We start from the raw sequence: 53,618 nt of genomic DNA, 5'->3' as shown, positions 1-53,618 counted from the left end.
CTCGCACCAGCGGACGTTCTCCGATCTGCCGGCCAAGGCGACGCTGCTTCAGCTCGTCATCGAGACGCGCGATGCCGCGCATCTCGACGAGGTCATGGCCAAGCTCGGCGAATCCGGCCTGAGCGCGCGCTGTACGTGAGCCGCAGCTAGCTCGTCGGCAGATCCGCCTCGAAGTTAAACCGGTCGCGCAAATTCTTGCGCTGCTCCAGGATATCCTTCAGGAAGGCGCGGTCCTGGTCGCTCGTGATCATCGGCTCGATGAGATCGAGCTGGTTCATCGCCACGAGCTGCAGGATCTCGGTGCGCGGCTTGCCGTTGGCGTCGCGCGGCAGCGCGTGCACGACCTGGATATGCTCGGGCGGCTTTGGTCCCTTCGCAGCCGTGAGCTCGTTGCGAAGCTGGCCTTCGAGCGCCGACTGGTCCGCCTCGACGAAGGCGTAGAGCCCGACGCCGGAGCGGCGGTCGGCGAAGGCAACGATGGCGGTATCGCGCACGGCGGGATTCTTGCGGATCAAATCGACCAGCACCGGCGCGTCGTTGACGAGCCTGCGGCCACCGCCCTCGCGGTCGGTGAAATTGAAAAGACCGCGGGTGATCGCGCGATAGACCTTCTTGCCGGTGGCGAGCCAAAGGCTCGCGGCAAAGGATTTCTTGGCGAGGATCTTGCGCTCCCTGGGCGTCAGCGCCTCGGGCGCATAGGAGCGCTTGTGCTTCAGCAGATGCCGGAGATCTTCATAGGCGAGAATGCGATACAGCCGACCGCGACGCTCAAAGCAGGCGGCGAGCTGGAAATCGGTCACATAGGCGCGGCCGTCGCGGCCGACCAGCCAGTTCTGCTCCTTCGCAAGGTCGTTGTGGCAGATGCCGGCGCGGCGCAGCCGGCGCAACGCGTCCTTGGCGGAACGGAAATAGGCGACATTGCCGTGCGGCTTGGCCAGATGCAGCGCGACGCCATCGACGAAGCCGCGGACCAGCGCGCGACGCCCGGCCCATAGCAGCTCGGGGCCGACGTTCAGGCCCTTGGCCAGCGCCAGCACATGTTTCTCGCGCGCGAACAAATGGCGCGCCAGCACGAACGACCACCACGGTACCTCGTCGAGCCGGCGCAGCACCGCATCGACCTCCTCGGGCTCATTCCTGAAACGGCCGCGCTCGACGGTCGAGAACATGTCGCGCTTCAAAAGCACGCCCTCGGTCCAGCGCGCCGCGAGCACCGCGGCGTCTTCTTTGGGTAGGCTCATGACAGGCTCACGCCGCTGCGGCGATGTTTTGGTGATCGGCGATCCAGCGATCGAGATCGGCGAGCGCACGGGCGCTCAGCGCCTGCTTCTTGGCGATCGTCTTCTCGTTGCCGCGCAGCCGCGTGCCATCCGGCTTTTTGGTCGGCAGAGTCGCGAGCGGCGGGAACAGGCCGAAATTGATGTTCATCGGCTGGAACGAGCGCGTGCCCGGCTCGATCGTCTCGATATGGCCGCCGGTGATATGGCCGAGCAGTGAGCCCAGCGCGGTCGTCGCGGGCGGGCTCGTGAGCTGCTCGCCACGCGCATCCGCTGCCGCATAGAGGCCGGCAATCAGGCCGATGCTGGCAGATTCGACATAGCCCTCGCAGCCCGTCATCTGCCCTGCAAAGCGCAGCCGCGGCTGCGCGCGCAGGCGGAGCTGGCCGTCGAGCAGCTTTGGCGAGTTGAGGAAGGTGTTGCGATGCAGACCGCCAAGGCGCGCGAACTCGGCGTTCTCCAGGCCTGGAATGCTGCGGAAGATGCGCTGCTGCTCGCCATACTTCAATTTCGTCTGGAAGCCGACGATGTTGTAGAGCGTGCCGAGCTTGTTGTCCTGGCGAAGCTGCACGATCGCGTACGGCTTGGTCGTCGGATCGTTCGGATTGGTCAGCCCGACCGGCTTCATTGGCCCATGACGCAGCGTCTCGGGCCCGCGCTCGGCCATCACCTCGATCGGCAGGCAGCCGTCGAAATAGGGCGTGTTGGTCTCCCACTCCTTGAACTCGGTCTTCTCGCCGGCAATCAGCGCGGCGACGAAGCCGTCATACTGCTCCTTCGTCATCGGGCAGTTGATGTAGTCGGCGCCGTTGCCGCCGGGGCCGACCTTGTCATAGCGCGACTGGAACCATGCGACCGACATGTCGATGGAGTCGCGGTGCACGATCGGCGCGATCGCATCGAAGAAGGCGAGCGCGTTTTCATCGGTCAGTTCGCGAATCGCCTCCGCCAAGGTCGCGGAGGTGAGGGGACCGGTCGCAACGATCACATTGTCCCACTCGGCCGGCGGCAGGTCGGCGACCTCGCCGCGAGCGATCTCGATCAGGGGATGCTCGTTCAGCGCCTTGGTCACGGCCGCGGAGAAGCCCTCGCGGTCGACGGCCAGCGCACCGCCTGCGGGAACCTGGTTGGCGTCCGCCGCGCGCATGATCAGAGAGCCGAGACGACGCATTTCGGCGTGCAGGAGGCCGACGGCGTTGTTGGCGGCATCGTCGGAGCGGAACGAATTCGAGCAGACGAGCTCGGCGAGTCCGTCGGTGCGGTGGGCCTCGGTCATACGGCTCGGCCGCATCTCGTGCAGCACCACGGATACGCCTGATCTGGCGATCTGCCAGGCTGCTTCAGAACCGGCGAGGCCCGCGCCGATGATGTGTACGGTCTTGGAGTTGGATCCTGTCATGGGCGCGACAGGTAGCGCTTTTCAGTGTCGAGTGGAATCGCCGTGATGGCGTTTCTCACCCTAGAAACGACAACGCCCGCACGAGGCGGGCGCTATCGGTTGGTCCGGTCCGTGAAGGGCCAATCAGCCCTTGTAGGCTCCGGCGGCAACGCGCGGAATGTCCGAGCGGTCGAGGCCGATGTCGGCCAGCTCGCGATCGCTGAGCTGCGAGAGTTCAGCGACATTGCGCTGATAGTCCCGGAACGCGTGGATCATACGGATGAGCGAGAGCAGCATGGTAGTCTCCTGTAGTTCGATTCAACCCTTGACCTGGGCGTCATCGTTGAAATGAATATAGATGGGACTGTTGCAGTGCGGAAGTTCCGATGTTGCGATGCAGCTAAGCGAACAGCGCATAGCGACGGTAAGGATCGATTAACCGGTTGGCGATCCCGCCCGAGAGCTGGGCCCACTGGACCTGAAGTCGCAATAACATCCCGTGAAATCACGGGTTTATAGCATTTTCTGTTGGTTCCATCTGTTACAAAAATATGTCGCCGAGAGGCCCGCTGCAAGCCGCCAGGCGGAATTCGCAGCATCCCGTCCTATGCGCGAATCGCATGCATTATGATTCATAAAATTGAGTAATGGTTCACTCTTTTGTCATCTCTGAAGCCATCGACGGGAAGGCTGTTGTCGAGTCTGGGGCGTTTGGAGTGCTCAGCCAGCTTCGAGCGTGGACGGTACCGATTCCCGCACGAGCCTGGTCACTGGGCCCAAGCTCGGTCTGTGTGACCCCGACCACATCATCTTCGTTGCGGTGCACACACGCCGAGCGTGTGAGAGCGAAATTACAAAACTGTAATGAAAATCAGAAATTTCGCATGAGAGCTCTGCGCGTCGCGCAACATCACGCAATTCTCGCGGGGAATTCATTCTCAAAACTTGCGGCGGTCGACCAACAATATCATCCGCAGATTCCGGCAATGACGTCGGGCTGCGCAACAATATAAGAGAAGGAAGGTAACAATGAAGACGTTACTAGGGGTCATCGCAATCGCCGCCGTCGCATTTGCCGTCGCTCCCGCGCAGGCCGCGAAGAAGATGGGCGGATGCAGCTCTACCAATCTCGAGCAGACCGAGACCGCGATCGAGAACATGTCCGACGGCGACAGCAAGCTCACCGCGCAGAAGGAGATCGCTGCGGCTCAGGACGCGCTGCTGAACGGCAAGATGGGTATGTGCGGCGCGCACCTCAACAAGGCGATGCACGCCACCGCGGGCAAGTAAAACGACAGGGAAGCCAAGGAGGGCCGGTCGCGACGCGATCGGCCCTAATTTCTTTGAAGCTTGCTAACGCGCGATGAGATCAGCATGAACCGTCATCGCGCGTTGGGTTATTGTTTGTGCATGATCTTTTTCGGAAAACCGCTGCGCACTTTTCCGGATCATGCTTTAGGGGGCGCGCGCGAGCTGCGTCGCGAAATAGGCGACCGTCTTGGCGTAGACCTCGCTCTTATTCCATTGCTGGAGCACCGCAAAGTTGGGGCCGCCGGGCTCAAAATCCTTGCCGCGCTGCCAGCCGTAGTTCGAAAGATAATTGGCGGTCGAGGCGAGCACGTCGGTCGGGCTGTGCAGGAGGTCGCGCCGGCCATTGCCGTCGAAGTCGACGGCATATTTCATCCAGGATGACGGCATGAACTGAGTCTGGCCGAGCTCGCCGGCCCAGGCACCCTTCATTTCGTTCGGCGCGAGATCGCCACGCTGGACGATGCGCAGCGCGTCCATCAGCTCGCCGCGAAACTGCTCGGCGCGCCGGCAGTCATACGCGAGCGTCGCGAGCGAGCGCAGCGTCGGAAACTTGCCGGTATTGACGCCGAAATCGGTCTCCAGCCCCCAGATGGCGACGAGCACTTCGCCCGGCACGCCGTAGGTCTGCTCGATCCGCGACAGCACCGAGCCGTACTGCTTCATCATGTTGGAGCCGCGCTGCATGCGCGGCGGCACCATGCGGCCGGAAAACTCCTCAAAACTCTGGCTGAAGACCTTTTGCGAGCGGTCCCGCGACAGCACGCTTTGATCCAGCGTGACGCCGGCAAGGCCGGCCGTGATCGCCTGCTGCGAGATGCCCTTGGAGGCGGCTTCGGCCTTGAAGTCGGCAACCCAAGCATCGAAATTGCCGGAACCGCATGCGACTGCGGCGAGCGTGGGCCCGGCTGAAGCGATCGAGGCGGTGAGGGCGAAGGCTGCAAGGGCGAGACGAGAGATCGTCGGGGTCATCAGAACAAATCGATTCCGTGAAGTGGCATGACCGGCGGCGCGGAATGTCGGTTCCAACCGCGGCTAAAACAAGGCCCATAAACCTATGGCGTCTACTCAACTACGAGCAGGGTTAAAGGAACGATATTGGGCGAGTCCGTAAGCGATCAACCGGCGGACTCGCAGCAATGTAATTCCGTTTCACTCCGACCGATTCCGCCACGGGAACAGGTTGGCGGGAAAATCAGCCGCCGGCTTGCGTGGGCGCGGCGGCGGAGCGTCATGCCTTGCATTGGGATCCGACACGATCACCTTGCGATAGAGATGCCAGGTGGCATGGCCGAGCAAAGGGATGACCACGGCGAGACCAAGGAATGCCGGGATGGTTCCGAGCGCCAGCAGCACTGCGACGATCACGCCCCAGGCCGCCATCGGTACCGGGTTCTTCGCTACGGCGCGCAGCGAGGTCACCATGGCTTCGCCGGCGCTAGCGTGCCGGTCGAGCATCAACGGGAACGAGATAACGCTGATGCAGAGCGCGGCGAGCGCGAACAGGAAGCCGACACCGCAGCCGACCACGATCAGCCACCAGCCTTGCGGCGTGGTCAGCACGTGCTTGAGGAAGTCCGAAATGCCGGTGACGCCTTCATAGCCGAACGCCGCCACATAGATCGCCTGCGCGGTCGCAACCCAGGTCACGAACAGCGCGAGCAGGAGCGTGCCGAGCCCAAGCATGGCGCCGAAGGAGGGCGAGCGCAGCACGTCCATGGCATCCCAGGCGCTGGCGTCCTCGCCGCGTTCGCGCCGGCTGCTGAGTTCATAAAGGCCGAGCGCCGCAAACGGGCCGATCAACGCAAAGCCCGCGGCCAGCGGAAACAACAGCGGTATCACCGAATAGCCCATGGCGATGCGCGCGAGCACGAGGCCGAGCACCGGATAAATGACGCAGAGGATGATGGCGTGGCTCGGCACCGCCTTGAAATCCTCCCAGCCGCGCTTGAGCGCGTCGTGCAGATCGGACAGTTGGATGGTTCGGATGATCGGTCCAGCCGCATCAGCAGGCTGGGCCATAGGGACATTGCCCTGGTAGAGTGTGGCCATGGTCGCTTGCTCCCTTGCCGCGCGGCCGAATGCCGCGCCGGCAAACGGCGCACGCGGCCGCTCTTTCATAGACAATCGCAATTCCAGGCCAGGCGCGAAGACCGGCGGGGATCGCGAACTGAAGTGAAAGCGTACTCCCATTCGCGGGAGCTGTCCCTCACGCTTGGGTGAAATTCGATGTCGCAGTGCAACCGTGAATATGTCATTCGGTCGTCATTTCGCCGCAGATAAGCTGATGCTGTGACATGCTTCGCTCAGGCAGCGGACGCGACACAGAAACTTGGCCTACAGGTTGACACCTTAAGGCCCTTCCAACGGATCCTTTTCGGGGAGCAGACATGAGCATTTTCGGTAAAATCGTCAGCGCGATCTTCGGCAGCCATCCTGCCGCGGCTGCGCCGGCTGGCAGCGCGACCTCCGGCGAAGCACCGGCAGGCTCCGCTCCTTCAGCCTCGGCGCCGTCGGCCGCACCTTCCGCTGCGCCGTCCGCCGCTCCCGCGCAGATCGTCGACGTGGCCGCGATCGTCGATAAGGCGGTCGCCGCGCACAAGGGCGAGAAGCTGGAATGGCGGACCTCGATCGTCGACCTCATGAAGGCGCTCGACATCGACTCCAGCCTTGCCGCGCGGAAGGATCTCGCCAAGGAGCTCGGCTACACCGGCGACACCAACGATTCCGCGACCATGAACGTATGGCTGCACAAGCAGGTGATGTCCAAGCTCGCCGCCAATGGCGGCAAGCTGCCGCCGGAGATCAAGCACTGACGGCAGCACCGTCGGCGTCGAAAAAGGCCCGCGAGATCGCGGGCCTTTTTAATGCCTGGCGTTGTTTTGCCTTACGCGACGAGATCCGCATATTCCGGATGCTTGTCGAGGTAGTCGACCACGAAGCCGCAGCCGGCGACCACCTTCCTGCCATCGCGCCGGATCAATTCCAGCACGCCCTTGACCAGCTCGGATGCAATGCCGCGGCCGCGCAGCGCGCGCGGCGTCTCGGTGTGGGTGATGATCACCGCCGACGGCGTCAGCCGGTAATTGGCGAAGGCGACCTCCTGGCCGACATCGAGCTCGAAGCGGCTCTTGTCCTTGTTGTCGCGTACCGATGCCGGCATGCCAATTCCTTCCCAAGTGTCGTTGGAGGCCCTGATCTAGACGTGTGAACCCGCCTCTGCCAAGGCACGACCAAGGGAAATCATTGCAGGGGAGACATCCGTCACATGCGTGTCTCGATCGGTCTCGTGGCTTCGCTGGCGGTGCTGACGCTTGCCCGAGCTGCGCCGGCATCGGCCGCGGACGGCGAGGTGGCTGCACGAGCCTGGGACGTCTGCATTGGGACGACGATCGCGCTGGACGATCGCGTCAAGGCCTGCTCGGCGGTGATCGACGCCAAGAGCGAGACCGGCGGCAAGCTCGCCGCCGCCTATTGTAACCGCGGCCGTGGCCTGACCGAGAAGCGCGAGCTCGACGCCGCGCTCAGCGATCTCGACGAGGCCGTCAAGATCGATCCGACCTCGGCCTGTGCCTTCAACAATCGCGGCCGCGTCTTCGCCTTCAGGCACGATTTCGACCGCGCCATCGCCGACTATGATCAGGCGATCAAGCTCGATCCGTCGTTGGCGATTGCCTACAACAATCGCGGCGAGTCCCGCTACAACAAGGGCGACCTCGACGGCGCGATCGGTGACTATGGCATCGCGATCAAGCTCAATTCCAACTATGCCTTGGCTTACGGCAACCGCGGCCTGGCCTTCTATCGCAAGCGCGACATGCCGCATGCGCTCGCCGACTACACGACGCGCATCAAGCTCGCGCCCGATCTGCTCGCCTATATCGACCGCGGCAACGTCTATCGCGACAGCGAGCAGCTCGATCGCGCCGCCGACGACTATGGCGAGGCGATCCGGCTGGCGCCGACCGATGCGCGCGGCTGGCGCAACCGCGGCCTGATCCGGCTCATTCAGGGCGATAACAGAGGCAGCGTTGCCAACTACGACAAGGCGCTGCAATACGATCCCTCGGATGCGTTTTCCTGGAACAACCGCGGCCAGGCCAGGATGCGGCTCGGCGACAAGCAGGGCGCGATCGGCGACTTCCGCAAGGCGCTGGAGTTGAGACCAGGCCTGCCGACCGCACACGAGGCGCTGCAGAAGCTGGGCTCGCCGTAGGCGTGGGCTCCGTTCATTCAACGGCTCCGCGCGTCCGGCGATAGCATTTGGACCTGGGATCACCGAGCGCGTTTCAATGCTTGGCGAGGAAGACCTATTGCGACCTTCATGATCTGCGGAGTCATTTTTGCAGCGGTGATCTTGGCTTGGATCGAATTCTGACAGGCCGTCTGCGCACTCCCTCTTTGTCAAGGATGACTTCCGCTTCTCCGCCTGGGGCGCTGGATTGTCGTTTGCGCGCTGCCGCCTCGCCGGCAAAAAACCACCGGTCCGCTCTTGCAACCGTGCTGCCGGTTCCCACGTCTTGGTGTAGGACATACGCCCGAATGCGGCCGGCAGGGTCGCTGAACATTCGGAGTGTCGTGATCGCCAGCCGCCGACGTATGCCTCTTTGTAGGAGGTTACGATGTCGGACTTTGGTTATCTGAATACTCATCGAACATGGGAGGACTGGTGCGGGATGCTGCTCGGCGCGCTGATCGTTGCCTCGCCGTGGTTTCCCGTCCAGGATCAAGCGGCGATCGTCGGACACCAGGTGCTGATCCTGAATACGGTCGCAGTTGGCCTGGTCGTGTTTGGCCTCGGCCAGCTCGAATATGTCGCGTTGCAGCGCTGGCAGGAGGTGGCGACGATCCTGGTCGGGTTCTGGCTGATCGTCTCGCCCTATGTCCTCGGCTATTCCGGCGAGGGCGTTCTGCGCGTCTACCATACCAGCCTCGGCGCGCTGGTGGTGCTGCTCGGCATTCTCCAGCTCTGGCAGGATTGGGAGCTGAGCGATCAGGACATGCTCAAGCACGGGCAGTAGGCATGTGCGTCCGCAAGGCCCGTCGCGAGATCGGCGGCCCTGCGGTCGCTTATCTCTTCACGAGATCCGCGTAGTCTGGATGTTTTTCGATCCAGGCCTTTACGAACGGACATTGCGGGATCAGCGCCAATCCTGCGGCGCGAACCTGGTCGAGCGCGCCTTGCACCAGCTTTGAGCCGACGCCCTTGCCGCCGAGCTCTTTCGGTACCTCCGTATGCTCGAAGGTGATGACGTTGCCGTCGAGCCTGTAATGCTCGGTGGCGAGATGGCCTTCCACCTCGAGTTCGAAGCGGTGATGGCCCCTGTTGTCGATGACGTCGCTCATGTCGTCTCCCGTCAGCTCTTCAGCGAGCCAATCAGCATCTTGCGGATCGACCAGGCTTGCCCGTCGGATGAGCCCGTGATGTCGTCGATCTTCCAGCCATTGGCCTCGCGCACGAACTCATAACGCACGACCTGGTCGGTGGTTTTGCGGTCGTTGCGATGCCCGGTGATGGTCACCGCGATCGTGGCCTTGTCGGCCTCGAGAGTCTCCGTGTCGACCTTGAACGACTTGACGTCGGGTTCCTGCGAATTGGTGACGGGATCGAAATCGACCGGCCCGACATCGCCCTTCGGCGTGTGCGCGTCGGCCTTGGCCCACAGCGCGACCAGCGATTTCGAGAGATATTTTGCCTTGGCGGCCTTGCTCTCGATGATGAAGGCGCCCCCGCCAGCGCCCTTGCCCTTGGCGGCGCGGGTGTAGATCGCGGTCAGGATCGCGACGGGGTCGTTGGCCGAGGGGGCTTGCGCGGCGGCCGCATTGACGGTGGCGAGAAGCGAGGCTGCGACGAATGTGCGGCGGGTGAGCATGGGATGTCCTGAGATCGGTTCTACCCGCGCTTATAGACCGGAATGTCCGGCCGGCGGCATATCTCAGTAGAGTATTGCGGTGGCGGATTGGTTCAATCGGCCGCCTTGGCGAGACGCGAATCCTCCGCAGGCTGCGGCCGCAGGCAGCCCTTGCAGATGACGAGCGATCGCTTGACCCGTGACTCCTCGTCGGCCTCGATACCGTCCTGGGCCTGCCACCACTCCTTCGAGTATGGCTGGAGTGCCGCGACCGACTTGTCCTGCTCGTTTCGGGCGGCGGTCCGCGACGTGTGCGCTGGCTTGGGTTGATTGGGATCCTCACCAGCACCGTCCCAGGCATAGCGCGCCGGAGCGAAAGCGGGATCGGACGCAAGCCGCGCTTGCGGGGCCGCGGCACATCCGGCGAGTGCCAGCGACAACAGGAGAAAGGCGGGCGCTTTGGACATGGTGCGGAACTCTGTACGCGGAGAGAGTTCAAGGTTGCGCCGATCATGTTTAAGATTCCCTCAACGACACGCTGATCAGGAATGCCAACAGGGCGCGGCGCGTGCTATCCGCTTCGAGCTGCATGGCGGCTATTGCGGCGGGCACGGCTCGCCATCCTGCTTCAAGGAGAAGGCGATCTCGACGACGCCATTCGCGTTCAAGATGCCGTAATGAGGCTCTGCGGCGAGCGGCCTTGCGGCGCCGCCGATGATGGCGATAAATGGACTGCGAATAGCGGTCCGCCTACGCGCCGTCCGCCAGCCAAGAGGAAGCCCATGCAGCCACTGCGGATGTCGCGCCGCGTCATGAACCTTGCTTACATGCTGACCCAGAATGCGCGGCGGCACGGGTCGCGGCCGGGTTTCGTGTGGGGCGATAGATCATGGAGCTGGCGCGAGATCGACGCGCAGACCTCCGCGCTCGCAGCGGCGCTTGCCGCGCGCGGCATCATCAAAGGCGACCGTGTCCTCGTCCATTCCAAGAATGGCGACGAGATGTTCTTCTCGATGTTCGCCGCATTCCGCCTCGGCGCGATCTGGGTGCCGACAAATTTCCGCCTGATGCCGGACGAGGTCGCCTATCTCGCGCAGGCTTCGGGCGCCAAGGGATTCCTGTGCCATGGCGATTTTCCCGAGCATGCCGCAGCCGTGACCGGCGGCGCGCTGGAGTTCATTTGGCGCATTGGTGACGGCGTGTTCGGTGAGACCACCGTTGCGCAGGCGATCAACAGGTATGCCGGTGCCAAGATCGAGAACGTCGCCGTCGAGCATGACGATCCCTGCTGGTTCTTCTTCACCTCCGGCACCACCGGCCGTTCCAAGGCGGCGGTGCTCACGCATGGCCAGATGGGTTTTGTGGTGACCAATCACCTTGCCGATCTGACGCCGGGCACCACGGAGGCGGATGCATCGCTCGTGGTCGCGCCGCTGTCGCATGGCGCCGGCGTGCATCAGTTGATGCAGACCGCGCGCGGCGCGTGCACCGTGCTGCTGCCGACCGAAAAATTCGACATCGGCGAGGCGTTCCGCCTGATCGAGACGCATCGCGTCGGCAATCTCTTCACCGTACCGACGATCCTGAAGATGATGGTCGAGCATCCCGCGGTCGACAAATTCGACCATTCCTCGCTGCGCCACGTGATCTATGCCGGCGCGCCGATGTATCGCGAAGATCAGAAGACCGCGCTGAACAAGCTCGGCAAGGTCATCGTGCAGTATTTTGGCCTCGGCGAGGTCACAGGCAACATCACCGTGCTGCCGGCGGCGCTGCACGACGTCGAGGACGGCCCGCACGTCAAGATCGGCACCTGCGGTTTCGAGCGCACGGGCATGCAGGTCTCGATCCAGGATGATGAGGGGCGTGAGCTTGGGGCCAACCAGAGCGGCGAGATCTGCGTGATCGGGCCCGCGGTGTTCGCCGGCTACTACGATAACCCCGAGGCCAATGCGAAGTCGTTTCGCAACGGCTGGTTTCGCACCGGCGATCTCGGCCACATGGACGAGGAGGGCTTTGTCTACATCACGGGACGCGCCTCCGACATGTACATCTCCGGCGGCTCCAACATCTATCCGCGCGAGATCGAGGAGAAGATCCTGACGCACCCCGCGGTCGGCGAGGTTGCCGTCCTCGGCGTGCCAGATCCAACCTGGGGTGAAGTTGGCGTTGCCGTTTGCGTTGCGCGCGAAGGTGCAAAGCCCGTGAGCGAGGCGGAGATGGCCGCCTTCCTTGGCCCCAAGGTGCCGCGCTACAAGATGCCGAAGCGCTTCTTCTTCTGGGAGGCGCTGCCGAAGTCGGGCTATGGCAAGATCCCCAAGCGGATGGTGCGTGACGAGCTCGAGGCGCGCGGCCTGCTCGATCTCGACAACAAGCAGGCGGGCTGAGCGCAGATCATGCGGAGCATCAAGCAGCCGGGCTCACCGGTCGCGGAGCGCATCCAGTGGGTGGAGGCGAGGGGACGGGCCTTTTCGTTCAGGCTCGAGGCCGGCATGCCGCTGCTGGAAGCCGCGCGCCGCGGCTTTGCGGCGCAGGGGTTTGCAGGCGGCGTGCTCAACTTCGGTCAGGGCGCGCTCGGCCCGTTCGCCTACGTGATGCCGGCGCTGTCGAAGACTTCTGAGAACGCTGCGTTCTACAGCGAGACCTTTCGCCCCCAGGGCGTGACACGGGTGAAGCTCGGCAGCCTGACGCTGGGCAGGCGCGACGGCGCGCCGTTCTTTCATTGCCACGGGCTCTGGACCGAGGCGGATGGCCGCGCCAGCGGCGGCCACATGCTGCCGGAGGAGACTGTCGTCGCCGAGCCGTTCGAGGTTGCAGCGTTCGGCATCGACGGCGCGGTGTTCACGGCGGAGCCGGACGGCGAGACCAATTTCAAGCTGTTCGGGCCGGTGGCCGCTGAGGCTAGCGGCGCGCGCAGCACTGCCCGCGCCTTCGCATTGCGGCTGCGGCCAAACCAGGACTTCGCTGGGGCTCTCGAAGGCTTTTGCCGGGAGCACGGCATCGCGCGTGCGAAAATCCATGGCGGCGTCGGCTCGACCATTGGCGCGCGCTTCGTCCATGGCGGTGTGACCGAGCCGTTTGCGACCGAGCTGGCGGTAACGGCCGGCGCGATCGCCCCGGGACGCTCTGGTGCGCTGGAGGCGGAGCTCGATGTTGCCCTGGTCGACTACACCGGCGGCCTCGCCGAGGGCCGCCTCGTCCGCGGCGACAATCCCGTGCTGATGACCATGGAGCTGGTGCTGGAGGCACTGGACTAGGGCACGACCGGGGCTTGTGGCCGGGCGAAAATGCCACTTCCCTGTACATATTGTTCCTGTTATGTTCCGGTCGATGACCGGATCTGACAGCAACTGGGGACTCGGATATGGGCAGAAGAGGCAATCGCACGATCAATTTGCCCGCTCCCTATTTGAAACGAGTCTGGCTTGAGCCGTCGAAGATATCCAATCGGGAATCTTATCCGTTTTGCCTTCCCATCTTCGCCGATGACTTCGAGCTCAGCTTTGAAGCCCCCATCACCATCATCGTCGGAGAGAACGGCACCGGGAAATCCACGATCCTGGAGGGCGTTGCGGCGCTTGCCGGCTACGACGACGCCGGCGGCGGCAAGGGTTATATGCCGGTCGATCACTCCCAAGCGCTGGAGAAGATGGGTGGTCAATTGTCGAAGGCGCTGCGCGCGAGCTGGCTGCCCAAGATCACCAACGGTTGGTTCTTTCGTGCCGAAAGTTTTTTCACAGTTGCGAGATATCTCGATCAGGCTGCGCGCGACGTCGGCGCGGTTGGCCCTGACTTCCTCTCCCACTCGCATGGCGAAGGTTTCCTGCGCTTCTTCGAGGAGCGTTGCCAGCGCCAGGGCATCTTCATCTTTGACGAGCCGGAATCCGCGCTCTCGCCGGCGCGCCAGATCGAATTCCTGAAGCTGCTGCGGCGGATGGAGGACTCCCGCATCTGCCAGGTCATCATGGCTACGCACGCGCCGATGCTGATGGCCTATCCCAATGCGACCTTGTTGCGACTGACCAAAGGCGGACTGGAGCCGGCGACCTTATGGGAGATCGACCATTTCAAGGTGCTGCGCGAGTTTTGCGACGATCCGGCCGGATTCATCGATACGGCGCTCCAGGACGAGTAGGGGGCTCAGGACAGGGGGGTGAACACGCCCCCCAGACCACCGGCTACCACGAGGGGCCTCGATCCCGTCGAAAACTGCGCTACGATGGCCGCAGCGTGCGTCAGTCGCGTAAGAGACCAACGATACACATTTGAGGACACGACATGAGGGTGACGAAGAGGACGGCGCTGGCCGTTGTGGCGGCGCTGGCGGTGGGGACGACGGCCCTGACGGCAGCCTGGGCGCACGGGCCGACCCGGCAGAAGGTGCGGGAATCCATCGAGATCAACGCACCGCAGGCCAAGGTGTGGGCGGTGATCGGCAATTTCCAGGACATGAGCTGGCTCGCCGGCGTCAGCAAGACCGAGGGCGAGAAGGGCAATGAGATCGGGGCGACGCGGCGGCTGACGCTTGCCGGCGGCGCCACCGTCGACGAGGAGCTCTATAAGTTCGAGCCCGACATGATGAGCTATTCCTACCGGATCACGGCGGTCGACGTGAAGGTGCTGCCGGTCACCAACTATTCCTCGACGCTGACGGTGTCGCCAGCGCCCGAAGGCAAGACGAAGCTGGAATGGGCCGGCGCGTTCTATCGCGGCTTTCCCAACAATGACCCGCCGCCGGAGCTCAGCGACGAGGCCGCGGTGAAGGCGGTGAGCGGGCTCTACAAGGGCGGCCTCGAGGCGCTGAAGAAGAAGATCGAGAGCGGAAGCTGAAGCGTGCGCGTTCTGGTGTTGGCGGCGCTGGCCGCCAGCTTCGCGACGGGGCTCGGCCGGGCCTCAGCCGAGGAGGCGTTCGTCACCAACCAGCTCAGCGACGATCTCACGGTGGTGGATCTCGCGACCTCGCGAGCCGTCGCCACCATCGCGATCGGCGGCAAGCCGGCGGGCGTGGCCGTCTCCGCCGACGGTCGTTTCGCCTATGTGACGAGCCCTGATGGCAAGGCGTTGACTGTGGTCGATGCCGCGGCGCGCAGTGTGGTTGGCCGGGTCGACGTCGGCGGCGGCCCGCTCGGTATCGCCGTGGCGCCGGATGGCAAGGTCGTCTACGTCGCCGACTGGTACGCGGCTGCGGTGCGCGTGATCGACCCGCAGGCGGAGGGCGTCGTGGCGAGCATTGCGGTCGGCGCCTCGCCCTCCGGGCTTGCGGTGACGCCGGACGGGAAATTGCTCTTGTCGGCGGATCGCGACGACGACAACGTCTCCATCGTCGACACCGCGACGCGCGAACGGCGCGCGGTCGTCAAGGTCGGCACGCGGCCGTTCAGCGTTACCATCGATGCCGATGGTAAGCGAGCGTTCACGGCGAATGTCGGCTCGAACGACGTCTCCGTGATCGATATCGCCGAGGCGCGGGAGACCGGTCGCGTGCCGGTGGGCATGCGGCCCTATGCCGTGGCGCTGGCTTTGGGCCACGGCTTCGCCACCGACCAGTATGGCGGCACCGTCAGCGTGTTCGATCTCGCGACGCTGAAACCCGTCAAGCGCATCAATGTCGGTGACTATCCGGAAGGCATCGCCGCGACCGCCGACGGCAAGCGCATCATCGTCGCGAATTGGGAGAGCAACACCCTCAGCATCATCGATGCCGTCGAGCTGAGGGTGATCGGCGAGGTCAAGGTCGGCGACGGCCCGCGCGCGTTCGGGGCGTTTCTCAGGCGAACTGAGTAGGGGACGGTAGCCCCGGATGAGTGAAGCGACGTGCGGGAGTAGTGATCCCGAATATCGCTGCACTGATCCCGGCTACGACACGCATCACGCGTTTGCCGTGCGCAATCCCCGTCGCCACGGTGTGACGGTGACGCCGTGCGCGGCATCGAGCACATGCGCTTCACCTGGATTCATCCCATGCGCCGCAAGCACCTCATGCGGTGTCCGCTCAGGCACACCGACGAAGCAGCCTTCGCCGCCGGGCAGGCGCACCTGCGGGGCTTCCGAGAGCCAGAAGGTGTCGTAGCGGTCCATGAACATGTCGAATACGACGGGGCCGCCGATGATCGCGACCGTGCCCGAGGACACGTCGGCGAAGGCGCATGCCTCCTCGAAGCTCGCGCCAAGCGGATTCCACAGTGTCGCATTCGGCATCTCCGGATCGACCGCGAGCGCGGCGATCTTGCGGGTCAGGATCAGCCGCTTTCGCTTGGGCGAATTCGGCTGTCCTTCATGCGAGTGTCGGCCGTGCACGATCAGCGCGGCACGATCGAGCGACTGCTCGAAGAACCTCTTGTCGCCCTCGAACTTCAGGCTGTCGGGCATGACGTGGCGCGCGTCGGCAAGCATGCCGTCGGCGGAGACGATGACGTAGCCTTCGAAACGGAAAGACAACGGCGCGACTATTCCGAGACCGTCGTCACCACGCTGTTGACCGGGCGCTGGCTCACCGTCGGCAGCTTGACGTCCTTGAGCAGCTCCTGGTCGTATTCGGGCAGCGTCGACACCGGGCTCTTCGCGCGCATCGCCACGACCTTGTAGCCGCCGGCCTTGAGCTGCTGCAGCAGCGCGGGCAGCGCTTCGGCGGTGTGCTTCTGGAAGTCGTGCATCAGGATGATGCCCTTGCCGAGCTTGGTCAGCTTCTTCATCACGGTGTCGATCACCTTCTCGGGCTTGGAGGCCTTGAAGTCGAAGGAGTCGAGATCACAGGAGAAGATCGCGATGTTGCGGTTGCCGAGATAGGTGACCATCTCCGGCGGATGTTGCAACGCCGGGAAGCGGAAGAACGGCGAGGGCGAGATGCCGCCGAGCGCCCATTTCACTGCGGAGAACCCCTTCTCGATCTCGTCCTTCTTCTGCTGGTCGGTGAGCTTCTTGTTGTTGAGATTGGCATGAGACCAGGTGTGCGCGCCGACGGTGTGGCCGGCCGCGTAGACCTTCTTCAAGATCTCCGGCTCGTAGGTCGAGTGCTTACCGATCGGGAAGAAGATGCCGGTGGTGCATTCATCGGCCAGCGCCTTCAGCACCGCGGGCGTGTTGTTCGGCCAGGGACCGTCGTCGAAGGTCAGCACCACCTCGTGGTCGCGCAGGAAGTCGAGCTCCTTGAAGTGCTCGAAGCCGAACCCCGGACCACCCGTGGTGTCGATCTCGACGGTGCGGGCGACGCCGAGCGCATTGGGATTGCTGCAGGCGGCGCGTGCTGGCTGCGCGCCTTGTGCCGCCGCTGGCGAGCTGGCGGCCGCGGTGGGAGCAGGGGCCGCCGCCGGCGCTGCGGCGGGGGCGGCTTGCGTGGCTGCCGCGGGCTTCGCGGCCGGGGTCTGCGACCATGCGGCGCTCGCCATCGCAAGAGAGATTGCGCTCGCCAAAATAAGTCCTGCCGCAACACGCATGATGTTGTCCTCGATAGAATGATCCCGTTGTTCGGCCGTAGCTTTTTTGCCGCTGTCCGAACCTGTCCGCCCCAGACAATCCTAGCCTAGATGGTGGGCCATCGCCAATGCAACGGCTGTTTCGCCCCGCCGGGCAATTGTGCCCAAGCACGTGAGATCGGCTCAGCTATCGGCAAGCGACTTGGCGACGGCCGTCTTGACGCGGGTGTCGGTCGGGTCGACGGCCGAAGCGAAAACCTCGGCGATGTAGCCATCGCGGCCGATCAGGTATTTGTGGAAGTTCCAGCGCGGAACCTCCTTTGGTCGAGCATCCGCGGCCCATTTGTAGAATGGATGAGCCTTGGGACCGATCACGACAGCCTTGGCGGCGATCGGGAAGGTAACGCCGTATTGGTGATGAGCGGTCTCCGAAATCTCCGTCACGCCGCCCGGCTCCTGGCCGCCGAAATCGTTGGAGGGCACGCCGATGATGGTCAGTCCACGTTCGCGGAACTGGCTCCAGAGTTCCTGAAGGCCGGCATATTGCGGAGTATAGCCGCAGAGCGAAGCCGTGTTGACGATCAGCAGCGGCCGGCCGGTGAAGGACGCAAGCCGGATATCGTCGCCCGAGAGCGCGGGGAAGGAGAAGGCGTAAGCCGAGATCTTGCTCATCGACCCCTGCGCAAGTGCGCGAGTCGCGACGGGGCTCGTGAGCGCGGCGAGCGCTGCGGTGAGCATTGTCCTGCGGTTCAGCATGGCAACGTCCCCCAAGTTGATCCGGGGACGGATCATACTCCGGGCGCGTGACCAAGCGTGCTCAATACCGCGTTATGCGCGCCACAGCGCAATTAGCGCAGACGAACGATGAAATCCGTACCTTCGCCGGTTTCGCCCTGATTGATGCCCTGGTCGGAGACGATGATCGAGCTGCCTGTAGTCAGCATCTCGTTGATCTTCGCCATGGTGTCGGCGGCGATCGAGATGCGGTCGAGCGCCTCGGCCGGACTATCCGGCGAGATCACGGGCTTGGCGGCGATCGGGATGACGGCGGCCATGCGCTGGCGGCGCGTCATGCGGCTGTCGTCGTCACGCTCCACCGAGCGGACGGCGACGGGCATCGACACCACCGACCAATGCAGCGCGTTGGCATCGCTCTTGTCGGCTTCCGCGGTGAAGACATGCGTGCCGAGCGGACGGTCGCTGGCCGCGATCGTCACGGGCGCTTCGAACAGCGGCGAGAAGTTCTGCCGCACATAGACCTTGGAATCCTTGCGGCTGATGAAGACCGCGATCTGCCCCGCGCGCTTCGGCGGCTCGGGCTTTGCGGCTGGCGCGGGCTCGGCGACGCGGGTCTGATCCTTTTTCGCATCGGCGGTGGGTTGTGCAGGCGTCGGCGCCGTTCCCGCAGCATCGGGCTTCTTGACCTCGGTCGCTTCGGTTTTTGCAGGTTCAGGCTTGGCGGTCGCCTCGTCCGATTTCGGTTTTGCCGGTTCGGATGCGTCGGCGGTTTTCGCACCGTCCGTCTTTGCGTCTTCGTTGGGAGCTGCCTTGTCGGCGGAGGGTTCCTCGCGCGCCATCGCGTTGCCGATGGTTGCGTCCGATATCACGGTGTGGCCGACGGTCGAGCGCAGCTCCATCGCCGGCGCGGCGCTCACACTCCTGACCTCGGTGGCCTTGGTCTCTTCGGCCTTGCTCTCAGAAGACTTTGCCTCGGGCGCGTCTTTGTCCGCCTTGTCGGCGACCGTCGTCGTTGGCTGCTGATCCAGGCTCGCCGCGGGTTGCGGCGGCACGCGCAGGCTCGCGAGCAGGGGATGCGAGAAGCTGTGCGGCGTCATCTCGCCGGGCGTCACGATCACGCGCGCGCCCATTTTCGTCCAATTCCACATCTTCACCGCGAACGCCATCGGCATGCGGATGCAGCCATGAGAGGCGGGATAGCCGGGCAGGACGCCGGCATGCATGGCGACACCCGACCAGGTGATGCGCTGCATGTATGGCATCGGCGCGTCGCTATAGATGTTGGAATGGTGGAATTTGTGTTTCTGGATGACGCTGAACACGCCCATCGGCGTGGGATGACCCTTCATGCCGGTCGACACCGGCGATTCCGCGAACACGCCGTTGGAATCGTAGACCGTCACCCTCTGCCGGTCGATCGAGATGGCGATGACCAGAGGCCCTTGCGGCTTGGCGCCGGTCTCCTTCTCCGCGGTCTCTTTCTTGTTCTTGCCCAAGACAGTTCCGCGTTTGAGCGGCTTCGGGCGAACGAGCTTCGGTTGCGGCTGGTGGTAGTAGTAAGAACCGTCGGTATAGTCCGACCAGTAATACATCGCGGCTTCCGCATGGGTCGTGGTGCCGATCGCACCCGCCGCCGTCAAAATGGCGACCCGCCACAACTGCGCCCTTGCGGCAGAAGAACTGGTCACGCTCACGCTATTCATCCTCGAATCCGTATTCCAAATCAGTAGTTAGTCTCGCAAAGGGGATACGCGTTCACCAGCAGACCGGTTCAGCTATCAGCCAATTTTGTCCAAGCCGTAGCAAAAAAGCCTCACAGACCAGTAAACAGCAGCCGCGTGGGCAGGCTGGTCGCCTTCCTGATCAGCCCTCCCATCCCTACATTGCGGTGACTTGTTACCGGAGAACTTCATGTCATCTCGTTTCCCCGGTCTTTCAGGCATGTGCTTGAAAGGCCTCGCTTTATTCCTCCTGCTAATAGCCTTGCCGACCAGCTTTGCCCAAGCCGCCGACGAGCCCGATCTGATCTTCCGCCGCTCCACCGTGTTCAAATGGCTGAGCCCGAACGACAAGCTCGCGACCTATGGCCTCGACGATCCCGAGGTCGAGGGCGTGGCCTGTCATTTCACGGTGCCGGAGAAGGGCGGCTTCAAGGGCTGGCTGGGGCTGGCCGAGGAGGTCTCTGACATCTCGCTCGCGTGCCGGCAGGTTGGTCCTATCAAGTTCAAGGACAAGCTGGAGCAGGGCGACGACATGTTCCGCAAGCGCCGCTCGCTGTTCTTCAAGAGGATGCAGATCGTGCGAGGCTGCGATACCAAGCGCAACGTGCTGGTTTACATGGTTTATTCCGACAAGCTGATCGAGGGCTCGCCAAAGAATTCGACCTCGACCGTGCCGATCATGCCGTGGGGGCCGACGGATACCAACATTCAGAAGTGTGGCGACTTCTTCACTCAGTAACGAGACTGCGGCTGAAGCGCGGCTTTGCGAGATGCGAGCCGGTTAGCCGCACAAACGCCTGCGGTGCCACCTCGTAACCACGGTCGGATTGCAGCGCCATCGCGCCGGTGGCGCTGCGCTGACCCTGTCTCTCGTTGGCGCGATCCTGGTCCACGTCGCGTCCAATTGCGCGATCTCTCGCCATCATGATGGCCATCCCTCAACCCGAGCCTCGGTTTGTGCCGGGCTTATTGCTGTTCGAAGGCTTCCGTCGTCGCTGGAACGTCCCCGGTTCAGCGAAACTTCGCGCTTCTTTGCGCTCCTCTTCAGCAGAGAAACGTAAAATGCGTGTGAAGCGTCTGCCTCGGGACGGTGACCGCGGGCCGCGCGCCGCGGCTGTGGGAGAGTCGGAGGGGGCCGCGAAGCAGCGGTTGGCCGCCAGACGAGTTGACTGAAATTATTGGGTTTTTTGACCCAATGTTTCGTCGCATGCGCGCCGACGAAACAATTCTCACGAAGATGAAACCATTTTCCCATTTTGGCGCATCACGGACGAAACGGCCCATGGTTATGACCCAACCAGCGGTAGCGGCGCACAGCCGCGGGGAACTGGAGACTTTACATGCGGGCGCTCAGCTTCATCCTTGCTTTCGGCTTTGTCCTCGCCGGGTCCTCGCTGGCTGGAACGAGCGACAGCGGACTGCCGGGCGTCGGGACCTTTGCCTATAGCGGCTCGCCGGTTGGGGCCAAGGTGTCTCTGCCGATCGTGATGGCCGCGCGTATCTGATTGCAAGAATCTGATTGCAAGAAAAAAGACCAGTAGGATCAAGAAAAGCCAATCATGTTTCGCATCTGCGCCGCAGCTTTCCTCGCGTCCCTGCTTACGATCACCGCAGCCCAGGCTCAGGTGCGCTCTCCCAACAGGTTGCCGGATCCGCGCACCGACTTCGTGCGCCAATGTGCGCCGCACATGCTAGGGCGCTGGGCACATCCGGAGGAAGTCTGCGGTTGCCTGCATGATCATGCCGCCGCCGTTGTCGAGGACCGCGACCTGCGCGAGGCGCTACTTCGCGGCATCAGCGAGACCGGCGTGCCGACCATCGAGAACGAATGGGTGCCGGTCGCCAAGCAGTCCGAGATCGGACCGACCTTCACCAAGATCGCCAAGCCGACCCTTCAGTGCATGTTCGACCCGGCGAAGTAGTCCGCAAGCTATTTCGACTTGGGTCCAAACCGAGGCACACAGGTGCGGGTCGCCGTGATGCCGCTTTCGGTCATCTTCGCACCGCGCACTTCCTTGATCTGCCCGGCTGGGCAGGTGCCGTCATCGACCATCACGCGCTGGCCAAGCCGCAAGCCGACGATGTCCTGCTCGCGTCCCACCGTGCCGGCGTGCGCCAGCGTTGTTGTTGACAAGGCGAACAGCGCGCACACGCACATCGCGCGAAAATGGGTCATGACGAAAATCCCGGCCTCGATTTGGCGATGTTAGAAAGCCGCGCGCGATTCTCATAGTGAACCTTCGTCACGCGCGCCGTGTCGGCCTTTCGCTGCCGCGAAGCGCGGCCAGCGATTGCTTCGCGAGCTTTTCGGCTGATGCCACAAGTTGCGGAACCGAATGGCCGGAAAAGCCGAGAACGAAACCGGGCAGGGGACGGGTGCGCGCATAGGTGTCGGCGAGCAGCCAGCCTTCCGCGCCGGCCGCTTGCTTGGCCCGCGAGGCGACACGCAATTCGACCGATGGCTCGAACTGCGCGACCAGATGTAGGCCTTGCGAGGGGACGGGAACCGACAGCCGTCCGTCGGACGCGACCTCAAGCGTCGCAGCCAGTGCATCACGCGCTTCGCGATAAAGTTTTCGCACGCGCTTCAAGTTCGCGGCGAAGGCGCCGGAATTGAGCATGTCCGCGACCGCGCCTTCCATCAGCGTACCGGGAAAGCGGTCGAGCGCGGCCCGCGCGGTCGCGACCGGCCCGATCAGGCGCTCCGGCAGCGCGCAATAGCCGATGCGCAGGCCGGGAAACAGCGTCTTGGCAAACGTGCCCATGTAGATTACGCGCTCGAGCTGATCGATGCCGGCAAGCGACATCAGCGGCGCGCCGTCATAGCGGAACTCGCTGTCGTAATCATCCTCCAGCACGAAAGCGCCGGCCTCTTTCGCCCAGTCGAGAAGCTCGAGCCGGCGCGGCATCGACATCTGCACGCCCAGCGGAAACTGATGCGACGGCGTGACATAGGCCGCACGAGCCCTGGGTGCCACCGTCCGCCCCTTGGCGACGCGCAGGCCGTGCTCGTCGACCGGCACGGAGACGGCGCGATAGCCGCAATGGAGCATCGCCGCGCGAGCGGTGGGGTATCCGGGATCCTCGCACCAGATCTGGTCGTTGGTTTTGAGGATCGCGCCGAGCACGATGCGTAAGCCGTGCAGCGTGCCTGACGTCAGCATGATCTGGTCGGGATCGCAGCGCAGGCCGCGCGCGGCGAGCAGATGATCGGCAACCGCGACGCGCAGCTCGCGGCTGCCGCGCGGATCACCATAGTGCAGATGTTCGCTGCCGAAGGCGCGCATGCGTCGGCCGATGAAGCCGCGGAAGCGCGCCAGCGACCGTTCGTCGATATGGGTGCAGCCGAGCGCCAGCGTGCCCTGCCGCGGGGCCTCGACTGTGATCTTCACCCTGCGCGCATCGCTCGCGCGCGAGGGAATTTTCGCGGCGACGAACGTCCCCGAGCCGACGGTCGCTTCTGCAAATCCATCGGCGATCAGCCGCTCATAGGCCGTGACAACGGCGTTGCGCCGAAAGCCGGTCTGCTTCGCCAGCGTCCGCGATGGCGGCAGCGGCTCGCCAGGCCTGACCAGGCCTTCCACGATCGCGTGGCACAGTGCCTGGTAGAGGCGGTGCGCGGAGGAGGCGCTCGCCGTGATGTGCGCTCCCGCGAAATCGAGTGGCAGCTCGGTCTTGCGCGGCGGGGCTTTCGAAGACTGTTTGAAATTGGTCGGAATTTTTCGCATGGAATTGGAACTATCGCAGACCAAACCCTTCGCTACAACCCTCGTTGAGATCCGCCAATCCCAACTGGAGCAGCCCGTGTCAGAAGGTCAGACGTCCGCGTCCTATCCGATCTCCCAGCGCAACCGGGTGAAACGCCTGCATGAGCGCGGCGCCTACGATCACGCCACCGTCCACCGCATCCTCGACTCCTCGATGCTGTGCTACGTCTCCTATGTGATCGATGGCCAGCCCTATTGCACGCCGACCTTCTTCTGGCGGGAAGGGACCAAGCTCTATTGGCACGGCTCCAGCGCGAGCCGAATGCTGCGCAACCAGTCGGACGGCCAGAGAGTCTGCCTGACCGTTGCACATCTCGACAGCCTGGTGCTGGCGCGCTGCGGCTTCAACCACTCGGCGGACTATCGCGCCGTGATGGCCTTCGGCACCGCGCACCTCGTTACCGATCCCGACGAGAAACAGCGGGCGCTGGTCGCCATGGTCGATCGGCTTTATCCCGGGCGCACTGCGGGTTTGCGTCCGGCGACCACGCAGGAGATCAAGGCGACAGCGTTCATCGCAATGCAGATCGAGGAGGCGTCGGCCAAGATTCGCAGCAAGGGGGTTGGCGACGACGAGGAAGACTACGCACGGCCGATCTATGCGGAGCGCATTCCCATTCGAACTGTGCTTGGCGCCCCCGAGCCTTGCAAGCGCCTGCTCGACGGCGTCACGCGGCCAGCGATGCTGAATGGCTATTCGGAAGGCCGGCTGCTCGAAGATGCATTGCTGGATGCCTATTTTCAGGAGTACCCGGAGGGCTGAAATCGGCTAGCTTCGCGGCGCTCTTTGAAAGCGGATTGGAGTTGCCAGCATGAATGCCGAAACGCAGCGGAGGATTCTCGACGCCGTCGATGCCGGCTTCGAGGCCCAGCTTGCGACCACGCGCGACTTCGTCGCGATCCCCTCGACCCGCGGCGCTGAGGGCCCCTGTCAGGACATGATGGGCGACCTCCTGCGCGCGCGCGGCTACGAGGTCGACGACTGGCATATCAATGTCGACGAGCTCAAGGATCTGCGCGGCTTCGGTCCGATCGAGCACGATTTCTCCAAGGCGCGTACGGTGGTCGGCACCTACCGCCCGCAAACGAGCGGCGGCAAATCGTTGATCCTGCAAGGCCATTGCGATGTCGTGCCGGCGGGGCCGCTGGAGCTCTGGGACACCCCGCCATTCTCGCCCGCCATCAAGGACGGCAAAATGTATGGCCGCGGTGCCTGCGACATGAAGTCCGGCACCATCGGCGCGCTCTACGCGCTCGATGCGATCAGGGCCGCGGGCTTCAAGCCGACGGCGCGGATCCATTTCCAGTCCGTGATCGAGGAGGAGAGCACCGGCGTCGGCGCGCTCTCGACGCTCCAGCGCGGCTATCGCGCCGATGCCTGCTTCATTCCGGAGCCGACCGGCGGCAAGATGGTGCGCTCGCAGGTCGGCGTGATCTGGTTCCGCCTGCGGGTGAAGGGCCATCCGACCCATGTCGCGTTTGCCGGCTCCGGCGCCAATGCGATCATGGCCGCCTATCATCTGATCCAGGCGCTGCAAAACCTCGAGATCGAATGGAACGAGCGCGCGAAGAGCGATCGCCATTTCAAGACGCTCAACCATCCCATCAACTTCAACCCCGGCATCATCAAGGGCGGCGACTGGGCCTCCAGCGTGCCGGCCTGGTGCGACGTCGATTGCCGCATCGCAGTACTGCCGGGCTGGTCGATCGCCGATCATCAGAAGGAGATACTTGCTTGTGTCGCGGCTGCGGCGCGCAACCACCGCTTCCTCGCCAACAATCCGCCGGAGGTGGAATGGTCCGGCTTCCTGTCGGAAGGTTATGAGCTGACCAACGCGGCTGGGCCTGAAGCCGCCTTCGGCAGAGCGTTCAACGCCGTCTATGGTGGCACGGTCGAAGATCTCGTCTTCACCGCGCTCACCGATACCCGCTTCTACGGCCTCAACCACGGCATCCCCAGCCTCTGCTTCGGATCCTCCGGCGGCGAGATTCATGGCTTCAACGAATATGTCGATCTGGAGTCGCTGAAGAAGTCGACCAAGGCGATGGCGCTGTTCATTGCGGAATGGTGCGGGGTGGAGAAGGGGTAGCGTTCTCTCTCCGCGTCATTGCGAGCTTCGTAGGGTGGTCAAAGGCGCCCTTGCGCCGTGCCCACCACCTTTCCAGGATTGCGGCCCAAGTGGTCAGCACGCTTCCGCCTTCGCTCTTCGAGCTACGGCGGACAAGTCGCTTTGCCCACCCAACAGGCGCAACCAATTGCTTTAAGCTTAAAGTAAAGACTAGGACCGGCGCCCTGCCGGTGGCACACTGGCAACCTGTCGCCGGCGAATCCTCTGGGAGTAACAATGCGCGATTGGGATGATGCTTATGCCAACTCGGCCCACGTGCCGGGGTCCGACAAGCTGCCCGCGCTGTGGGCCGAGCGCGCCGCGGCGTATCGCGCGGAACTGAAGGCATTTCGCCCCGACATCGCCTATGGCTCCGGCGAACGCCAGCGCCTCGACCTGATCCTGCCGGGTGGCGACACAAAAGGCCTCGTCGTCTTCGTCCATGGCGGCTACTGGATGCGGTTCGACAAATCATCATGGACCGATCTTGCCGAAGGCGCGCGACACCACGGCTGGGCCGTGGCGCTGCCGAGCTACACGCTGACGCCGGCCGCGCGGATCTCCGACATCACAGCCGAGATTACGGCTGCCATCGCCACCGCGGCCGCGCTCGTGTCCGGACCGATCCGGCTCGCCGGGCATTCGGCGGGCGGCCATCTCGTCACCCGCATGCTATGCGACGATAGCCGACTCGAGCCCGCGGTCTATAACCGCATCGCAGCGACGCTGTCGATCAGCGGGCTGCACGATCTGCGTCCGCTGCTGAAGACCAAAATGAACCTCACGCTTGGCATGTCGATCGAGGAGGCAACGCTCGAAAGCGCAGCGCTGCATATGCCGCGCGGGCACGCGCCGCTCACCGCATGGGCCGGGGGCGCAGAGCGTCCCGAATTCATCCGTCAGGCCGAACTGATGGCCAACGTTTGGACCGGTTTTGACGTGCCGACGCGTCTCGTGATCGAGCCCAGCTACAACCATTTCACCGTCGTCGACGGGCTCAAAGACCCCTCGTCAAAAATCACTGCGAGCCTGGTTGGCCTGGAGTGATGGAGATCGATCGGAGAGCGGATGTCATGACCAGCAACGACTACGATCCCACCGCCGAAGGCGCCGAGACCGATTTCGCCCGGCGCATGTCCTACGGCGACTATCTTCAGCTCGATGCGATTCTCGGCGCGCAGCATCCCCTCTCGGATGCGCATGACGAGATGCTCTTCATCATTCAGCACCAGACCTCCGAGCTCTGGATGCGTCTTGCCATTCATGAGCTCAGCGCCGCGCGACGCGCCATCGCGCGTGACGAGGTCTCGCCGGCAATGAAGATGCTGGCGCGTGTCTCGCGCATCTTCGAGCAGCTCAACAACGCCTGGGATGTGCTGCGCACGATGACGCCGAGCGAGTACACGCACTTCCGCTCCAGGCTAGGGCAATCCTCGGGCTTCCAGTCGAGCCAGTACCGCCTGATCGAATATCTCCTCGGCAACCGCAATCACGCGATGCTCAAGCCCCATGCGCATGACGCCGAGGTCACGCGGCTTTTGGAGGGGGAGCTGGCGACGCCGAGCCTCTACGACGAGGTGCTGCGCCTCGCCGATCGCAAGGGGCTCGCGATGCCGCCTGCCGTCCTGGCGCGTGACGTCCGCGAGACGCACAGCCTCAACGAGGGCGTGCTGGAGGCGTGGCGGCGGGTCTACGAGGCGCCGGAGACGCATTGGATGCTCTACGAGCTCGCCGAAAAACTCGTCGACTTCGAGGATTATTTCCGCCGCTGGCGCTTTAATCACGTAACGACCGTCGAGCGTGTCATCGGGTTCAAGCGCGGCACCGGCGGCACCGGTGGCGTCAGTTATCTCAAGCGCATGCTGGAGGTCGAGCTGTTTCCCGAACTCTGGCGCGTGCGTACCATTCTTTGAGCAAGCCATGACCAAGACCCGACTTCGCGTCTATGACGACACCAGGGCGCTCTTTCATCTGCCCGAGGGCGTGATCTATCTCGACGGCAATTCGCTCGGCGCGCTGCCGCTCGGCGTTGCCGAAAAGGTCGACCGCGTGATCCGCCGGGAATGGGGCAATGAGCTCATTCGCGCCTGGAATACGGCGGGCTGGTATGTGCAGCCGCGCAATGTGGGTAATCGCATCGCTCGGCTGATCGGCGCGGAGGCGGGCTCGGTGATGATGGGCGATACGCTCTCGCTCAAGGCCTACCAGGCGCTCGCCGCTGCGCTCGACATGAACCCTGAGCGCAAGATCGTGCTCTCCGACACCGGCAATTTCCCGACCGATCTCTACATGGCCGAAGGCCTGATCGCGACGCTTGGGCGAGGGCACCAGTTGCGCCTCGTGGCGCCGGAGGCGGTCGAGGCTGCGCTGTCCGAGGAGATTGCGGTGCTCTACCTCACCGAGGTCGACTACCGCACCGGTCGCCGCCATGACATGGCGAAGCTCACTGCAAAAGCGCATGCGCTTGAAATCGTGACCGTCTGGGACCTCGCGCATTCGGCCGGCGCGCTGCCGGTCGATCTCGCGGCTACGGCTGCCGACTTCGCTGCGGGGTGCACCTACAAATATCTCAACGGGGGCCCTGGCGCGCCGGCTTTCCTCTATGTCGCGCCGCGCCACGCCGATCAGGCACGTGCCGCGCTCTCGGGCTGGATGGGCCACGCAAAGCCGTTTGCCTTTGATCTCGGCTATGCGCCCGCGGGCGGCGTGGAACGCATGCGCGTCGGCACGCCGCCGGTGCTCGCGATGGCCGCGCTGGAGGCTTCGCTCGACATCTGGGACCGCGTCGATCTTGGGGAAGTCCGAGCCCGCTCGCTGGCGCTCGGCGATCTCCTGATCGCGGAGGTCGAGCGCCGCTGCCCGCAACTCAGGCTGGTCACGCCGCGCGCGCACGAGATGCGCGGCTCGCAGGTCTCCTTCGCCTTCGACGGTGGCTATGCCGCGATGCAGGCGTTGATCGCCCGCGGTGTCATCGGCGACTTCCGCGCCCCGGACATCATGCGCTTCGGCCTCACGCCGCTGTATATCGGGGAGGACGAGATGATGAGGGCAGCCGAGATCATCGAGGAGGTGATCGTTGGCGAAGTATGGAGGCGACCGGAATATCAGGTCGTGAATGCGGTGACGTGAGAGGTAGGCTATCTTCCCAAGCTCAACCGTCATTGCCCGCGAAAGCGGGCGATCCAGTATTCCAGAGGCGGTGACGGGATGCGGAGAAGACGCAGCGTACTGGATGCCCCGCCGGAGCCTGTCATCGGGCTCGCCGAAGACGAGACCCGGTGGCGGGGCATGACGGCGGTAATGCTTCAACCGGCCTTGCGCGGCTTGGCGCGCGCTGCCGCCGGCGCTTTCTTCTTCGCCTTGCCCTGATTGTATTCGATCGCTGCGCGCACGAGCTGCTTCAGCGCCCGCGTGTTGATCTTGTCACCCTCCAGGAAGTCGATCGCGCGGCGCTCATTGCCTTCGAGGCCGGCGTTGAAGAGTTTTTCGGGATCGGCGAGACGTGCTCCGTACATGAAGGTCAGCTTCACCTTGCCCTTGTGGGCATTGGCGACCGCGATGATGCCGTCACGCTCCCACACAGGGCTGCCCATCCATTTCCATTCCTCGATGATCTCGCTGTCGGCATCGAGGATGGTCTGGCGCAGGCCCGCAAACGTCTTGCCGCGCCAGTCGGTGATCCCGGCGATCAGTTGGTCGATCTTTTCCGATGGAGTCATTTGAGTTCCTGTGCTCCGAAATCTGGTCCCGTTCTACGCCAGGCAAGAGATCGCCATCAGCCGCTGCGCCATTTGGTGGCATAGGGCAGGGCGAACAGATAGAGGCCGGAGAGCAGAAGCAGGATGAGCGGGAACAGTGCCAGGAGGCCGATCCAGATCGCCTGCTTCTCCAGTCCCATGGCGAGGACATTGATGAGGACAGCCACCGTGAAGCCAAGCGACAGCCAGCGGTGAACCTGCCGAATCCACATGTTCCAGTTCAATGAGACCTCCTGTCCTACAACGCGGCGTCAGTCTGCTTGCGGCAGAACCTGCTCGAGCTTTTCCAAAAACCGCTTCCATCCGGCATGTGCGCCGCCATAGGCCTGCTTCTGGTCCGGACGGAATCCCACCTGCTCGACGCGGAGCAGAGTTCCGCCGCGCATCGGAGTGAGAGTGAAGGTCACCACGCTCTCCAGATTGTAGGCTGCGTCCTGATGCGCAAAATTCCAGGTGTAGGCGAGCGTCTTGTTCGGCTCGATTGTGAGGACCTCGCAGTCGAGCACGCCGCCCCACTCGCCGGTGAGGTGAAAACGATGGCCCACCGCCGGCACAAAATCGTTCTTCATCAGCCACTCCGAGATCAGATGCGGCTGCGTCAGCGCGCGCCAGAGCTTCTCGGGCGGATGTGCGAACTCGCGCTCGACGACGACGGAACGGGTCTCGGTCTTGCTCATTGGTCCATCCTCTTCAGGAGATCTTCGAGGTCGTCGAACCGGCTTTGCCAGAAGCCGGTCATCTTGCTGGTCCAATCGATCAGCGGGGCGAGCGCGCGAAGCTGCGCGCTGTAATGGGTCTGGCGGCCCTCGTGGCGGTCGCGCACGAGGCCGGCCTGTTTCAATGCCATCAGATGCTTCGACACCGCCGGTTGCGACACACCGGCCCGCGCGGTCAAGGCGCCAACGGTCTGCTCGCCATGACGGCACAGCCGTTCGAAGATAGCCCGCCGGGTCGGATCGGCAAGGGTTCGGAACAGCACATCGTAGGTGGTGGTCATGTCAGAGTTATAACTCGTTGGTTATGGATCGACGTATAACTGGTTGGTTATGAATTTGTCAAGTGTGGGACGCGCCCGACGTCGCTCACGCGCCGCGAAGGGACAGGTCCTTTTTTGAATCAATTGAAGCCAGACGCGACAGCTCCGGTCGCACCTCCGCTCGGGCCGGATGGCTGGCCTGCACGTTTCCGCATGGGTTGTAAGTTGACTCGCTCTGCACGCCGGCGCTGAGTTAGGCCCAAGGCATCGCTGCCGAGGGACGAGCAGACGTGCCGGCAGGAGGGCGGAAATGTCTGACGTGCGCAAGCCTGGTGGCATCTTCATTGTCTTTGTTTGGCTCGTCGCAATTGGCGTGAGCCTTGTTGCTTCATCGCTTGCACGGGCCCAGCAAGGGCCCGCGATCTTGTTCCAGAACGTCCGCATCTTCGACGGCAAGAATGGCGCGCTCTCCGCGTCGTCCAATGTGCTCATCCGCAATGGCAAGATCGAGAAGATCTCGGCCGCGCCGCTCACCGCGGACGCGCAGGCGATCGATGGCGGCAATCGCGTGCTGATGCCGGGCCTGATCGACGCGCATTGGCACGCGATGCTGGTGCGCCCGACGCCGGCGGCTGCGATTGCGGGCGACGTCGGCTATCTGAATTTGCAGGCGGCCGCGGAAGCCACAGCTACGCTCATGCGCGGCTTTACGACCGTGCGCGACATGGGCGGGCCGAGCTTCGGGCTCAAGCGCGCCATCGACGAGGATCTCGTCGCAGGTCCGCGCATCTATCCCTCCGGCGCGATGATCACCATCACCGGCGGTCATGGCGACTTCCGGCAATTGTCCGACCTGCCGCGCACCATCGGCGGCATGCTGAGCCGCATGGAGCTGATCGGCGGCAGCATGGTCGCCGACAGTCCGGACGAAGTTCGCGTGCGCGCCCGCGAGCAGCTCATGCAGGGCGCCTCGCAGGTCAAGCTCACGGCGGGCGGCGGCGTGGCCTCGCCGTTCAGTCCGCTCGACGTCTCGACCTTTACCGAGCCCGAGTTGCGCGCCGCAGTCGAAGCGGCCGAGAACTGGGGCACCTATGTCGCCGTACACGCCTACACGCCGGTGGCGATCCAGCGCTCGATCGCGGCAGGCGTCAGATGCATCGAGCACGGCCACCTCATGGACGAGGCCTCGGCACGCCTGATGGCCGAGAAGGGCATCTGGCTGAGCACGCAGCCGTTCCTCGATCTCGCCGGCGCCGCCGCGCTGGGGCCCTCGGAGCAGGACAAGATGCGCCAGGTGGTAACCGGTACGGAGAGGGTCTATACGCTGGCGAAGAAGTACAAGATCAAGACCGCCTTCGGCACCGACGTCCTGTTCTCCAAGGCGCTAGCCGAAGGGCAGGGCGCGATGCTCGCCGATCTCGCCCGCTGGTACACGCCCGCCGAAGCGCTGGCGATGGCGACCTCGACGAATGGCGAGCTGTTGAGCCTGTCCGGCCCACGCAATCCCTATCCCGGCAAGCTGGGCGTGGTCGAGGAGGGCGCTTTGGCAGACCTGCTGCTGGTCGACGGCAATCCGATCGAGAACATCAAGCTGGTCGCAGACCCCGCGAAGAATTTCGTCGTCATCATGAAAGGCGGGAAAATCTACAAGAATGTGCTGGCGGGCGATAAGAGGTAAGAGGATCGGTACTCTGTCGTCAGTCGTTACAGGCAAATGGCGCCTCAATCTCTGCGTCATCGCCCGCGAAAAGCGAAAGCGGGTGATCCAGTATTCCAGTGGCCGTCGTGGGATATGGAGAAGCCGCGGCGTACTGGGTCGCCCGGTCAAGCCGGGCGACGACATCGAGAGTATGGTGCGCGCACGCGCCCACACTCCGTCATTGCGAGCGCAGCGAAGCAATCCAGGCTGTCTCCGTGGTGGCAGTCTGGATTGCTTCGTCGCAGGGGCTCCGCGTAATGACTGCGTTGCCGGCCAGGGGCACTAGCCGCCGTGCCGCAGCACCTCGATGGGATCGAGCCGCGCGGCGCGCCAGGATGGGTAGAGCGTTGCGAGAAACGAAAGCGTCAGCGCCATGATCAAGACCGCGGAGGTTTCTCCGATCTCGACCTCCGCAGGCAGCTTCGAAAGAAAGTACAGCTTGGTCGGAAACAGTTCGGTTCTGGTCAGCCAGGACATGAACTGCCGGATCGATTCGATGTTGAGGCAGGCCAGAAGCCCGACCACGAAGCCGATCAGCGTACCTGCCACGCCAATCGAGGCGCCGGTGATCAGGAAGATCCTCATGACCGAGCCCCGCGAGGCACCCATGGTTCGCAGGATCGCAATGTCGCTGCTCTTGTCTTTGACCAGCATGACGAGGCCCGACACGATGTTCAAGGCAGCCACGAGGACGATCAGGCTCAGGATCAGGAACATCACGTTGCGCTGGACCTGAAGCGCGCTGAAGAAGGTCGAGTTGCGCTGCCGCCAATCGACCAGGAAGATCGGCCGGCCGGCAGCCTCCATCACGCTCCTGCGAAAGGTGTCGACGCGATCCGGGTCGGTCGTGAACACCTCGATCGCCGTGACATCCCCGCTGCGGTTGAAGTAGGACTGCGCCTCTGCGATCGGCATGAAAATCATGCTCGCGTCGTACTCCGACATGCCGATCTCGAACACAGCCGTGACCTTGTATTTCTTGATGCGCGGCATGACGCCCATTGGCGTCACCGCGCCGTGCTGCGCGACGAGCGTGATGGCATCGCCGGCATGCAGTGAAAGCTGATCGGCGAGTCCCTGGCCGATGGCAACGCCCTGATCGCCATCAAAATGTTCGATCGAACCCTGCTTGATGTTGCCAGCGACCGAAGCGAGCTTGTTGAGATCGGCGGCGCGGATCCCGCGCACCAGAACGCCGGAGGCGTTTGCGGATGATGCCAATGCCGTCCCATCAACGACGGGCGCAGCCAGCCGTACCCCCTTCAACTGGTTGATGCGTTCGGTCACATCGTTCCAGTCGGTCAGAGGTGATTCCAGCGGCTGAACCAGAACATGCCCGTTAAGGCCAAGGATCTTGTCCAGAAGTTCTTTGCGGAAGCCGTTCATGACCGCCATCACGATGATGAGCGTCGCTACGCCCAGCATGATGCCGAGAAACGAAAACCATGCGATGACCGAGACGAAGCCTTCCTTGCGTCGCGCACGCAGATAGCGCGCGGACAGCATCCATTCGAATGGCGCAAAGGGAGCGGTCTTGAGCGGCGCTGTCATGATCCTCAGGGCTCATCAGATTTGTCATTCTGTCCGGTTGCAGGCGGTTTGGCGACCTGGGATCCTCGGGCAAAAAGCGGGCGCGTGGGAGAGGCATCGATATCATCGCGGCCATGACCTCGGACGTCATTGCTTTGCGCCGCGGGACTATTCACGTTGAGAATTCAAGATACTGGGAGGATATCCGATGACTCCGCTCGAAAGACTTCACGCGATGAGGATGCCGTTCGCGGAGCTCATGGGGGTGCAATTCGTCGCGGCCGAACCCGATCGCGTGGTGGCGAAGATGATGGTCAGGCCCGACCTCTGCACGCTCGGCCATATCGCGCATGGCGGCGCCATCATGGCCTTTGCCGATTCCGTCGGGGCCGCCGCGACCGTGATCAACCTGCCGGCGGACGCCAAGGGGACGACGACGCTGGAGAGCAAGACCAATTTCATCGGCGGCGCGAAGGAGGGAACTACAGTGATCGCCACGGCGACCCCGATCCACCGCGGGCGGCGGACGCAGGTCTGGCAGACCCGGCTGGAGACCGAGGACGGCAAGCTGGTGGCGCTGGTGATCCAGACCCAGATGGTCCTCGTATAATTACGGGGCTCTGATTTCATTAACGAATTGGTCGATTGCCATGTCTCTAACTTGGGCGAGTTCCCGTCTTGCAAACCTTGTTGCGTCGCACAATATAGGAGGCCTAGGGATTCGAACGCCTCCTCGAGGGACACCAAGAGGAGTTTTGACGTGGCACTTGAAGAAACCATCCGCACGGAGTCCGTGCAGGGTTATGTGCGGACCCTGATCCAGCAAGAGGAATTGCCGCTCCTACGGGATCATCTGCTGAGACTCGATCCCGAGAGCCGGCACGACCGCTTCAACGGTTTTCTCGACGACAGCTTCATCGAGCGTTACGCCGCCCGCTGTGCGGACGATGGCACCGTGATCGTCGCCTACATCGTCGACGGCGTGGTCCGCGGAGCGGCCGAGCTGCATCCGCCGGAGGGCGATTCGTTGCCCGAAGTGGCGTTCAGCGTGGAAGCCTCGGCGCGCCGCCAGGGCGTCGGCACCGTGTTGTTCCGACGCCTGATCGCCGAAGCGCGCTGGAAGGGTTTTGGGCGCTTGCGCATCACGACGGGCGCGGAGAACCACGCGATGCGGGCGCTAGCGAAGAAGTTCGGCGCGCATCTGACATTCCGGCACGGCGAATCGACCGGCACTATCGATCTCACCAAGACGCCGGAGGCGGAGCTGGCGGATCTTGCTGCTGCGCCGTTCAAGGCCGGCCGCGCGCTGCTGAGCTTCAACAGCACATGGTGGAAGCTGTTTTCCAGCATGTACGGCAATCGCGCCGCCTAAGCACAATCCGCGAAGGTGTGCGGCGGTTTTGTGAAAAGGCCGTGCACAAGCAGAGAATAAAAAAGCGGACCGGCGAGGCCGGTCCGCTTTCGAATCTTCAGAGTCCAGAGCGCTTCAGGTGCCGGTACGCTTGTCGTTGCCAAAGCGGCGCACGACGCGGCGCTCGACCACCACCGAGCGCTGCGCGCCCTGTTCGCCGGCGATCACGCGCGTGGCGGTGATACGGCTGTTGGTACGGGCCTGCTTCTTCACTTCAGCCTGCACGACGTCGAGCGGCATGCCCATCAAGGACGCGGCGATCTCGGCCTGCTGCTCCTGATCGTCCGTGATGCCGATCGCGGCGAAAATCGCCTCGTCCAAGGTCGGCGGATCGTGGCGGACGCGCCGCGTACCGTATTTGGTATTCCAGTCTGCGCTCATGGTAGCCTCATTTCGATCCGGGATACCTAGTGCCGCCTATGTTGCATTGCAATATGAATTTGGTGTGGCATCTCAGTTATTCGCCCTTTGCATTGATGTGTGATGTCAGGGCGGTGACGGTTGACTGGCGTCGAGCGCGATCTTCGGCTGCGGCCAGCGCTTCAGTGCTGCATGGCCGGCCTCGGTCAATCCGTAGATTCCCCGCTCGGCCCGTGCGAACCAGCCATAGACGTTGTGCAGCAGAATCTTGCCGGCATCAGGACACCGCACGCGCAGATCGCGCACCGGCCGCGGGCCATCGGCGAGCGCTGAGGCACAGGCCAACGCCTGCTGGCGATAGGCAGTCATGATGGGTGCGCGCGTGCTGCCGCCGAGGACCGGATCGCCCTGGCGGCGCTGGTGCTCGGCGACGAGCCGCGAGCGCTTCTTCGGCTCACGGCGCGGCGCCGCGGTCGGCGGCTTCACCAGCACCTCGACCTGGCCGCGTTCGGTGACTCCAAGCATGCCGAAGCCGAGGCGGCGGCAGAGATTGCGATAGCGCGCATCGCTCTCGCGCCCCTTGCCGCGCGCGGACATTTTTGCGGCGATCCAGATCTCGTCGCCGGCCGGGGCGCGATCGACAGCCTGCAAGATCAGCTCGAGATTGAAGGCGAGCTTGAGCTCGCCGATCACCACGACAGGCGGATCGCCGGCGCTGAGGCCAACGAGATCGCAGCCGCCGATCTCGCCCTTCACGGCGAAGCCGAGCTCTTCGAGGAAGCGTTTGACGGGCAGATAAAGCGCGGTTTCCACAGGCTGTTCCGTCGGAGAATCAGTTGCGGTCAGTCTAGCCCGGATCGGACTCGCTTCTCGCGCCATTTGATCGGGAGCGCCGGCCATGGCGAAGGCATCGCGCCCGCCGGCAAGCACAGCATCCACTTCAAGGGCGGCTCCTGGTGTCGGACTAAACGCGTCCGCTTACCGGGATCAGCGCACCTGTGACGGCGCTGGATGCATCGCTTGCGAGGAACAGGATTACCTCCGCGAGCTCTTGCGGAGTCACCCATTTCGAGAAATCAGCATCCGGCATGCTGGTGCGGTTGGCTTTGGTGTCGATGATCGAGGGCAACACGGCGTTCACCGTGACCTTGCCCTTCCACTCGTTGGCGAGCGCCTCGGTGAGGCGGTGCACGCCGGCCTTCGAGGCTGCGTAGGCGCCCATGCCGGAGCCGGCCTGGAGCGCGCCCATGGCACCGACATTGACGATGCGGCCGGCCTTCGAGGCCGCGAGATGAGAGAGCGCAGCGCGCGAAGTGTTGAGCGCGGTCAGCACGTTCAGCGCGTACAGGCGCTGCCAGGTCTTGATCTCCCCGTCGCCGACGGTCTCGTAGGCAAAGCCGCCGGCGATGTTGATCAGTGCATCGAGCCGGCCGAAATGTTTTGCCGCCGCCGAGACCGCCGTCTTCGCCTGCGCTTCGTCCGAGAGATCGACCCCGCCGAGCTCGATAAGCTGTGCGGTCGCGACTGCCTGGGAAGGCGCGTAATCGATGCCCGCGACGCGCGCACCGCGCGCCAGCGCCGTCTCCGCCACCACCTGGCCCAGCGCCCCGAGCGCACCGGTCACGACAATGACTTTTCCCTGCACGATGCTCTCCGTCGGTTTAATGCGCGCCGACTATTGCGCGGAGCGAATTGGACTTGCAATGGCGGCAGCTTCAAGGCTGGGCTATAGATGCAACTTTAGATCGTGGAGGAGGTCGTTTCATGTCTGACGTTTTGCCGACCATCGAGTTTCCCGCAGCGATCGTCGATCTAAAATACCCGCTGATGCGGCTTCGGCAGGCGTTGGACGGGAGAGGCCCGGTGCGCATCGTGGCCATGGGATCATCCTCGACCGCCGGACGAGGCGATGTCGTCCCGTATCCTTATCGACTCGAGATGTATCTGCGACAATATTTCAAGGACGTCGTCCACCGGCCGGACATCCGGATTGACGTGCTCAACCGGGGCCGGGGCGGAGAAGAGGCGAACGAAGAACTCGGACGCTTCGACGCCGATATTTTCCATGATGATCCGGCACTGGTCATCTGGCAGGTTGGAACGAACGCGGTCTTTCACAACGACATATACGACGTGGACGTCGTTGCCGGGAACATCAGGAAGGGCCTGGCGCAATTGCGCGCTCGCGGCTTCGAGGTTCTGGTGATTGATCCGCAGTATACGACGAAGATGCTCTGGGATGATCGAGCCGAGCTCTCGGACAAAATGGTCCGGCTGATACGCGATGCCGCCAATGAGGCCGAGGTCAATCTGTTTCAGCGATGGGCGCTCATGCGGCATTGGCACGTGCAGGACAACGTGTCGTTCGAGCAATTGATAGACAGGAGCGATCCTGACAAGCTGCATCAGGGCGACTGGAGCACCCAGCAGATCTCTTTCGCTCTCAAGGACGCCATCATCAAGGCGACCGGCCTGACGGCTTGAGAGGGGCCGCTGTGGCTCACGCTTGCAGATAGCGCTCCTTCAAAACGGTCCGCTCGGCGGCCCCGAGCTTGAGTCCATTGCGCAAATAGGTTTCGAGGTCGCCATAGTCTGCGCGCACGGCTTCAAAGCCGGCGTTGAGATAGGAGGCCTCTACCGAGCCAATCGCGTCGCGGACGTCCTGCGGCAGTTCGGATGCTGCCGATGGATCGCGGCGATAGAACTGGTTCGTCAGGAGATAGTCTTCGGCGATGATATCGTCAGGCACGCCGAGCGCATGAAGGATCAGCGCGCAGGCGAAGCCGGTGCGGTCCTTGCCAGCCGTGCAGTGGATGACGAGCGGAGCGCGGTCTTCGAGGAGATGCCCGAACAGCGCGCGAAAACTGTGCGTGTTGTGGCGAACATAATTGCGGTAGGACTCGCGCATGATCTCCAGCGCAGCCGGTGCAGTCAGCGTGCCTTCGGCCATCCGCGCCTTGAGTGCGGCCACCACCGTCGGCTCGATCGGCAGCGAATGCGTGGTGATCTCGCGCACGCCGCACAGCGCGTCCGCGCGCTCGTCGACGCCGCGGAAATCGAAGGCGCTCCGCACGCCGAGGGCGCGGATGATCTCGACATCGGTCTCGGTGAGGAGGGCAAGATGATTGGAGCGGAAGAGGTGCCGCCAGCGCGTCTGCCGGCCGTCGGTGGTCGGGTAGCCACCGAGGTCGCGAAAATTGCTGGCGCCTTGCAAGGCGAGGTGGCGGGCAGGGGAGTCTGACATAAGATCAGCCTGGGCTATGTTGCCGGCGGAATCGGCTGCGCGGCTCGCGCGATATACTTGAACTCTATTACAGGGGGCGAACATGGACCGGCACCAGGCCATTATTTTGGCTGTCGCCGTCGTGGTGGCAGGTGGAACCTTGAGCGCGACGGGCGCGGTGGCGCAGACGTTTCAGGGCTATCGTTGCGCTGACGGTACGCAGTTCATCGTGGCATTCTACGCGGACGACAGGCGCGCCTTCGTGCAGATCGACGGCGGCGCCATTCCGCTCGCCAAGCGGCTGACACTGTCGGGCGCGCGTTACTCCGGCGCCGGGATCACGCTCAAGATCGGCAAGACCGTCACCACGGTGAAGCATCTCAAGCGGCCCGTCACAGCCTGCGCACTGAGCTGAGCGCAAGAATCAGAACGAGAATCAAAAAAGGGCCGAAACGATCTCGTTTCGACCCTTTTTCAAAATTCCGCCGGACGCTTGCGAGCGCGAGGCGGTACCGAAGGCAACGCGGGCATCAGCGATCCCATTTCGGCTTGGCTTCCTCGATCGCCTCCTGGTGATACCAGCTACCACTGCAGATCGTCTCGACGACGGGCGGCGAGACATGATCAGCCGGCACCCTGGCCTCACTACTCCGGCGACCGCCGAAAGCCGCGCGGCCCCCGACAGGGAATTGGTAGATCGTGGCCGACCCTTGGCCCAAGTTATTGTTCATCATTGCGGTATCTCCTTCAGCCGGAGCGCTTGACCTCCATGGTGCGCCCGACTCGTTCGCTTATGGTTACTGGGTCACCCCATATTGGCCCTGTGCGTCGAAATGCAAAGTGCTGAAAACGATATCATTGTTGGCCTAATTTATGGGCAGTCGAGCGTCTGCATCGTGCAAGGCAGGTTCCCGGTGACCAACGCTTGGGCCATCTCGAAGGTTGCGGGGAGGTGGCAAAGGACTTCCCGAAAATTGCGAGCAATTGACGCTGCTTTAGCCGGCGGCCGGGTGCAGTGCGGCGCATGCCGTGAAATCGGGCGCTTTTTGCAGGTTCTTTGCGGTGCGGGGTAACGTAAAGGTGCGCTGCTTTGCCGCACGCGCCTGTGAATAGCCGGCGAGGTTCGCAGTCTGACGGCTGGTGGTGGAAAACCTCCCGCACTGCGGCGTTTTGGCATGCGAAATGCTTGTAAAGCGCCGGCCGATGGTGGCCGGGTACAACGTGCGGGGGCCACCGGTCCCCACCTTTCGCATCATCTACAGAGAGGCTCAATGACCAAGTACAAGCTCGAGTACATCTGGCTCGACGGATATACGCCGACTCCGAATTTGCGCGGCAAAACTCAGATCAAGGAATTCGCGTCGTTCCCGACGCTCGAGCAGCTTCCGCTCTGGGGCTTCGACGGCTCCTCCACCCAGCAGGCCGAAGGCCACAGCTCCGATTGCGTGCTGAAGCCGGTCGCGGTGTTCCCGGATGGCGCCCGCACCAACGGCGTGCTCGTGATGTGCGAAGTCATGATGCCCGATGGCAAGACCCCGCATGCGTCCAACAAGCGCGCCACCATCCTCGACGACGCCGGCGCATGGTTCGGCTTCGAGCAGGAATATTTCTTCTACAAGGACGGCCGTCCGCTCGGCTTCCCAACGGCCGGCTATCCGGCTCCGCAGGGGCCGTACTACACTGGCGTCGGCTACTCGAACGTTGGCGATGTCGCCCGCAAGATCGTGGAAGAGCATCTCGACCTCTGCCTGGCCGCCGGTATCAACCATGAAGGCATCAACGCCGAAGTGGCGAAGGGCCAGTGGGAATTCCAGATCTTCGGCAAGGGCTCCAAGACCGCTGCCGACCAGATGTGGATGGCTCGCTACCTGATGCTGCGCCTCACCGAGAAGTACGGCATCGACATCGAATTCCATTGCAAGCCGCTCGGCGATACCGACTGGAACGGCTCGGGCATGCACGCCAACTTCTCGACCGCCTACATGCGTGAAGTCGGCGGCAAGGAGTACTTCGAGGCCCTGATGGCGGCGTTCGAGAAGAACCTGATGGACCACATCGCCGTCTACGGCCCGGACAACGACAAGCGTCTGACCGGCAAGCACGAGACCGCGCCCTGGAACAAGTTCAGCTACGGCGTGGCTGACCGCGGTGCTTCGATCCGCGTTCCGCACTCCTTCGTCAACAACGGCTACAAGGGCTATCTGGAAGACCGTCGTCCGAACTCGCAAGGCGACCCATACCAGATCGCTTCGCAGATCCTGAAGACGATCTCGTCCGTTCCGACCGACAAGAAGGCGGCCGCCTAGATCCTACCGGCCCGGACCTTGGGGGCTTGGTCCGGGTTGGCTCTCAAATCCGCCGAGGCCGAGAGGCTTCGGCGGATTTTTGCATTTTGATGACAGTTGGCGATATCGCGCACTGCGGCTGGGGTAACGAAACTTGTCCCCCGCGGACGAAAGCGGGGTACACTCCGCCTCGGATGCGCGCAGGCCGGGGACACGGCTGGTGTTGGAAGGTTTCTACAAGGTACGGTTTCAGCTCGGCGAAGCTGTTGGCCGCAGCGTCATGCATGTCGGCGACGGCAGGATGCTGGGCGGCAACTCGGCCTTTGCCCATATCGGCACTTACGAGAAGGCGGGCGAGGAGGTCGCCATCGTCATCAAGACCGTGCGCCACAATCCCGATCCGAACTATCGCGCGATGGCCGGCACTGATGATGCGACCCTGATCGCGAAGGGCTGGCCGGACGGCGATCTCTATCATTTCAAGGGCGAGCTGAAGGAATTGCCGGGAGTGCCATTCCAGTCGGTGATGATGCCGATCAGGGAGGACGGGGTGCCGATCGCTGGCGGCGTCGGGGAGGGCGGCATCGCCAACGGTCTCTACTCGATCCATCTTCGGATGCTGGATGGCATCGAAGGGGGCCTCACCGGCGTCATGCTGCTCAACCGCGGGCGCATTCTCGGCGGCGATGCCTCGTTCTACTATCTCGGCAGCTACACGGCGGCGAATGGCCGCTGGAAGGGCCAGATCCTGAACCAGGAGCATACGCCGGTCCGCGATGAAAATCCCGTGTTCGGCGGCCGTGAGGTCGGCATCGGCTTCTCCGGCACCTATGACGACGAGCAGGCGGTGCTGGAAGCGACCGCGCTCGCCGGCAAACGCAGCCTGCGGTTGACCGCGGCGCTGAAGCTGATGCATCGCGCCTGATTGGATGTTTTGGAGAACCATGGAAAATACCGTTCGCATGCTCTCGACGCTCGGCCTGATGGGGGCGATGCGCAACCTGTCCGCCGCCTACGAAGCCGCGACGGGTGTCCACATCGACGCCGACTTCGCGCCGACGCAGGCATTGCTCAAGCGCTTACGGGACGGCGAGGCCGCCGATCTCGTGATCCTGACGCGCGAAGGCCTCGACGAGGTCATCGCCGAGGGCCGCGTGGTGGCGCAAAGCGCCGCCGACCTCGCGCGCTCCTATGTCGGCATCGCCGTGGCAGCGGGGCAGGCTCATCCGGACATCGCGAGCGAAGGCGCGCTGCGCAAGACGCTGCTTGCGGCGCGCTCCGTCGCCTACTCGCGGCTAGGCGCGAGCGGGATCTACTTTGCCGAGCTGATCATTCGGATGCGCATTGCAAGCGAGATCAACGCCAAGGCGACCATCGTGCAGCAGGGCTTTACCGCTGAGCGGCTGGTCAGCGGCGAGGCCGATCTCGCCGTGCAGCAGATCAGCGAGTTGAAGCAGGTCGCAGGCATCGAAGTGGTCGGACCGATCCCGCAGGACTTGCAGACGCCGGCGCTGTTCTCGGCTGGCCGCACGACGACGGCGACGAATGCCGAGGCAGCCGATCGGCTGTTGCGCTACCTGGCTTCGCCCGAGGTTGCGCCTGTGTTGCGAGAGTCGGGCCTCGAGCCTTGAATTCGCCAATGCCCGGACGCAACCTGCCGGCCATGCGGAAAGCTCTCTGCGCCATTCTCCTGACCTTCGCGACACCGCTTGCTGCATATGCGCAGTCGGCCGATCTCGTGCTGTGCGATCGGCTGGCGGCCGATCCCAGCGATCCCGACAAACCGGCCGACGTGAAGGGAGTAACCGAGCTTGCAGCCGCCGACATCGCGACCGCGATCAAGTTCTGCAGGACGGCGGCAGGCGGCTCGCGCCGCGCGATGTACGAGCTCGGGCGCGCCTACGCCGCCAATCGGCAGATGGCGGAAGCGATGGCAACCTGGCGCAAGGCGGCCGACAAGGGCTCGAGTGCGGCGATGGTCGAGCTCGGCGTGCTCTACGGCACCGGCGCAGGCGTCGCCAAAGACGAGGCGCAGGCGCGAAAGCTGTTCGAGAAGGCGGCCCAGGCCGGCAATCCCCGCGGCGTCAGCAATCTTGCCGCGCTTGGCGGTTCGCCCGGGGCAGCTCCGGCCGACCCGGCGCGGGCGCGCGAGCTGCTCGGCAAGGCCGCCGAGACCAACGCGGAGGCGCAATATCAGCTCGGCCTGATGCTCGCGAGCGGTGATGGCGGTCAAAAGGACGACGTCGCAGCGCGCGCACTGTTCGAGAAGGCGGCCGCGCAAAACCACCCGGGCGCGCTCGAGCGGATGGGCGCGTTCGCGCAGGAAGGCCGCGGCGGTCCGAAGGATGCGACTGCTGCGAAGGCCTATTATGAGCGTGCGGCAGCGCTGGGCGATGAAGACGCCAAGAAGGCGCTGGAACGTATCCGCTGTCCGTATGCGATCAAGAACAAGCAAGGCCAGCTCGTCACCACGCTTTGCTTCTGAACCGCTCCGGAAATCAGTAGTTCTCGCCAGACAAGCTGTGAAGGAACCCGGTTCGCGTCCCGGTCGTTGAGACCGAAACGAACAGGAGTCGCGACATGATCCGCAAACTGGCGTCCGGCGAATATCGTCTTTATTCGCGCAAGGTGAACCCGAAGACCGGCAAGCGCCGCAACCTCGGAACGTTCAAGAGCCGCGCGGCGGCCGAGAAGCACGAGCGCGAGGTGCAGTATTTCAAGCGGCACTAGAACGCCTTCCCGGACCCAACACAAAAAAATCGAAAACAACCCCATGCAAAGTAGCCGCATGGGACGGTGCGATGGGTTGCGGATTTAACGAAATACGTTGACGCGTCGGGCAAATCAGGGGCATGATGGCATCATCGGAGCGGCACTCGCGGGGGTCGAGGTCATCTGGCACAGCTTCCGGCGCAACGCACGCCACGGGGCGAATCGCCGAAGCGCGCCCTGAACAATCGATTGAAATGCGAAACATCCGAAAAGCCGACCTCTAACGCGATGTCGGAAATTCGCTGCATGCATGCCTGGGACTCGGTCAGCAGCTTGAGCGCCCGTTGGAGACGTAACTCGTTCACGTACCCGGTAAACGATGATCCTGATAGCGCGATCAGGCGCTGCAGATACCGAGGTGAGATGCCTTGGCTGTGGGCTACCGTCTCGACGCTAAGCTCTGGCTCCTGAAAGTGTGCAGCGATGTGGTCGAGGATGGCGCTGTGGCGCGCGGCCACGACCCCGCTCACAGTGCTCTCGCCTAAGGGAGTGCACTCGCTGATCGCGAGCGCAACGAGGTCATGGATGTGAGCCAGGACCGCATCACGCAGCCCGGGGGTGGCCAGAGCCCCGTCCTTGAATGCCGACTGTAGATAAGCCATGAGGAGTCGGAGCGCTTCAGTTCGATGAGGGATCGGTCGCATCGCGAGGCTTTCGACATTCGGCACACGCTCTGCAAGCGCTTCGCGGGGCACGGCCAGACCGAATAGCAATCCGTCGACATAGGTGACGGTGGCGGGCTCCGAATGCAGAATTGCGACTGCGCCGCCGGTGCGAAGCTCAATTTCCCGGTAGCGCTGCGACAGCAGGCTTCTGCCAGGAGAGCAGACGATGATTCCGATCGAGTCGTCACCATCAGCCATGCTCGCTCGCAAGCGCTTGAATTGCATGGGGGAGCCCTTCAGTGCGAGCCTGCGCAACCCTCGGACCGCTTGCAACGTTGCATCGGCCTGAAACGGAACGTCCGACAGAGGCTCGATATCGACGTGGACTATGCCTCGCCCAAAGTTCTCTCGCCATAAAGCGACTCTCATCCGCTCCGGAAGCTCGCGTGTTGAGAATCGATGCGATGCGAATTCGGCTGCGTCCGTGGACATGGGGATCTCCAGCCTTGATAAGACGTCGGGATCAAATGCTGTGACAAAATACTGTCGGTATCCGTGATTTGCAGTTCACGCACTGACTTGCTTTTAGGTCGTGCGCATGAGTCCAAGAAATTGAACCATTGACCTGCTAGTCTCATTCACCTGTGATGGATGTCGATGTGAGCTGGTTCACGTGGTGGCGAGCAAATTACGGCTGCAGTGATTGCGAAAGTCGTGATGCCAAAATCTCCCTTGGGAGGAGTCGGTCGTGATGGCTCTATCTCTCGATCGAATTTACATCTTTTGTAGCACGTGCCGGACCTCATTACCACTTTTTCCCGGCCTCTGGCTCAGTGGTTTCAATGATGCTAGAGTAGAGCTGCGCTAGATCCCCCTTGGGGATCCGACGTGAACGGTCAGTGGGGTTGCGGACTGCCGGCCGTTGATTTGAAGATCGGAATACTGAAATTGGAATGCTTGAGTGCTATTGCCCCGCCCTCGGACACATTTCAAAGTACGTTGGGCATGGTTGCTTTGACGCACTACCCTCCGTTCTTCCCAATGACTCGGAGGCGGGTCTCTTTCTAGTCACAACTGTTGTTGTGCGGGTTCGCTAAGAGCCAGTGAGTGACGTATCGACACGAGAAAGATTTATGCGGATGTGAGCGGCTCACATCTGGTGAGGCCGTGTGGCCGCAGCGTGACCGCAAGTTTGTTTTCAATTTGGCCTTTCGAGAGGTTAGATTGCCATGAAGCCGAACACGCCGTGCAAATATGCCCTGGCGCATTGTTCGATAGGATGGCGCCGTAGCACCCTCATTGTTGCGATGTTCTTCACCGCGTGGATAGCTTTGTTCGCAAGCGAAGCTCGCGCGCAATGCACTGCGCGGGACGTCCTGTCGAGCCGACTGAGGTCCGAGAGAACTCCATTAACGAGTACCCCAAGAAGTCCAATCAGATCTGCCGCCGAAGCTTCGGTGTGGAAGACAATCAAAGTAGGCACCTTCGCGGATCCCTTAGCCCTCACTAACGCGTTGCATGCAGCCGGTTGTGGGATCGGAGACGCGGCCGGGGATATTCTCGCTCGACCAGCTTTTGCTCTTAGTACCACTACAAGAAATGTGAACCTCTTTGCAGTATCGGCGGCCGATCTCGGCTTTCGAACCGGTACTGTACCGCTCGCCGAAATTTATGCCCGCGCTCAACTGCTGGGTTTCGGACTCGCGGCAGCAGAGGTCGCGCCACAATTGCGACTTCAATATTTTGATCAACCGATTGGTGAATTTCTCATCATCGGAATGGAGCCAATCAAGACATGGAAGGGCGAGCCTGTCATTCTAACAGTAGCCAATGGCGGAGCAGGACTCATCCTCATCGGCCAAGATGGCCGTGCTGACACACAAATTTGGGTGGCGTCTCATTTTCTGTTCGTGCGGCCTGATGGAGCCGACTCGCTCGAGGCAGCCGCAACACGACTTACGCCCTGAAAGGAAAAGAGCCGCACTTTGTCTGATTTAAGTGACAGGGAGCTCGTGGATATCGGCATCACTCGCGGCGAGATCGACTATGTGGCCTCACACCGCGGTATTGATCCGCGAGGCATGCGACCCGGCGATTGGCTGCGATACCTGCCAACGGCGGACGGTCAGATTGTGCCTACGGACTTCCGATAAGAGTCATAAGCGGCGGTCTTTGGAGGGCGCGGACTGATGTCGTGTCTATCCCAAAGGGCCCGACACTCGAGCGGCTTTCGTGTTAGTCGGCAGGGGGCCAACCTGCGGACCGCGAGCTACAAGCCTTGCGTGCCCTTTGAAGGATTTGCATGCCCCACAGTGAACAGCTTCACATAGTGCGTCCGGGGCCGGCGCTAAGCTGAGGACGGAAATTTGCGCGAAGCAGGAGTCCTGCGGGTGAATTGCTTTTCCGAGTCCGGAAATTGGGAGCAATGCGTCGTGGAAATAGACTGACCGAACAAATTCCAAGGAGCTTTCCTATGGATTATTTCAGTGAGGATTCCGCACATGTTACCAATGGCTTTTTGCTGAACGAACCAGCCGCGAACACTCACGAAGACAGGACCACTCACAAGCGTTGGGCGAAAGCCGTGCTGGCCTTCTATGCCAGCTTGTTCTTGGTTGGCGCGACCGTGATTGGTGTCCACCAGGTCATAACCAGGTCAGGCGGCATGGAACAGCATGCCACCTTGCGCGAAGAGAGTCGATCCAACCAGTAACGCCTGATGCATTTTACAAGTGGGGCATTTGCCGTCATCTCAGCGCGTCCATCGCGCCAAACTCGAAGGAGTCAGGTCATGGCAACCGTGGACTATATTCATACCGCGCCATCGGTTCAGGCGACACGAGACTACGACAGATGGATCACTGCTGGCTATGCCATCCTCGGGCTAATCGCGCTTGCTGCGCTCTATTTTGCGTCGGGCGGTCCGGGAAACGGCGAGGCAGCACTCGCCGTTATGTCGGCTATGCCCTAATTTGAGGATGAATGATGCGAGGGCTTCTCATTCTCTTTGTAGCGTTTTCGATCATGTTGGCCACACGAGGCCAGCATCAAGCAGATTTCGTGCCGCGCCCGACCGCATCCATGCCAGCAGTTAACGTGCCCTAGGTCGGATTCCAGCTCACGTCGCCCGCTTGGCTTGGTTGCAGGTGGGAAAGTGTATTGCCAATATTCTCGTCGCGCGGCGACCGGTCGCGAACGCGCCGACCGACTGATTTATCCGACGGTTATTTGCGGGTGTCCGGCGAGCGGTGAGGGATCGAAGTCGGCTCTGGGTAAGCAGGCGAAGAACTCAACCTGAGCAAATCCAGCCCGCTGAGCGCCACTGAGCAGACGTCAACGAGAGCTGCGGCAATCGATTTCGCCCCGTGACGATAAACCGGATGGTCTCGGCAGGGCGGCGGTGCTAGGTAGCCTGTTACTTGAAATGGCTTTCCGGCATTTCCTTCGTTGCTGAACTGGCTCTACAAAGTTGAATACGGCGTCAACGATGCGTTCGGCCGCAGCATCATGTGCATGCACAACGGCAAGCTGCTGGGCGGCAATTCCGCCTTTGCGCATCTCAGCACCTATGAGGAGCGTGGCGGTGAAATCATCGGAGAGGTGATCACCGAGCGTCATAACAACGATCCCTACTACAGGCCGCTGATGGGCACTGACGTGCCGCCATCAGCGTGCGCGGCCGGACCAACAGCAATGGCATCCGCTTCGAAGGAGAGGCCGCTCCGGTACCGGGCGCGATGTTCTGGGCCGAGCTTACGCGGCTCGATGACGATGCGTTGCCACCACGGGGCATTGTCGGAGCAGGCGGTATCGCGAACGGGCTCTACGCGATCCATCTTCGCGCTCGACGGCATCGACGCCGGCCTCTCGGGGGGCATGCTGCTGATGGACGGCCGCATCCTCGGCGGCGATGCCTTCTTCTACTACCTCGGTTCGTACGCCTCGGTGGACGGCCGCTGGAAGGGCGAGATGCTCAACCAGGAACATACGCCGGCGAAGGGCGAGAACGCGGTGTTCGGCGGCTATGAAGTCGGGATCGGCTTCTCCGGGAGCTGCACGGCGGACAGCGGCGAGCTCGAAGGCGTCGCGCTCGCAGGCAAGCGCAGCCTGCGCCTTGCTGCTTCGCTCAAGCTGATGCGGCGAGCCTAGGGCGTCGTATGCAGTTCTTCGAATTCCGACAAGCTGTTGTGGTCCCTCGGCGCCTGCCATGAAGCAATCAAACGAAAACACGTCAGACCAGCGTCATATCCCGATTTAGAAAGCCTTAAGGTCTCTCCTTCATATCGCGGGTTCGATGGTGCCATCGGCGCGGCGGATGCCCGGTACCGTCTGGATGCTTGTCCAACGCTCTCGAATACAGATCTCTAACAAAGCCAGCGCGACTAACCGAAGACCTTCGGGGGGCTGCCTCATGGGACGAAGACGCGCGTCGACTTACCAAACCCAACGCAAACTGCTGATTACCCGCGAATGGCGGCGTTGGCTTCAGACTCACTCCATCGATCGCGGGGCAGCCACCGCCCGCGATACGTTGAGGTTCTTTTGCGAACTAGAGGACAAGCGCTCTCCGCTCCTGAAATTCCAAGCGAGGGGGCGAGACAAGTGGAAAATCATCAGCAGCTGGTTGCTGGCTTGCGGCCAGCACGGGGACGGACAATGCCCGCAGTCTTAGACCCCTAAGAGATTGTTGTCTTGGCCAACCACGGAGTGATGAGACTGCGCTCTGCGGTCCCGAGAGGGACGGCGTTGCTGCCCAAAGATCTCGATGTGGCGATCATGATCCGAAATGGCAAAGTGTCGCAGTCGATCCTTGGTTTCGAGCAGATCAAGCAGCTTGCGGCGCGGTGGGAGCCGGCAACCTGGTACCTCCGGGGACTACCTCGGCAGCTATCTCGCGGCCTCGCTGCTGAAGAGGAAGCTTCCGGGACGTCAGCGCTTGCTAGCAAACAACCGCCGCTGCGCAGAATTGATCGCGCTCTCGTTCCAGTCTACTTCCCGCTTCGTTGCCGGCAGATGATGTCGCCTGTCTTCATATTCGCAGTGAAGCGTTCCGTGGATGCCCTGCGCATCTCGCTTTAGAATGGGCCGCTCCCAAATCGGTCCAAGAATTCGTTTGCAGGTGTCATCTTCTTGCATCTGAAGGGCATCCCCAAGGTAATCCGCCCAATCTGTATCAGTTCGTTCCCAACCCGGAACGTGGTGAGCAGTAAATGGCGGGCGTTGCACATTTACAACCCGCAGAGCCATTCGAGATAGTAAGCTGGTCGATGTAGAAGACCGAAACACATTTCATGTCTATTTCAATATGATCAACGGGGGCGAAAAGTGTTTGATGTCTATCGCAACGATAAGCGCGACTTGCTCGTTCTAAGCACCGGTTCTGCGATACCTGTACTGTGCTCGCCAAATAAATGGCGCAAGAGCAGAAGAAGGGTTCTCAAAATCAGCGACGAGATCAAGTCGGCCGTTCAGAGGCAAGGCTATTACGTGCGCAATTTGCGGGTCACCAAGCAGCGATTGATCGAGGTTGAATAGGTCGGGGGCTGATGTCCCCAGGCGCGAGCCTCACCACCAAATCAAGCCACCATCTTCGCGCTCTACCGAGTGCGGGACGGGCTTTTGTTCGAAAGCGCTGTGTCGGTCACATCATGGCCCCGGGGATGAAGCAACGGATGTCGATCCGCAGCAGGTTGCCGAGCGCCCAATAGTAGATGGGCCAGACCATCGTGTGACCTGCGCGGTTCGGCTCCTTGATCACGGCCTCTTCCGGCACGTCCCACCATTGGCTCCTGATGCGCACGCGGTAGTGACCGTCCTTCACGTCCCAATCGGCGTCGGATAGCGCCGTGCCGTCGGCGTCGGAACAGCATGGCCCCTTGGTACTCTTGAGGCTCTCGAACCAGCCGTTGAGTTCGGGGCGGCTATGATCATGCGCGTGCGCCGCGCAGTGCCAAACCAGCAGCGCGATCAAAGCCCTGATAGTGGTCATCAAGAATATCTTCGTCACTGCAATCTCCTTAAAAAGAGATCTGCGCCACGACTTCCGAAATGACTTAGTTCAAATCGCCCGGGTTTCTGATGTGAACAACTTCACATGTTGCGCCGACTCCAGACGAGCTGGGCGGCTCCTAAAATTCCCGGCTGCTGTTAGGTCTGCGATGCGGACACCAGGGTTCAAGTGGCGCGGTCATTGGACGCACCCGTCGTCAGGTTCGGGTCTTGGTTGTGCGCGAACGGATAGGTTGGACGCGGCCGTTGTCACCAATCGTTGCAGGCCGCCGATGTTCTCGCATCGGATCGTTTTGGTCGTGACGATGCGCGAATCGCCTTTATCTCCGCGAACGACGCCGTCCAACGCGTCTCTGGTGCGGAAGCGGATTGCACCCAACGGTGATTGCACCTCCAGATAAATCATTTCGCGTTGTGGTTGGATTTTTTTGCCGCGAGACCTCTCTCTTTGATTGAAGAACGAAATCTTGCTGAAACAGAAAGCTGCTAACAAGAGGGCAATTCGATCTTCGATTGCATTCGTGTTTCTCATCGGCAGTGCGCTTTCATCGCGAGCTTGCGGTGTGAAGAGGTTGGTATTAGGCCGCAGCCAACGGCGCTAAGTTCAATGCGGAAGTTTGCGATTTCTTTATCCAGAGGCGATGCACCACCATCGTAGGCAGCCTTTGCGCCTTCCCTCTGGTATTCAAAAATACAACAAACGAAGAACAATTCCCTGTCCCCGACCCGCCCACGACGGCGAACTAGGGCTCCACTTCATCAACAGAAATGTAGTGGGTATCAATTTCTCTAGGGGAGAATTTAGCATGACACGTTTTGGGCTAATCGCAGGCATTGTTACCATTGTCACAACTGCCGGGGCATCGGCCGCAGAGCTGCCAACGTTTGAAATGATGGGGTTTCCGATTTCGCAGCACCAGGTTGGGGTGATGGGGTCGGCGAATGTTGAGGAACGGCCAGCCGTTCCCACGCTGACCTTGGCTGGCATGCCTGCTTCTCCAACTCAAATCGCGATCTTGACACCGCGCTTGACAGTACCTCATGCGACGGCCGAGGTGCCGGCACTGACCACTGTTGGTCTCACTGTCAAACGCTATCGCCCATAGTTGCCGAAGATGGCTCAGGCTTCAGCGGAGTGTCCCCCAGCGACTGTTGGACTGGCGAGACAAGAGTTCGCAAAGAAAACAAATCCTATTTCAGAGGTTATGCGCCTCCGAGTGATGTTCGAGAATCATTGCAGTGCGGTGCCCTTGAGCTGATCCGGCAACAGATCCTCATTTGGGCCGATTGGTTGTCTGACGATTTGGATTAACGTCGATGCTCTCTAATCTATTCGCCCTCGCGCTGATCGTATGGGCCGGCGCCGCGCTCGCGCACGATCACAATCGGGCCGATCTGTCGAAGTGGTTCGAGAAGCTTCGTGACGGAAAGGGAGATCTATGCTGCGATGGTAGCGAAGCAATGCATTTGTCCGAGGTAGACTGGGAGATTAGCGGCAACCGTTACCGCGTCCGCGTGCCGACGACGTCCGTGGGCTTTCGGCGCGCGATGGTCGGCGCCACCAATGTCGAAACCGAGTGGGTTTACGTGCCCGACGACGCCGTCATCGACGAGCCGAACAGGGCTAGCGTGGCGCTGGTCTGGCCGCTGTACGGCCCGATGGGTGTGAGTGTTCGCTGCTTCATGCCGGGAACGATGACGTGAAACGCGCGGTTTGTTGTTGCCCACCCTGCGACCACCTAATTGGCGCTGGCCCACTCAGGAGGCAAATGCGAAGAACTCGCTTGAACAAATATGGTCCGCTATTGCGCCGTGTCCGAACCTCGACGAGCCGCGCCACTTCGCGGATGGGCCATAACCAGAATCGCACAAGGCGGCAGACCAAAACGCTATTCGATCACCCGATACTGCTGCGCCGGTCGGCGCAGCAGGAGACGATGTGAGTAACGCGTAGCATCGCCGGAGATCACGAGTTCATCGATATGATCTCACTGCACACATCTGCGACGGCCGTAACCGCGCTTCGGGCGGTCTAATAAGTGTAGAACATCCGTTGGATCTCCTTGGTGTCGGTCGTCTTGGTCAGCGCCAGCATCAGCAAGATACGCGCCTTCTGAGGGTTCAGCGTATCTGAGACAACGAAGTCATGCTCGTCATCCTTGGCTTCTCCATTGCGCGCGACGATGCCGTTCCCCACACGGCTGCTGCGGACGATCACGACACCCTTCTTGCGAGCTTCGTCGAGGGCCGGCTCAACCGCGGGCCGGGCAAGACTGCCGTCACCCACTCCGGCATGCACGATCCCCTTAGCTCCGGCTGCGACGAAGGCGTCGACCGCGACCCGGTTCATGTTGGCGTAGCCGTAGACGATATCGACTTGCGGCAGGACATCGAGACCCGAAACGTCAAACTCGGAATCCACCGTGTGCCGACGTGTCGATTGACGATAGAAGTACGGTTTGTTTCCTTGCATATAGCCGAGAAAGCCGAGTTCGGGGGTGCGGAATGTGTCTGCCGTCGAGGTGTTGCTCTTGGTTACCTCGCGAGCCGCGTTGATCTGATCGTTGAGAGCAACGAGCACGCCCTTGCCGACTGCCTCGTCGCTGCCAGCCAGGATCACCGCGTTGTAGAGGTTGATCGGCCCGTCCGCGCTGATCGCTGTAGACGGCCGCATCGCGCCGACGATGACGACAGGCTTCTTGCTCTTGACGACAAGGTCCAGAAAATAGCTGGTTTCTTCGATCGTATCAGTGCCGTGCGTGATTACAATTCCATCCACGTCGTCCTGCGCGAGGAGGGCGTTGACGCGCTTTGCAAGCTTGAGCCAGTAGTCATTGTTCATGTTCTCGCTGGCGATCTGGAAAACCTGCTCGCCCTTGACGTTCGCCACCGTTTTCAATTCCGGAACGGCGTTCAAAAGGGTCTCTATGCCCACCGTTGCGGCGGTGTAACCGACCACGGTGGTGCTGCTCGCACCGGTGCCGGCGATCGTGCCACCGGTCGCAAGAACCACGACGTTGGGCAGACCGGGGCCCCTCGCGTCCGCGGCTGCAAGACTGAAGAGCAGCACGAAGAGCACGCTCGTTGTCGCCAATATGTGATTACGTAGCCGAAACTGCCACATCTTGAATTCCTTCTCCTAGAAAGCTTCGTCGATTGCGCCCAGTTCGCCCAGCGTATGATCCTCCAGTCGATGCACCCTGTCTAGGGTGGCGACGCTTTCAAATGGTCGAGTTTGGATCACAAGCGGCGGTCGCGGCAAGCACACGCCGGCATCCGGTTTGCCGCCGACAGCTGACATCACAACGGGTTAAGCGCCGTTCGGCCTCGGGCCAATGGGTGAGTTGGGGGGCCGATTCCGTTGAAAAAGGCCGCGGTTGCGACTCAGAGATACCAGTGATTCAGTCTGTCTAGTTGGCAGGACTGAAG

At 62.4% G+C, this 53,618-nt stretch carries 67 protein-coding genes and 1 pseudogene (1 of these 68 running past the window's edge); 37 read left to right on the top strand and 31 right to left on the bottom strand.

Annotated features, from left to right (window positions below; translation table 11 throughout):
- Window positions 1–139 carry the final stretch of a threonine ammonia-lyase gene (locus tag SO180_RS27625; protein ID WP_449381987.1) on the top strand. The gene continues 1,106 nt to the left of window position 1, outside the view, so 139 of the gene's 1,245 nt are visible here — the last part of the coding sequence; the start codon falls outside the window, past its left edge; it ends in the stop codon at window positions 137–139.
- Window positions 140–146: 7 nt separating this feature from the next.
- On the opposite strand, the gene SO180_RS27620 is transcribed toward SO180_RS27625, so the two are convergent.
- The 3 genes from SO180_RS27620 to SO180_RS27610 form a co-directional block, all read right to left on the bottom strand.
- Window positions 147–1,241, bottom strand: coding sequence for a serine/threonine protein kinase (locus SO180_RS27620; RefSeq protein ID WP_449381986.1), 1,095 nt, complete (start codon window positions 1,239–1,241; stop codon window positions 147–149).
- Between the two features lie 7 nt (window positions 1,242–1,248).
- A complete protein-coding gene (trmFO, locus tag SO180_RS27615) occupies window positions 1,249–2,676 on the bottom strand; it encodes a methylenetetrahydrofolate--tRNA-(uracil(54)-C(5))-methyltransferase (FADH(2)-oxidizing) TrmFO (protein ID WP_449381985.1) in 1,428 nt (475 codons plus the stop codon).
- A 123-nt stretch (window positions 2,677–2,799) separates the two neighbouring features.
- The gene (locus SO180_RS27610; RefSeq protein ID WP_084801802.1) at window positions 2,800–2,952 is read right to left on the bottom strand and encodes a DUF1127 domain-containing protein; all 153 of its coding nucleotides are present in this window, start codon (window positions 2,950–2,952) and stop codon (window positions 2,800–2,802) included.
- A 732-nt stretch (window positions 2,953–3,684) separates the two neighbouring features.
- On the opposite strand from SO180_RS27610, the gene SO180_RS27605 reads away from it, so the two are divergent.
- Complete coding sequence (locus tag SO180_RS27605; RefSeq protein WP_449381984.1) at window positions 3,685–3,945, top strand: hypothetical protein; 261 nt, start codon at window positions 3,685–3,687, stop codon at window positions 3,943–3,945.
- Between the two features lie 165 nt (window positions 3,946–4,110).
- Here the strand turns inward: SO180_RS27605 and SO180_RS27600 are convergent, their stop codons facing one another.
- Complete coding sequence (locus tag SO180_RS27600; protein WP_449381983.1) at window positions 4,111–4,935, bottom strand: lytic murein transglycosylase; 825 nt, start codon at window positions 4,933–4,935, stop codon at window positions 4,111–4,113.
- A 180-nt stretch (window positions 4,936–5,115) separates the two neighbouring features.
- Entirely contained in the window at window positions 5,116–6,015 is a 900-nt protein-coding gene (locus SO180_RS27595) for a DUF2189 domain-containing protein (protein ID WP_449381982.1), read from the bottom strand.
- A 338-nt stretch (window positions 6,016–6,353) separates the two neighbouring features.
- On the opposite strand from SO180_RS27595, the gene SO180_RS27590 reads away from it, so the two are divergent.
- Entirely contained in the window at window positions 6,354–6,779 is a 426-nt protein-coding gene (locus tag SO180_RS27590; RefSeq protein WP_449381981.1) for a DUF3597 domain-containing protein, read from the top strand.
- A gap of 71 nt (window positions 6,780–6,850) precedes the next feature.
- Here SO180_RS27590 and SO180_RS27585 read toward each other — a convergent pair whose 3' ends face one another.
- Window positions 6,851–7,126, bottom strand: a complete 276-nt coding sequence (locus SO180_RS27585; protein ID WP_449381980.1) for a GNAT family N-acetyltransferase — start codon at window positions 7,124–7,126, stop codon at window positions 6,851–6,853.
- A 105-nt stretch (window positions 7,127–7,231) separates the two neighbouring features.
- Here SO180_RS27585 and SO180_RS27580 point away from each other — a divergent pair, with 105 nt between their 5' ends.
- Both SO180_RS27580 and SO180_RS27575 read left to right on the top strand, forming a co-directional pair.
- A complete protein-coding gene (locus SO180_RS27580; protein ID WP_449381979.1) occupies window positions 7,232–8,179 on the top strand; it encodes a tetratricopeptide repeat protein in 948 nt (315 codons plus the stop codon).
- A gap of 406 nt (window positions 8,180–8,585) precedes the next feature.
- Entirely contained in the window at window positions 8,586–8,984 is a 399-nt protein-coding gene (locus SO180_RS27575) for an SPW repeat protein (RefSeq protein WP_449381978.1), read from the top strand.
- Window positions 8,985–9,033: 49 nt separating this feature from the next.
- Here the strand turns inward: SO180_RS27575 and SO180_RS27570 are convergent, their stop codons facing one another.
- The 3 genes from SO180_RS27570 to SO180_RS27560 form a co-directional block, all read right to left on the bottom strand.
- Window positions 9,034–9,309: a GNAT family N-acetyltransferase gene (locus SO180_RS27570; protein ID WP_449381977.1), complete on the bottom strand. Its 276-nt coding sequence runs from the start codon at window positions 9,307–9,309 to the stop codon at window positions 9,034–9,036.
- Between the two features lie 11 nt (window positions 9,310–9,320).
- Complete coding sequence (locus tag SO180_RS27565) at window positions 9,321–9,836, bottom strand: DUF3828 domain-containing protein (protein WP_449381976.1); 516 nt, start codon at window positions 9,834–9,836, stop codon at window positions 9,321–9,323.
- Between the two features lie 92 nt (window positions 9,837–9,928).
- Complete coding sequence (locus tag SO180_RS27560) at window positions 9,929–10,282, bottom strand: hypothetical protein (RefSeq protein WP_449381975.1); 354 nt, start codon at window positions 10,280–10,282, stop codon at window positions 9,929–9,931.
- A gap of 315 nt (window positions 10,283–10,597) precedes the next feature.
- Between SO180_RS27560 and SO180_RS27555 the strand changes: the two genes are divergently transcribed.
- The 5 genes from SO180_RS27555 to SO180_RS27535 all read left to right on the top strand — a co-directional run bounded on the left by SO180_RS27555 (window position 10,598) and on the right by SO180_RS27535 (window position 15,599).
- Window positions 10,598–12,202: an acyl-CoA synthetase gene (locus SO180_RS27555; RefSeq protein ID WP_449381974.1), complete on the top strand. Its 1,605-nt coding sequence runs from the start codon at window positions 10,598–10,600 to the stop codon at window positions 12,200–12,202.
- Window positions 12,203–12,211: 9 nt separating this feature from the next.
- On the top strand, window positions 12,212–13,072 hold the full coding sequence (locus SO180_RS27550; protein ID WP_449381973.1) for a PCC domain-containing protein: 861 nt from the start codon (window positions 12,212–12,214) through the stop codon (window positions 13,070–13,072).
- Between the two features lie 107 nt (window positions 13,073–13,179).
- The gene (locus SO180_RS27545) at window positions 13,180–13,950 is read left to right on the top strand and encodes an AAA family ATPase (RefSeq protein WP_449381972.1); all 771 of its coding nucleotides are present in this window, start codon (window positions 13,180–13,182) and stop codon (window positions 13,948–13,950) included.
- A gap of 143 nt (window positions 13,951–14,093) precedes the next feature.
- Window positions 14,094–14,645, top strand: coding sequence for an SRPBCC family protein (locus SO180_RS27540; protein ID WP_449381971.1), 552 nt, complete (start codon window positions 14,094–14,096; stop codon window positions 14,643–14,645).
- A gap of 3 nt (window positions 14,646–14,648) precedes the next feature.
- On the top strand, window positions 14,649–15,599 hold the full coding sequence (locus SO180_RS27535; RefSeq protein WP_449381970.1) for a YVTN family beta-propeller repeat protein: 951 nt from the start codon (window positions 14,649–14,651) through the stop codon (window positions 15,597–15,599).
- A gap of 84 nt (window positions 15,600–15,683) precedes the next feature.
- Here SO180_RS27535 and SO180_RS27530 read toward each other — a convergent pair whose 3' ends face one another.
- The 4 genes from SO180_RS27530 to SO180_RS27515 form a co-directional block, all read right to left on the bottom strand.
- Window positions 15,684–16,253 (bottom strand): dihydrofolate reductase family protein, encoded by a 570-nt coding sequence (locus tag SO180_RS27530; protein ID WP_449381969.1) that lies wholly within the window; start codon window positions 16,251–16,253, stop codon window positions 15,684–15,686.
- Between the two features lie 8 nt (window positions 16,254–16,261).
- Window positions 16,262–17,248, bottom strand: a complete 987-nt coding sequence (locus SO180_RS27525) for a polysaccharide deacetylase family protein (protein WP_449381968.1) — start codon at window positions 17,246–17,248, stop codon at window positions 16,262–16,264.
- 162 nt (window positions 17,249–17,410) lie between these two features.
- The gene (locus SO180_RS27520) at window positions 17,411–17,983 is read right to left on the bottom strand and encodes a glutathione peroxidase (protein ID WP_449381967.1); all 573 of its coding nucleotides are present in this window, start codon (window positions 17,981–17,983) and stop codon (window positions 17,411–17,413) included.
- 92 nt (window positions 17,984–18,075) lie between these two features.
- Window positions 18,076–19,668: a L,D-transpeptidase gene (locus SO180_RS27515; protein WP_449381966.1), complete on the bottom strand. Its 1,593-nt coding sequence runs from the start codon at window positions 19,666–19,668 to the stop codon at window positions 18,076–18,078.
- Between the two features lie 208 nt (window positions 19,669–19,876).
- Here SO180_RS27515 and SO180_RS27510 point away from each other — a divergent pair, with 208 nt between their 5' ends.
- Complete coding sequence (locus SO180_RS27510; protein ID WP_449381965.1) at window positions 19,877–20,425, top strand: CreA family protein; 549 nt, start codon at window positions 19,877–19,879, stop codon at window positions 20,423–20,425.
- Here SO180_RS27510 and SO180_RS27505 read toward each other — a convergent pair.
- Window positions 20,415–20,612, bottom strand: a complete 198-nt coding sequence (locus tag SO180_RS27505) for a hypothetical protein (protein ID WP_449381964.1) — start codon at window positions 20,610–20,612, stop codon at window positions 20,415–20,417. The two genes, SO180_RS27510 and SO180_RS27505, sit on opposite strands and share 11 nt — an antisense overlap.
- 414 nt (window positions 20,613–21,026) lie before the next feature.
- Between SO180_RS27505 and SO180_RS27500 the strand changes: the two genes are divergently transcribed.
- Window positions 21,027–21,191 carry a hypothetical protein gene (locus tag SO180_RS27500; protein WP_449381963.1) on the top strand — a complete coding sequence of 55 codons (165 nt, stop codon included), beginning with the start codon at window positions 21,027–21,029 and terminating at the stop codon, window positions 21,189–21,191.
- Window positions 21,192–21,242: 51 nt separating this feature from the next.
- Complete coding sequence (locus SO180_RS27495) at window positions 21,243–21,608, top strand: hypothetical protein (RefSeq protein WP_449381994.1); 366 nt, start codon at window positions 21,243–21,245, stop codon at window positions 21,606–21,608.
- 8 nt (window positions 21,609–21,616) lie between these two features.
- Here SO180_RS27495 and SO180_RS27490 read toward each other — a convergent pair whose 3' ends face one another.
- Together SO180_RS27490 and pdxR are read right to left on the bottom strand one after the other, a co-directional pair.
- On the bottom strand, window positions 21,617–21,862 hold the full coding sequence (locus SO180_RS27490; RefSeq protein WP_449381962.1) for a DUF6719 family protein: 246 nt from the start codon (window positions 21,860–21,862) through the stop codon (window positions 21,617–21,619).
- A gap of 67 nt (window positions 21,863–21,929) precedes the next feature.
- The gene (pdxR, locus tag SO180_RS27485) at window positions 21,930–23,414 is read right to left on the bottom strand and encodes a MocR-like pyridoxine biosynthesis transcription factor PdxR (protein ID WP_449381961.1); all 1,485 of its coding nucleotides are present in this window, start codon (window positions 23,412–23,414) and stop codon (window positions 21,930–21,932) included.
- A gap of 76 nt (window positions 23,415–23,490) precedes the next feature.
- On the opposite strand from pdxR, the gene SO180_RS27480 reads away from it, so the two are divergent.
- The 5 genes from SO180_RS27480 to kynU all read left to right on the top strand — a co-directional run bounded on the left by SO180_RS27480 (window position 23,491) and on the right by kynU (window position 28,690).
- Entirely contained in the window at window positions 23,491–24,216 is a 726-nt protein-coding gene (locus tag SO180_RS27480) for a pyridoxamine 5'-phosphate oxidase family protein (protein ID WP_449381960.1), read from the top strand.
- 49 nt (window positions 24,217–24,265) lie between these two features.
- The gene (locus SO180_RS27475) at window positions 24,266–25,543 is read left to right on the top strand and encodes an ArgE/DapE family deacylase (protein ID WP_449381959.1); all 1,278 of its coding nucleotides are present in this window, start codon (window positions 24,266–24,268) and stop codon (window positions 25,541–25,543) included.
- A gap of 255 nt (window positions 25,544–25,798) precedes the next feature.
- Window positions 25,799–26,608: an alpha/beta hydrolase gene (locus tag SO180_RS27470; RefSeq protein WP_449381958.1), complete on the top strand. Its 810-nt coding sequence runs from the start codon at window positions 25,799–25,801 to the stop codon at window positions 26,606–26,608.
- Between the two features lie 26 nt (window positions 26,609–26,634).
- Window positions 26,635–27,474, top strand: a complete 840-nt coding sequence (gene kynA, locus SO180_RS27465; protein ID WP_449381957.1) for a tryptophan 2,3-dioxygenase — start codon at window positions 26,635–26,637, stop codon at window positions 27,472–27,474.
- Between the two features lie 7 nt (window positions 27,475–27,481).
- Window positions 27,482–28,690, top strand: a complete 1,209-nt coding sequence (gene kynU / locus SO180_RS27460) for a kynureninase (protein WP_449381956.1) — start codon at window positions 27,482–27,484, stop codon at window positions 28,688–28,690.
- Window positions 28,691–28,866: 176 nt separating this feature from the next.
- Here the strand turns inward: kynU and SO180_RS27455 are convergent, their stop codons facing one another.
- From SO180_RS27455 to SO180_RS27440, 4 genes are read right to left on the bottom strand one after another with little or no spacing between them, the layout of a single operon-like run.
- Complete coding sequence (locus SO180_RS27455) at window positions 28,867–29,280, bottom strand: DUF1801 domain-containing protein (protein WP_449381955.1); 414 nt, start codon at window positions 29,278–29,280, stop codon at window positions 28,867–28,869.
- Between the two features lie 56 nt (window positions 29,281–29,336).
- Window positions 29,337–29,543, bottom strand: a complete 207-nt coding sequence (locus SO180_RS27450; protein WP_449381954.1) for a hypothetical protein — start codon at window positions 29,541–29,543, stop codon at window positions 29,337–29,339.
- A 27-nt stretch (window positions 29,544–29,570) separates the two neighbouring features.
- Window positions 29,571–29,996, bottom strand: coding sequence for an SRPBCC family protein (locus tag SO180_RS27445; RefSeq protein ID WP_449381953.1), 426 nt, complete (start codon window positions 29,994–29,996; stop codon window positions 29,571–29,573).
- The gene (locus tag SO180_RS27440) at window positions 29,993–30,316 is read right to left on the bottom strand and encodes an ArsR/SmtB family transcription factor (RefSeq protein ID WP_449381952.1); all 324 of its coding nucleotides are present in this window, start codon (window positions 30,314–30,316) and stop codon (window positions 29,993–29,995) included. Before SO180_RS27440 ends, SO180_RS27445 begins: the two co-directional genes overlap by 4 nt.
- Window positions 30,317–30,605: 289 nt before the next feature.
- Between SO180_RS27440 and SO180_RS27435 the strand changes: the two genes are divergently transcribed.
- A complete protein-coding gene (locus SO180_RS27435) occupies window positions 30,606–31,973 on the top strand; it encodes a metal-dependent hydrolase family protein (protein WP_449381951.1) in 1,368 nt (455 codons plus the stop codon).
- Window positions 31,974–32,276: 303 nt separating this feature from the next.
- On the opposite strand, the gene SO180_RS27430 is transcribed toward SO180_RS27435, so the two are convergent.
- On the bottom strand, window positions 32,277–33,545 hold the full coding sequence (locus SO180_RS27430; RefSeq protein WP_449381950.1) for a lipoprotein-releasing ABC transporter permease subunit: 1,269 nt from the start codon (window positions 33,543–33,545) through the stop codon (window positions 32,277–32,279).
- Window positions 33,546–33,732: 187 nt separating this feature from the next.
- Between SO180_RS27430 and SO180_RS27425 the strand changes: the two genes are divergently transcribed.
- Entirely contained in the window at window positions 33,733–34,134 is a 402-nt protein-coding gene (locus tag SO180_RS27425) for a PaaI family thioesterase (RefSeq protein ID WP_449381949.1), read from the top strand.
- A gap of 150 nt (window positions 34,135–34,284) precedes the next feature.
- Window positions 34,285–34,896 carry a GNAT family N-acetyltransferase gene (locus SO180_RS27420; RefSeq protein ID WP_449381948.1) on the top strand — a complete coding sequence of 204 codons (612 nt, stop codon included), beginning with the start codon at window positions 34,285–34,287 and terminating at the stop codon, window positions 34,894–34,896.
- A gap of 114 nt (window positions 34,897–35,010) precedes the next feature.
- On the opposite strand, the gene SO180_RS27415 is transcribed toward SO180_RS27420, so the two are convergent.
- From SO180_RS27415 to SO180_RS27405, 3 genes are all read right to left on the bottom strand, one after another.
- The gene (locus SO180_RS27415) at window positions 35,011–35,316 is read right to left on the bottom strand and encodes a hypothetical protein (protein WP_027523921.1); all 306 of its coding nucleotides are present in this window, start codon (window positions 35,314–35,316) and stop codon (window positions 35,011–35,013) included.
- A 105-nt stretch (window positions 35,317–35,421) separates the two neighbouring features.
- Window positions 35,422–36,108: a DUF2161 domain-containing phosphodiesterase gene (locus SO180_RS27410; protein WP_449381947.1), complete on the bottom strand. Its 687-nt coding sequence runs from the start codon at window positions 36,106–36,108 to the stop codon at window positions 35,422–35,424.
- Window positions 36,109–36,259: 151 nt separating this feature from the next.
- Window positions 36,260–36,940, bottom strand: a complete 681-nt coding sequence (locus tag SO180_RS27405) for an SDR family oxidoreductase (protein ID WP_449381946.1) — start codon at window positions 36,938–36,940, stop codon at window positions 36,260–36,262.
- 53 nt (window positions 36,941–36,993) lie between these two features.
- Here SO180_RS27405 and SO180_RS27400 point away from each other — a divergent pair, with 53 nt between their 5' ends.
- A complete protein-coding gene (locus tag SO180_RS27400; RefSeq protein ID WP_449381945.1) occupies window positions 36,994–37,779 on the top strand; it encodes an SGNH/GDSL hydrolase family protein in 786 nt (261 codons plus the stop codon).
- 16 nt (window positions 37,780–37,795) lie between these two features.
- On the opposite strand, the gene SO180_RS27395 is transcribed toward SO180_RS27400, so the two are convergent.
- On the bottom strand, window positions 37,796–38,539 hold the full coding sequence (locus tag SO180_RS27395) for a tyrosine-protein phosphatase (RefSeq protein WP_449381944.1): 744 nt from the start codon (window positions 38,537–38,539) through the stop codon (window positions 37,796–37,798).
- A gap of 82 nt (window positions 38,540–38,621) precedes the next feature.
- Here SO180_RS27395 and SO180_RS27390 point away from each other — a divergent pair, with 82 nt between their 5' ends.
- A complete protein-coding gene (locus tag SO180_RS27390) occupies window positions 38,622–38,933 on the top strand; it encodes an MliC family protein (protein ID WP_449381943.1) in 312 nt (103 codons plus the stop codon).
- A gap of 115 nt (window positions 38,934–39,048) precedes the next feature.
- Here the strand turns inward: SO180_RS27390 and SO180_RS27385 are convergent, their stop codons facing one another.
- A complete protein-coding gene (locus tag SO180_RS27385; protein ID WP_449381942.1) occupies window positions 39,049–39,252 on the bottom strand; it encodes a DUF2735 domain-containing protein in 204 nt (67 codons plus the stop codon).
- Window positions 39,253–39,513: 261 nt separating this feature from the next.
- Window positions 39,514–39,774, bottom strand: a complete 261-nt coding sequence (locus tag SO180_RS27380; protein WP_449381941.1) for a hypothetical protein — start codon at window positions 39,772–39,774, stop codon at window positions 39,514–39,516.
- A 15-nt stretch (window positions 39,775–39,789) separates the two neighbouring features.
- Here SO180_RS27380 and SO180_RS27375 point away from each other — a divergent pair, with 15 nt between their 5' ends.
- The 5 genes from SO180_RS27375 to SO180_RS27355 all read left to right on the top strand — a co-directional run bounded on the left by SO180_RS27375 (window position 39,790) and on the right by SO180_RS27355 (window position 43,533).
- The gene (locus SO180_RS27375; RefSeq protein WP_449381940.1) at window positions 39,790–40,824 is read left to right on the top strand and encodes a glutamine synthetase beta-grasp domain-containing protein; all 1,035 of its coding nucleotides are present in this window, start codon (window positions 39,790–39,792) and stop codon (window positions 40,822–40,824) included.
- A 199-nt stretch (window positions 40,825–41,023) separates the two neighbouring features.
- Window positions 41,024–41,728 carry a GrlR family regulatory protein gene (locus SO180_RS27370; protein WP_449381939.1) on the top strand — a complete coding sequence of 235 codons (705 nt, stop codon included), beginning with the start codon at window positions 41,024–41,026 and terminating at the stop codon, window positions 41,726–41,728.
- Between the two features lie 19 nt (window positions 41,729–41,747).
- A complete protein-coding gene (locus SO180_RS27365) occupies window positions 41,748–42,434 on the top strand; it encodes a substrate-binding domain-containing protein (RefSeq protein WP_449381938.1) in 687 nt (228 codons plus the stop codon).
- Window positions 42,435–42,466: 32 nt separating this feature from the next.
- Complete coding sequence (locus SO180_RS27360) at window positions 42,467–43,288, top strand: tetratricopeptide repeat protein (protein WP_449381993.1); 822 nt, start codon at window positions 42,467–42,469, stop codon at window positions 43,286–43,288.
- A 95-nt stretch (window positions 43,289–43,383) separates the two neighbouring features.
- Complete coding sequence (locus tag SO180_RS27355; RefSeq protein WP_007609497.1) at window positions 43,384–43,533, top strand: hypothetical protein; 150 nt, start codon at window positions 43,384–43,386, stop codon at window positions 43,531–43,533.
- A gap of 161 nt (window positions 43,534–43,694) precedes the next feature.
- Here SO180_RS27355 and SO180_RS27350 read toward each other — a convergent pair whose 3' ends face one another.
- Window positions 43,695–44,672, bottom strand: coding sequence for a helix-turn-helix transcriptional regulator (locus SO180_RS27350; RefSeq protein ID WP_449381937.1), 978 nt, complete (start codon window positions 44,670–44,672; stop codon window positions 43,695–43,697).
- Between the two features lie 965 nt (window positions 44,673–45,637).
- Between SO180_RS27350 and SO180_RS27345 the strand changes: the two genes are divergently transcribed.
- The 7 genes and pseudogenes from SO180_RS27345 (at window position 45,638) to SO180_RS27315 (ending at window position 49,715) form a co-directional block, all read left to right on the top strand.
- A complete protein-coding gene (locus SO180_RS27345) occupies window positions 45,638–46,147 on the top strand; it encodes a hypothetical protein (protein ID WP_449381936.1) in 510 nt (169 codons plus the stop codon).
- An 18-nt stretch (window positions 46,148–46,165) separates the two neighbouring features.
- Entirely contained in the window at window positions 46,166–46,333 is a 168-nt protein-coding gene (locus SO180_RS27340) for a YjiS-like domain-containing protein (RefSeq protein WP_449381935.1), read from the top strand.
- Window positions 46,334–46,653: 320 nt separating this feature from the next.
- Entirely contained in the window at window positions 46,654–46,893 is a 240-nt protein-coding gene (locus tag SO180_RS27335) for a hypothetical protein (RefSeq protein WP_449381934.1), read from the top strand.
- 78 nt (window positions 46,894–46,971) lie between these two features.
- Window positions 46,972–47,151 carry a hypothetical protein gene (locus SO180_RS27330; RefSeq protein ID WP_449381933.1) on the top strand — a complete coding sequence of 60 codons (180 nt, stop codon included), beginning with the start codon at window positions 46,972–46,974 and terminating at the stop codon, window positions 47,149–47,151.
- Between the two features lie 476 nt (window positions 47,152–47,627).
- Window positions 47,628–48,329 (top strand): annotated as a pseudogene (locus SO180_RS27325) (GrlR family regulatory protein).
- A 597-nt stretch (window positions 48,330–48,926) separates the two neighbouring features.
- Complete coding sequence (locus SO180_RS27320) at window positions 48,927–49,259, top strand: hypothetical protein (RefSeq protein WP_449381932.1); 333 nt, start codon at window positions 48,927–48,929, stop codon at window positions 49,257–49,259.
- A 246-nt stretch (window positions 49,260–49,505) separates the two neighbouring features.
- Window positions 49,506–49,715, top strand: coding sequence for a hypothetical protein (locus SO180_RS27315; protein WP_449381931.1), 210 nt, complete (start codon window positions 49,506–49,508; stop codon window positions 49,713–49,715).
- A 106-nt stretch (window positions 49,716–49,821) separates the two neighbouring features.
- Here SO180_RS27315 and SO180_RS27310 read toward each other — a convergent pair whose 3' ends face one another.
- Window positions 49,822–50,187, bottom strand: a complete 366-nt coding sequence (locus tag SO180_RS27310) for a hypothetical protein (RefSeq protein WP_449381930.1) — start codon at window positions 50,185–50,187, stop codon at window positions 49,822–49,824.
- A gap of 180 nt (window positions 50,188–50,367) precedes the next feature.
- On the bottom strand, window positions 50,368–50,721 hold the full coding sequence (locus SO180_RS27305; protein WP_449381929.1) for a hypothetical protein: 354 nt from the start codon (window positions 50,719–50,721) through the stop codon (window positions 50,368–50,370).
- A gap of 274 nt (window positions 50,722–50,995) precedes the next feature.
- Between SO180_RS27305 and SO180_RS27300 the strand changes: the two genes are divergently transcribed.
- The gene (locus SO180_RS27300; protein WP_449381928.1) at window positions 50,996–51,295 is read left to right on the top strand and encodes a hypothetical protein; all 300 of its coding nucleotides are present in this window, start codon (window positions 50,996–50,998) and stop codon (window positions 51,293–51,295) included.
- 211 nt (window positions 51,296–51,506) lie between these two features.
- The gene (locus SO180_RS27295; RefSeq protein ID WP_449381927.1) at window positions 51,507–51,893 is read left to right on the top strand and encodes a hypothetical protein; all 387 of its coding nucleotides are present in this window, start codon (window positions 51,507–51,509) and stop codon (window positions 51,891–51,893) included.
- A 328-nt stretch (window positions 51,894–52,221) separates the two neighbouring features.
- On the opposite strand, the gene SO180_RS27290 is transcribed toward SO180_RS27295, so the two are convergent.
- Entirely contained in the window at window positions 52,222–53,268 is a 1,047-nt protein-coding gene (locus tag SO180_RS27290; RefSeq protein ID WP_449381926.1) for a type II asparaginase, read from the bottom strand.
- Between the last annotated feature and the right edge of the window lie 350 nt (window positions 53,269–53,618).

The organism is Bradyrhizobium sp. UFLA05-112 (assembly GCF_053572325.1).
This window is presented reverse-complemented; position numbering and strand designations above follow the sequence as displayed.

Bases quoted from the DNA above. Each gene is read 5' to 3' on its own strand.
- SO180_RS27385 (WP_449381942.1), bottom strand. From the start codon at position 39,252: ATGATGAACAATAACTTGGGCCAAGGGTCGGCCACGATCTACCAATTC.
- SO180_RS27515 (WP_449381966.1), bottom strand. From the start codon at position 19,668: ATGAATAGCGTGAGCGTGACCAGTTCTTCTGCCGCAAGGGCGCAGTTG.
- SO180_RS27505 (WP_449381964.1), bottom strand. From the start codon at position 20,612: ATGATGGCGAGAGATCGCGCAATTGGACGCGACGTGGACCAGGATCGC.
- SO180_RS27445 (WP_449381953.1), bottom strand. From the start codon at position 29,996: ATGAGCAAGACCGAGACCCGTTCCGTCGTCGTCGAGCGCGAGTTCGCA.
- trmFO (WP_449381985.1), bottom strand. From the start codon at position 2,676: ATGACAGGATCCAACTCCAAGACCGTACACATCATCGGCGCGGGCCTC.
- SO180_RS27565 (WP_449381976.1), bottom strand. From the start codon at position 9,836: ATGCTCACCCGCCGCACATTCGTCGCAGCCTCGCTTCTCGCCACCGTC.
- SO180_RS27305 (WP_449381929.1), bottom strand. From the start codon at position 50,721: ATGAGAAACACGAATGCAATCGAAGATCGAATTGCCCTCTTGTTAGCA.
- kynA (WP_449381957.1), top strand. From the start codon at position 26,635: ATGACCAGCAACGACTACGATCCCACCGCCGAAGGCGCCGAGACCGAT.
- SO180_RS27500 (WP_449381963.1), top strand. From the start codon at position 21,027: ATGCGGGCGCTCAGCTTCATCCTTGCTTTCGGCTTTGTCCTCGCCGGG.
- SO180_RS27580 (WP_449381979.1), top strand. From the start codon at position 7,232: ATGCGTGTCTCGATCGGTCTCGTGGCTTCGCTGGCGGTGCTGACGCTT.
- SO180_RS27350 (WP_449381937.1), bottom strand. From the start codon at position 44,672: ATGTCCACGGACGCAGCCGAATTCGCATCGCATCGATTCTCAACACGC.
- SO180_RS27520 (WP_449381967.1), bottom strand. From the start codon at position 17,983: ATGCTGAACCGCAGGACAATGCTCACCGCAGCGCTCGCCGCGCTCACG.
- SO180_RS27395 (WP_449381944.1), bottom strand. From the start codon at position 38,539: ATGTCAGACTCCCCTGCCCGCCACCTCGCCTTGCAAGGCGCCAGCAAT.
- SO180_RS27435 (WP_449381951.1), top strand. From the start codon at position 30,606: ATGTCTGACGTGCGCAAGCCTGGTGGCATCTTCATTGTCTTTGTTTGG.
- SO180_RS27525 (WP_449381968.1), bottom strand. From the start codon at position 17,248: ATGCGTGTTGCGGCAGGACTTATTTTGGCGAGCGCAATCTCTCTTGCG.
- SO180_RS27300 (WP_449381928.1), top strand. From the start codon at position 50,996: ATGACACGTTTTGGGCTAATCGCAGGCATTGTTACCATTGTCACAACT.
- SO180_RS27335 (WP_449381934.1), top strand. From the start codon at position 46,654: ATGGATTATTTCAGTGAGGATTCCGCACATGTTACCAATGGCTTTTTG.
- SO180_RS27490 (WP_449381962.1), bottom strand. From the start codon at position 21,862: ATGACCCATTTTCGCGCGATGTGCGTGTGCGCGCTGTTCGCCTTGTCA.
- SO180_RS27355 (WP_007609497.1), top strand. From the start codon at position 43,384: ATGATCCGCAAACTGGCGTCCGGCGAATATCGTCTTTATTCGCGCAAG.
- SO180_RS27415 (WP_027523921.1), bottom strand. From the start codon at position 35,316: ATGAGCGCAGACTGGAATACCAAATACGGTACGCGGCGCGTCCGCCAC.
- SO180_RS27425 (WP_449381949.1), top strand. From the start codon at position 33,733: ATGACTCCGCTCGAAAGACTTCACGCGATGAGGATGCCGTTCGCGGAG.
- SO180_RS27570 (WP_449381977.1), bottom strand. From the start codon at position 9,309: ATGAGCGACGTCATCGACAACAGGGGCCATCACCGCTTCGAACTCGAG.
- SO180_RS27610 (WP_084801802.1), bottom strand. From the start codon at position 2,952: ATGCTGCTCTCGCTCATCCGTATGATCCACGCGTTCCGGGACTATCAG.
- SO180_RS27600 (WP_449381983.1), bottom strand. From the start codon at position 4,935: ATGACCCCGACGATCTCTCGTCTCGCCCTTGCAGCCTTCGCCCTCACC.
- SO180_RS27365 (WP_449381938.1), top strand. From the start codon at position 41,748: ATGGAAAATACCGTTCGCATGCTCTCGACGCTCGGCCTGATGGGGGCG.
- SO180_RS27560 (WP_449381975.1), bottom strand. From the start codon at position 10,282: ATGTCCAAAGCGCCCGCCTTTCTCCTGTTGTCGCTGGCACTCGCCGGA.
- SO180_RS27375 (WP_449381940.1), top strand. From the start codon at position 39,790: ATGACCAAGTACAAGCTCGAGTACATCTGGCTCGACGGATATACGCCG.
- SO180_RS27555 (WP_449381974.1), top strand. From the start codon at position 10,598: ATGCAGCCACTGCGGATGTCGCGCCGCGTCATGAACCTTGCTTACATG.
- SO180_RS27540 (WP_449381971.1), top strand. From the start codon at position 14,094: ATGAGGGTGACGAAGAGGACGGCGCTGGCCGTTGTGGCGGCGCTGGCG.
- SO180_RS27430 (WP_449381950.1), bottom strand. From the start codon at position 33,545: ATGACAGCGCCGCTCAAGACCGCTCCCTTTGCGCCATTCGAATGGATG.
- SO180_RS27455 (WP_449381955.1), bottom strand. From the start codon at position 29,280: ATGACTCCATCGGAAAAGATCGACCAACTGATCGCCGGGATCACCGAC.
- SO180_RS27595 (WP_449381982.1), bottom strand. From the start codon at position 6,015: ATGGCCACACTCTACCAGGGCAATGTCCCTATGGCCCAGCCTGCTGAT.
- SO180_RS27605 (WP_449381984.1), top strand. From the start codon at position 3,685: ATGAAGACGTTACTAGGGGTCATCGCAATCGCCGCCGTCGCATTTGCC.
- kynU (WP_449381956.1), top strand. From the start codon at position 27,482: ATGACCAAGACCCGACTTCGCGTCTATGACGACACCAGGGCGCTCTTT.
- SO180_RS27380 (WP_449381941.1), bottom strand. From the start codon at position 39,774: ATGATGCGAAAGGTGGGGACCGGTGGCCCCCGCACGTTGTACCCGGCC.
- SO180_RS27390 (WP_449381943.1), top strand. From the start codon at position 38,622: ATGGACCGGCACCAGGCCATTATTTTGGCTGTCGCCGTCGTGGTGGCA.
- SO180_RS27550 (WP_449381973.1), top strand. From the start codon at position 12,212: ATGCGGAGCATCAAGCAGCCGGGCTCACCGGTCGCGGAGCGCATCCAG.
- SO180_RS27585 (WP_449381980.1), bottom strand. From the start codon at position 7,126: ATGCCGGCATCGGTACGCGACAACAAGGACAAGAGCCGCTTCGAGCTC.
- SO180_RS27575 (WP_449381978.1), top strand. From the start codon at position 8,586: ATGTCGGACTTTGGTTATCTGAATACTCATCGAACATGGGAGGACTGG.
- SO180_RS27620 (WP_449381986.1), bottom strand. From the start codon at position 1,241: ATGAGCCTACCCAAAGAAGACGCCGCGGTGCTCGCGGCGCGCTGGACC.
- pdxR (WP_449381961.1), bottom strand. From the start codon at position 23,414: ATGCGAAAAATTCCGACCAATTTCAAACAGTCTTCGAAAGCCCCGCCG.
- SO180_RS27475 (WP_449381959.1), top strand. From the start codon at position 24,266: ATGAATGCCGAAACGCAGCGGAGGATTCTCGACGCCGTCGATGCCGGC.
- SO180_RS27510 (WP_449381965.1), top strand. From the start codon at position 19,877: ATGTCATCTCGTTTCCCCGGTCTTTCAGGCATGTGCTTGAAAGGCCTC.
- SO180_RS27470 (WP_449381958.1), top strand. From the start codon at position 25,799: ATGCGCGATTGGGATGATGCTTATGCCAACTCGGCCCACGTGCCGGGG.
- SO180_RS27545 (WP_449381972.1), top strand. From the start codon at position 13,180: ATGGGCAGAAGAGGCAATCGCACGATCAATTTGCCCGCTCCCTATTTG.
- SO180_RS27330 (WP_449381933.1), top strand. From the start codon at position 46,972: ATGGCAACCGTGGACTATATTCATACCGCGCCATCGGTTCAGGCGACA.
- SO180_RS27590 (WP_449381981.1), top strand. From the start codon at position 6,354: ATGAGCATTTTCGGTAAAATCGTCAGCGCGATCTTCGGCAGCCATCCT.
- SO180_RS27440 (WP_449381952.1), bottom strand. From the start codon at position 30,316: ATGACCACCACCTACGATGTGCTGTTCCGAACCCTTGCCGATCCGACC.
- SO180_RS27360 (WP_449381993.1), top strand. From the start codon at position 42,467: ATGCGGAAAGCTCTCTGCGCCATTCTCCTGACCTTCGCGACACCGCTT.
- SO180_RS27295 (WP_449381927.1), top strand. From the start codon at position 51,507: ATGCTCTCTAATCTATTCGCCCTCGCGCTGATCGTATGGGCCGGCGCC.